Below are 57,671 nucleotides of genomic sequence, written 5' to 3'. Positions count from 1 at the left end.
CAACCAGCTCACCGCGATCCAGCAGCGCCACGTTTCCGGTCTGCTCTCGACGGTCCTCAACGGTGAGGATCCGGCGAACATCGCTCGGCGCGCGGTGCCGAACACCGCCAGACCGGCCGCGCCGGCACCGTGTGCGAACCAGTTCGGGGCGAACGTCAAGGTCAACCAGAACTGCCTCAACGTCTCCGACGCCGACCTGCAGGGCCGCGCGCAGGCGCAGAACGAGACCTGGGCCGCGGCTGACCCGAACAACCCCGACCACGTGATCGCCACCTACAACGACTACCGGCGCGGCGATGGCACCTGCGGCGTCTCCTACTCCCTTGACGGCGCCCGCAGCTGGGCCGACGCCACCACCCCGAACGGCTTCAGCCGCGGCGCCGACTTCGGCGGCGCACCGCGGGAATACTGGCAAAGCGGCGGCGACACCTCGGTCGCCTGGGACTCCCGCGGCAACGCCTACCTGTCGTGTCAGGTCTTCAACCGCGGCGCCGCCACCTCACCGAACCCCGACCAGTCGAGCGCCTTCCTGGTGTTCCGCTCCACCGGCACCAACGGCGCCTCCTGGAACTTCCCCGGCCGTCCCGTCGCCACCCACGACGACACCGCCGGCGCCGGAGACTTCCTGCTCGACAAGCAACTGCTGACCGTCGACAACAACGTCCGCAGCCCCTTCCGCGACCACGTCTACGTCTCCTGGACGACCTTCGCCGCCGATGGCACCGGCTACATCTACGAGGCCTACTCCGCCGACTACGGTGAAACCTTCTCCGCGCCGGTGCTGGTCAGCGCCGACAGCGCCCTATGCCCGAACAACCTCGGCTTCCCGACCCCACACGGCCGGTGCAACCAGAACCAGGACTCCCAGCCGTTCGTCGGCCCCGACGGCGCCCTCTACGTCGTGTTCAACAACTTCAACAACGGCCTCGCGTCCCCGGCCGACAACCACAACCAGGTCCTGCTCGCCCGCTCCGCCGACGGCGGACAGACCTTCGCCCCGCCGGTACTGGTCGGCGCCTACAACGAACTCCCGGACTGCGCCACCTACCAGAACGGCCAAGACCCCGGCCGCGCCTGCATCCCGGAAAAGGGACCGTCGGCCAACTCGATCTTCCGCGCCAGCAACTACCCGATCGGTGGCGTGGACCCGCGGCACCCCAACCGGATCCTCGTCACCTACGGCTCCTACCTCAACCGCAACTCGAACGAAACCACCGGCTGCGCACCGGCCGGGTTCAACCCGGCCACCGGCATCAACCTCTACACCGGCGTCAAGAACGGCACCTGCAACAACGACATCGTACTGTCCACATCGGTCAACTCCGGTTCGTCCTTTGCCGGGGGCAGCACCGACGTGCGGCAGCTGCCGGTCGTGACCACCGCGGCCGGACAGTCCCGCACCGACCAGTTCTGGCAGGGCGCGGCGTTCGGTCCGGACGGCAGGTTCGTGGTCAGCTACTATGACCGCCAATACGGGTCCGACGAAACTACCGGCTTCTCCGACATCACCGCGTCCGCCATGGCCGGCGGAGGCTTCACACACACGCGCGCGACGTCGGGTAGCATGCCGCCGCCGACCCAGTTCAGCGGCACCTTCTACGGCGACTACGCCGGAATCGCCGTCACCAGCCGCGCCGCCTACCCGGTCTGGTCCGACACCCGGCCCGCCGACCTGTTCCTCTGCCCCGGCACCGGCACACCCGGCAACCCGCCACGGACCTGCCAGGCCGGTGCGCCCAACGCGTCGATCGCCAACGACGAGGACACCTACACCACCCGCATCGGCTAGGTCCGCACCACGCGAGCGAGCCCGACGTCCCCAGGGGGCGCCGGGCTCGCTCGCGTGGAGGCAGTGGTAACGATCCGGTGTCCGGGAATCGGTCTCCCCGCAGTCGGGTGAACCTTGGCGTTCAGATCATCAGGTCGGCAACTTCATCTGGTTCACCCACGGCATCGCCATCGGTACGGCGACTACTCCTCGGTATCGGTCGAGACCACCTGCACCGTCGTGATCGCCCAGCAGTATTTCGCCACCGGAGGCAACTGGAACACCCGGATCGGCCGTCTCAGCTTCTGCTGAACCCTGCCGCCGACCACGACCAGACGCCTCGGACCCGAGGCGTCCCGTCCGGCACGGCACGCCCGGGCCCGGCCGCACCGACCGGCGCACCAAAGACGGAGGCCACCATGCGACCCGCCCCGCTCCTGACGACACTGGCGACTCTGCTCGCCCTGACCGGCTGCGGAACCCCGGCAGAACAACCCGCGACCACGTCGTCCGGCCAGGGCACCGGGACGACCGTCGCGACCACGCACACCACCACAACCACGCCCACCCCGGCGGACCGCTGCGGACCACGCACTCTCACCGCAACCCCGTCCACGCCACCGGCCGCGCAATGCCTGACCGTCGGCGCCGTCCTGCGGATCCAGATGCCGGACTCACCCGCCCAACCCTGGAGCTGGCCCAGCAGCTCCGACGACTCGGTCCTGCGCTGCGCCGCACGCCAGCTGCCCCAGGGCGCGGCCGAAGCTGTCTGCTCCGGACGGCGCGCCGGCACCGCGACCGTCACGACCACGACCGGCCCGTTCGCCGGCGACCCCCACGGACCACCCCAGACACCATGGCAGGTCACGATCACCGTCCGCTGAGCCCAGATCCTCGAGCTGAGACGAGGCGCCTGTGCGCACCTAAACTGAGGTGGTCGCTGGCCAACTCGAGGCTGACCAGCAACAACCGCTCCTCGCTACTCGTCGACGGGACCGCCTGAAACAGCTGGATCAGCTCGTTGCTCTCGGGCAGCCGGCTCGATCACCCGCGTACCCGCTGCGCACATGCAGCCCTCCGATCACTGACTGCGCGCAGTCTCAAGTCTCGTGTCGAGTGACCTGCAGGTTCGGAGCGGCGTGTCGCTACTTAGAGCTTGTTTCATGTGGCGAGTTTGCGAAGCTTCTTGTGTCAGGTGAGGGCTGCGCCGAGGATGAGGCAGGCGAAGAAGTGCTCAGCTTTGCGTTCGTAGCGCAGGGTGAGGCGGCGATATCCGGGTGAGCCAGGCCATGGTGCGTTCGATGGCCGATCGGTGCTTGCCGAGTTTCTTGCTGGTTTCGATGCCTTTGCGGGCGATGCGGACCTTGATGCCGCGGTCGCGGACCCAGCGCCGCAGGCCTGGTTGGTCGTAGGCCTTGTCGGCGTGCAGTTTGGCGGGCTTGCGCTGGCGTGGGCCGCGCCGGGACTTGATCGCCGGGATCGCCATGACCAGGGGTTTGAGTGCGTGGATGTCGTGGGTGTTGGCCGCCGAGACGGCCACCGACAGCGGCAGCCCCGCTCGGTCGGACAAGGCGTGGATCTTCGAGCCGAGCGATCGACGGGGCTCCAACCGGTCAGAGATCCCCTTTTTGGCCCGCACGCAGGCACCGTCCACGATCGCGCGGCTCCAGTCGATGAGGCCCTGACTGCCGAGTTCATCCAGCACCGCATGATGCAACCGGCGCCAGAGCCCCTCTTTGGTCCTCTGGCTGAAGCGGCGGAGCGCGGTCTGAAACGGCACCCCGAACGACGGAGGCAGATCCCGCCACGCGCAGCCACTGGTCAGCGCATACACGATCGCCGTGAACACCGCACGAGCCGGCACCGGAGCCGTCCCGCCTTCTTGCGGACGCGGCCGGAATCCCGGAATCAACGGCTCAACCAGCTTCAACAAACTCGTCCGGCACCAAGCGCAGCGACAACCGATCAACCACGAGCAAGATCATGGCTCAGGAAGCATCAATCACCACGTAAGACACGCTCTAAGTCGATCGCAGCTCCCAAGCTGATCAGCACGACGATCGGCGACGGGCATCTGTCGGAAGCCGGCCGCGCCGATGTCCAGTTCGAGTCGCAGCACTTACCGCAGGCGGGGGTCTGTCAAACGAGCGGTGTAACTCGGGTTGAACGGGGACTACTTGTGTCCGGCGGCCAGGCGGCCGTCGAAGGTGATCTCGAACGCGTTCAGCACGGGTTTCCACCGCATCGTCCAGCGTTTGCGGCCGGCGCCGGTCGGGTCCAGGCTCATGATCGCCATGTAGACGCACTTGAGCGCGGCCTGCTCATTCGGGAAGTGACCGCGGGCCTTCACAGCGCGGCGGATGCGGGCGTTGGCGCTCTCGATCGCGTTGGTCGAGCAGATCACTCGCCGGATCTCCGGGTCGAAGGCCAGGAACGGCACGAACTCCGCCCAGGCGTTGTCCCACAACCGCACGATCGCCGGATACCGGCCACCCCAAGTCTCGGAAAACTCAGCGAACCGCTCCCGCGCGGCGGCCTCCGTGGCTGGCGGTGTAGACCGGCTTGAGGGCCTTGGCGATGGCGTCCCAGAGCTGACGGCCGGCATAGCGGAAACTGTTGCGCAGCAAGTGCACGATGCAGGTCTGGGTGATCATCTGCGGCCAGACGGCGGTGATCGCGTCCGGCAGGCCAGTCAGCCCGTCGCAGACGACCATGAGCACGTCGGTGACACCGCGGTTCTTCAGTTCGGTGAGCACGTGCAGCCAGTACTTGGCGCCCTCGCCGCCGTCCCCGGCCCACAAACCGAGGATGTCGCGGCGGCCCTCGCAGGTCACCGCCAGCGCGACATAGATCGGCCGGTTGGCGACCTGCCCGTCACGGATCTTGACGTGGATCGCGTCGATGAAAATCACCGGATACACCGCTTGGCTTCTACTGGTCGTTGCGAATCCTGACGGGACGGGATTCGTATGCCGAGATACGCGCCGAACAAGATGCCGGCGGCGGTCAAGCGCCGTTACTTCCAGCTGATCCGGACGGGAATGTCGGGTGCGGCGGCCGCCGAGCGGGTCGGTGTGTCGCTCAGCTGCGGATCGTTGTGGTCATCGACGCTGGCCGGGTGACCTTCGTGGAGAAGCCGATCAGCTCGCGGTTCTTGAGCCAGGACGACCGGATCGAGATCGCCGACGGACTGCAGCGAGGTGAGGCGGTCAAGGTGACCGCCGCTCGGATCAGCAAGAGTTACCAGACCGTGTATCGGGAGATCAAGAGAAACCGCAAACCCGACGGCCGCTATCAGCCGTGGTAAGCGCACAATCAGGCCCACCTGCGCCGCCGACGCCCCAAACCCCGCAAGTGCGTCGTGCACTCCGGACTGCACGAAGCGGTGGCAGGCAAGTTGACCAAGCACTGGTCACCCGCGCAGATCAGCCGGTGGCTGCGCCGCCAGTACCCACGTCGGCCAGGCTGGCACCTCTGCACCGAAACGATCTACGAGGCGATCTACCGCGGCTTGATCGCCCCGGTCGGCCAGGCCGCGTTGCGCACCGGGCGCACCTACCGGCACCGTCGCGGCCGAGGCCGGACCCGCGATGGTGCCCTGAAGCTCGTGGTTGGTGGCCACAGCCCCGTCAGATCGCCGGGATCCTGCACGTCGTCGAGGACTATCAGCCACCGGCGCGCAGTCTGCTCCAGCCAGGTCAGAAACAGCTCGGCCATACGTGACGCATCCGTAGCGACCGGGCTGATCACGCGGGCTGCGGCGTCGGCGTAGCCGGTCAGCACCGATTCCCGGGAGGTCGCGGTGAGCCAGACCAGGAGGTCGATCGCGCCGGCGGCCCACTGCGACTCCGCGTGATACGCGGCGAGCTGGGTCTTGCCGACGCCGCCCAACCCGGACAAAACGCGGATCGGCGATTCCGCAGCCTCTGATACGGCATCGTGCTCCGTGCGCACCCCGCGCTCGCGCAGGGATCGCGGTTGGAAGCAATTCGCCGCCAGTGGCACGACGCCGACCCGGATCGGCCACGCGAAAGGTTCGGGTCGCGGCAGGTGGAGGTACTGGACGTTGCCGTCGCCGATCTGGACGCCGGTCCCGCTCTCGACGATCGCGGCGTACCGGGCCCTGTCGTCTGCGCGGGGCAGCTGGTACTCCGCTCCGGCCGAGTCGTCGGGCGGCATGCTGGCTACCGGTCGCTTGAGCCGATGTACTGGATGTTGCCGTCACCGACCTGGACTCCCTGCGAGTCACGGACTTTCACCGTGTACTTCGAGGTCTCGGTCCCAGGCGTCTCCACCAACGACAACAGGTCGCGCGCCGCCGCCAGCAGAGCTGCGTCGTCGACAACATTGACGGCACGCAGGACCGCTACCAGGTCTTCCCGCCGGTTGTCTGGATCGGCTGCATGTGCCTCGACCATCGAGACAGCGGCCGGGTCTTTGCCGTCTCGGATCAGGCGGGCCCGGACAGCAGTAACCAAGCCTCGATAGGCATCCTTCACCGCCGACGTGGCGGTGTCTTTCATTCCGGCGGCCGCGCCCGCCGCCAACGCCGTCACAACCAGATCCACAGCCTCTATCGACACCGCGAATACCCCCAAAGTGGGCAAAACCCGTCCTAGACCGCTACTCAATCAGTGTCTACTAAACAGGCGCTCTAGCACCACGCAATCAGAGCACTACTTTGGGTAGTCATCTTGATGGTCTCGACCGCCTCTTATCGCCCAATCAGAAGCTTGCTGCACGGGCCCGGACACCACACCGAACGTCACCGCCAGAGTGGAGCCCGGCCCCATCGTCGGACGCGAGTGCAGCCAAGGTCTCACGCCCGTGCCGGTGCACCTTGAGGCCAGACTCGCGCCACCAACACCCGTGAGGTCGTCGCGCCGACTCGAAGCTGTTGCCGCAACGTCTCCGCCGAGATGGGACGGCCGTGCCGTCGCCAATGTTCGGCGTCTGCACGACGCGCCCGCTCCACGAGCTCTACCTCAGGGGAGATCGAGCTCCTGGGAGTCGCGTGATCTGCACCGAAGACGCCCTCTCGCACCAGTTCGCCGCAGCCATCATGCGACGTTGCGATCGGGACATGCTGATGGGCTGCAGGTTCGTCGAAGCAGGCGGCGCGGACCAGGTTCGGCAGGCTGTACGGATACTGCGGGAAGGGGGTCTGAAATCAGTTGGCCTTACCGATGGCGACATGGCCGATGCCGGGAAGAACGGTGTCCTGACACTTCCGGGCGGCGACGCACCCGAGCGTGTGATCTTCAACGATCCCGCCGTCATCAAGTTTTTCGCGGATGTCCACGACCTGGCGTTGCCGGAGCTCATGGTGACCGTGACCGACCATCACGAGATAGCTGATGCCGTCGGAAAACGCTTGGGCCTCGACAAAGCAGTCGTCCACGCCCTCGCTTCCGACGCCTACGTCGCCGACCGGCCTGTCGATGAGTTCCGGCCTTGCATGACCTTCCTGAAGACGGAACTGCGCTGAACCGGGGAGGCAATCCGGCGACGACGTCGGCCGCGAGTACCCGGCCCTGCGCCCGCAGAGCCGCGAACCGAAGGTGGCCGCAGAAGTAGTCCACTGCGGACTCGGACACCGCATCCCCAAGTTCGATGTCCGACCAGTCGACGACCACCACGTACGACCGCGACCGCAACCAGCAAATCCTCGCCTGGGCCAACTCGAACAGATATGAGGTCCCCGACCGGGGACGTCTCTCTCCGAAGTGATCTCGGCCTACGAGCAGGCTCAAGTGGCGGAGGCGGAAGAACCGGCGCCGAGGAAGCGCGCACCGCGACGGAAGAAGTCCCCCGCCTGAGCCTGACCACGATGGCCAGCAGATCACTGGGGAGAGATCACCGCTGCAGTCCTGCCGGTGGCGAGGAGATGTCACCCTCGCCACCGGCAGAGGCCCTTCACCTTCGGACGCCGCCCGCCGGATCTCGACGTCGGGGTAAACAAGCTTGTTGAGCACGCCGGTCACCGACTTGCGCCCCTCCACGCTCATCACCATCTTCCAGAACTCCGGGTCCGTGCCGAACCGGACCCGCAGCCCGACGACCGGCTTCGGCACCCACCCGTGCGCCGGCCACACCCGCCCGAGCTGCTGCGCGAACGCCAGCACTGTCTGAGGCGAGGGATCGAAGCCAGCGGTCGGCAACAGACCGAACCGGACACGGAGCGGAGGTGGTGGGAACGAAGGTGTCGGTGGAGGACGAAGACCGCGATCAGGATCGCGACCGCGGCGGTGGTCACCCACCAGAACGCGCCACTCGCGAGGAGGTCGCCCATACGGAGCGCCTCCGGCGCACTGTGTTCCAGCACGGCCTGGCGGCCATGCGTGCCGGGGAACATGTCGGCATTCGCATCAAGCTCCAAATCATCCACTGACCAGGGAATTCGACGACGCCCCAGCGCCGAGCCAACATGCCGCCAACGTCAACCCCGACGCTCGTACACCACGATGGCAGGGCAAGCCTGGATCAGAGGGATCTGATCTCCTGCCGGTACAGCAGTTCGTACTGGTGCGCACCTTTGATGAGGACCGACGCCTCAACGGGCCGCTGGTCATCGGTGTAGATCGTGCGCAACTGCCGGATCACCGGAGTGCCCTCAGGCAGCTCCAGCGCCTCAGCTTCCTCGACCGTCGGCGCCCGCGCCGAAATCCGGTCGACAAATCCCCGTTGCGGAAACCCCAGATCCACCAGCACCTGCGGCGCACCACGCCGAATCCTCGCGCGCCCAGCCAATCCGGTACCCGCCGCGATGCTCAACGGATAGTACGAAACTGACAGCTCCACCGGCCGTTCATCGTGGACAAGAACCCTCCGCCGCACGATCGCCCTCGCCCCGGATTCCAACCCCAACGCCTCGACGACATCGGCCGGCGGATCCACCTCCTCGACCGCGACCAGCTGGTACCGGAACTTGCCCGGTTCGGGTGCGATGTAGGCGGAGGCGTCGATGACGAACGGCTGCCGATCTCTGACGTAGACACCTTTGCCGACGCGGCTGTCGAGGAACCCCTCGGCCTTCAGCGTCGACAGCGCACGCTGGATCGTGGCATTCGCCGCCGCATACCGGGCAACAAGCTCCGCGGTCGACGGCAGCTGCGCGCCAGGCGGAAGGTCGCCGCGCATGATCCGGTCGCGCAGGTCCGCGGCGATCTGCTGATGGCGCGGCCGGACATCACGGGCCCGGGACAAGTCCGACTCCTCGAAGCACGGTGATCACGGGGTCAGCTCGTAGCGTAGGCGCCGCCCCTCGGCGACCATCGTCATGACGCTCGCCTCGACCGCGACGTCGTCCTGGTCGTAGAGCACCCGCGACAGCTGCAACACACACGCCAGGTCGTCCAGCTGCAACTCGACACGCTCCTCGGCAGTCGCCAAGCGGGCGACGACGTCCTCACGGACCCGCCGCGGCTGATGCCCAAGCTCGGCCAGCAACGCTACGGCACCACCCCGGATCTTCCGGGCTTCCGCGAGCCGGGTGCCGCGGGCGATCGCGACGGGGTAATAGGACTCGACCAGCTCAACCGGACGATCGTCGAAGAGCATGACGCGTCGCCGGACGATCACCGGATCACTCGCGTCGAGGCCAAGCATGTCGGCGATCGGTGCCGGCGCCGGCACCTCGCCGACTTCCCCGAGCCGCTGGGTGCCGGTGCCGCCGTGCTGGGCAGCTTCGGCTCCCCACGCGTCACCTTTTCGGCCGCTCACGTAGGGCATCGAGACGCTCGTCCAGGCGCCGCCGCCAGCCATATGCCGCACTCCTTCAGTGCCGGTGCATCGTCCGTTCGACCCTAGCCCGACCTGCAGGCCGCACGGTCGCGCAACACCGAGAGTCTTGTCACCTTTCGCATATCGCAGTAAGGTTTCGTAGCAGATCGATTACTCAAAGCAATCGTGGAGGGACTCATGGACGTCACCATCGACCGGGCACCACACGCCGACCCGCTCGCACCAGCCAGCGCCCAGTTCGCCCTGACCGGAACGACCTTCACCGACCGCCGCGACGACGTGGCCTCCCCGGCCGGCACGCGCCCGTTCGGCTTGCGACGCGCCCTCCCCGCGGGCCCCGGGGTCGTCCTCCCCGCGTGGCGCTACGACCGGCAGGTTCAGAAGGCGGTCGACGTGACCGGCCGGCCGCTGATCGACTTGCCCCGGATGGGGCCGCCCACCGCGAACACCACCTCGAGCGTCGACGGCGAAGACGGCCCCAGCGCCGAGGACTGGATCAACGACTGATGACCGTGCTGATCCTCGCCGCCGAGCACGACTTCAGCGCCGATCGCATGGTCGCGGCTCTCGAACGCCGAGAGGTGCCGGTGGCGCGGATCGACACCGCCTGGTTCCCCCAGCAGGCGACCATCGACGCCCGCCTCCGGGACGGTCGCTGGGTCGGCACCCTGACCACTGGCGAGCGGATCATCTCCCTCGAGGAGGTGCGGTCGGTCTGGTATCGCAGCCCGTCGGCCTTCGTCTTCCCCGCGGCGTTGTCGGCGACGGAGCGGCACTGGGCGATGAGCGAGTCGAAGCTCGGCGTTGGCGGCGTCCTGGCGTCGTTGCCCGCGCTGTGGATCAACCACCCGGCCCGCAACGCCGACGCCGCCTACAAACCGCTCCAACTGGCAACGGCGGCGCGATGCGGCCTGACCGTCACCGACACCCTGATCACCAACACCCCGGCATCGGTCCAGCAGTTCGCCGCCACCGGCGCAACGGTCACCAAAGCGCTCGGCGCGGCCGCGATCATCGAGGACGGCGGCCGCAAGACCACGTTCACCCACCTCCTCGACGCAGGCGACCTCGCCGACCTCCGCGGAGTCGAGGTCAGTGCCCACCAGTTCCAGCGCTGGGTCCCGAAGGCCTACGAGGCCCGCGTCATCGTGGTCGGTGACCAGGTGTTCACCGCGGCGATCCACGCGGGCAGCGCAGCCGCCTACCTGGACTGGCGCAACGACTACGCCGCCTTGCAATATGAGCAGATGCAGGCACCGAGCGAAGTGGTGGCCGGCGTGCTGGAGTACTGCATCGAGTTCGGCTTGCTCTACGGGGCGTTCGACTTCGTCATCCGCCCCGACGGCGAATGGGTGTTCCTCGAATGCAACGCAACCGGCCAGTACGGCTGGATCGAAGACGCCATCAACACCCCCATCACCGACACGATCGCCGACCTGCTTGCCAAGGGAACCGCATGACCGCCGTCGACTGGCAGCCACTGGCCCGACAGCTGGCCGACCAACTCGCCGAGGAAGACGTCCTGCACTCCCCGGCGTGGCGCGCCGCACTCGAGCAAACCCCGCGGCACCTGTTCGTCCCTGCGTTCCACACCCAGCAACCCGACGGCACCTGGATCACCACCGCCGAAGGCGACGACGGCTGGCTGGAAGCGGTCTACCAAAACACTCCCCTGGTCACCGCACTCGCCACCACGACCGACGGCCACCAAGTCACCGTCTCCTCCTCCACCAAACCCGGCCTGATGATCCGAATGCTCGAAAGACTCGAGATCCGCGACGAGCACCGAGTCCTCGAGATCGGCACCGGAACCGGCTACAACGCCGGGTTGCTCTGCCACCGCCTGGGCGCCACGCAGGTGTTCTCCGTCGACATCGGCACCGACTTGGTCACCACGGCCCGAGAGCGCCTCGCGACCCTCAGCCACACCCCGACCCTCGCCGCCACCGACGGCACCGACGGCTTGCCCCAGCACGGACCCTACGACCGGATCATCGCCACCTGCTCCGTCCCGGCGATCCCTTGGGCATGGGCGGAACAGCTCCGCCCCGGAGGCCTGCTGCTCGTCGACCTCAAACCCGCCATCCACGCGGGCAACCTCGTCTTGCTGAAGCGCTACGCGGACCGGCTCGAAGGCCGCTTCCTCCCGACCTGGGCCGGCTTCATGACGATCCGCAGCACCGACACGGCACCCCCGACGCTGCAGCCTGCCGGCGATCCGCCACACGGCACGCGATCGAAAACCGGACTCGACCCCCTGCCCTGGAACTCCCTTGTCCCCTGGCTCCTCGCTCAAGCAGAACTCCCGGCCGGCACCACGTTCGGCTACCGGGGCATGAGCGATACCGGCCCGGAATGGGCAACCTTCACCGCCCCTGACAGCTCATGGTGCTGCATCCGCATGCGCGCCGACGTCGAAGGACAGCGGGAAGTCCGCCAAGCAGGCCCGGCGCAGATCTGGAGTCGGGTCGAAGCCGCCACCGCGTCGTGGACCCGACTTGGCAAGCCGAGCTGGGACCGGCTCGGCCTCACCGTGCACCAAAACGGCTCGCATCGCGTTTGGCTCGACCACTCGGACAGCGACGTCCACTGGGACATGCGCAGCTGACAGCCGACGCCTTCATCGGAATGCCGACGGATTGTCGACGACTCTCGCCAAAGTAAGCGACGACCAACGAGATGGTCGAGCAGGCCGGGCTGTCGACAGTTCGGCATCCGACAGACGGAGTGCCGATCGTGCAGGGTACCTGCAACGGCGACCTATCCCAACGATGGGACTACGACGACGACCACATCTTCCAGATCCGCAACGCGGTCACGCTCAAGTGCTGGACGCCGCGGGGCGCAACACCAACCAGGTCCCGGTCATTCAGTGGCCCTGCTCCAGCCTCAGCAACCAGCGCTTCCAAACGAGCGGGGACCTGCCGGACCTCGTGAGCCTCGCTCGCGCGTCGCGGGCACGAACACCCACTGCCTCGACGTGCCCGGCGGCCTGGCGACCGAGGGCGCTGCGATGCAACTTTGGATACGCAACAGCACCCCCGCGCAGCCTTTCGGCGTGTTCCCCGTCTGACGAGCAAACCGCACGGCCGCGACGGCCCGCGCGGTCGTCGCAGCCGTGCGGTTGACCCGCGAAGCAGACTCAACTTCCGGCCTCAGCGGAAGCTGCAGGATCACCGGTCTCACCGATGTTCGCTCAACACGGCTTCGAGCTGGGCGGGGAGCGTGGGGAGCACCTCGGCGTAGAGCGTTTCCTGTTCGCAGCCGTGGCCGCTCGTGGCGATCGCGGAAGCCAGCTCGCGAAGGCTCGGCGGGCAGCCGGTGCGCAACGAAGCTGCCAGCTCGCGTCCCCGGGCGAGCTGGCCGGCGGACTGTTCGCGTTTCACCCCGTTCTGCCAGAGGGCGACGTCCATGCCGACCGCGCGGATCGGCCGGCGCACCCGCTCGGCGATGTCCGCGATGATCTTGATGCCGTCCGCGTCGAGGTCGCCCCAGGCGGCCAGCGGCAGGTCCAGGTTCTGGAGGAACTTGACCAGCCCGGTGCGGACGTAGCCCTGACCCCAGACACACAGCCACTTTTCCGCGACTTCCGGAATCTCGCAGACCCGTTGGAACGCCTCGAGGTTTTCGACGAGCAGCACACCGACGGCGTCGCACCGCGTGTAGCCCAGCGAGCGGATCCCGTGTGACGGAACGCTGAGCCACGGCCTGCAGGCCGCGGCGTCGGCGTCGGCGACGATGTCGTCGGACACCCAGGTCAGCGGGCCGCGCAGGCGGATCTCGGTGTCGGCCTCGTCGACCGCCTGCTCGAATGGCCGCCCGACCAGATTCTGGAATGCGATCTGGCGGGGCAGGGTCCAGCCCTTCGTGTTCTGCCAGGCCTGTCCGGCCAGTTCCTTGGCGGCCACCCGCTGCCCGGTAGCTGTGCTGCGATACCAGACGACTGCAGCGCGGACAGCGGCGTCGTAAACCGGCCAGCTCGTAGTGCGGCACCTCGAGCCGGAAGGGACGCGAAGGCCGGGTGACGGCGGGGAGGCCAGCAGCGCCTCATGTTCGCGGGCCAGCTCGGGAACACCTGCCGTGAGCGGGAGCAGATCCGCGTGAGCCGCCTTGGCTTCCTGCTCCTTGCGGGCGCGATCCGTCCGCAGCTCGGCTCGCCGGTCCGCGAGGTCGCCGCCTTTCAGGACGGCCAGGGTCTCGCGCAAGCCGAGTCCGGCGGTGACGCGGGTGCTCAACTCCCGTTCGAGCCGCGCCAGGGAGACGCGCTTCCGGCCAGAGGCGGTGGCGCTCCAGCGCATCAGCCAGCGGAGTGTCCCCAATTGCCCCGGGGTGAGGATGGCGAGGTCGAGTACCACGGTGACCGCGCCGCCGTCGGCTTCGAGGCGCTCCCGGACGGAATGCAGCCAGGCCCAGTCGCCGCCGAACAGGGCACCGGGGACCGAGCCCTCGGTCGTCACGGCAGTTTCTCCAGGTCGTGCTCCAGCAGGTGGTGTTCCACGCGGCCGTCCCAGACGCTGCGCACGGCGAGCACGCCGGGCAGAGCGTCGTCGACGATCAGGTGGTAGATCGACAAGCCGTCGAGCTCTGCGTACAGGCCGAGCTCGGATTCGCTGGTCGCGACGAGATCGAGGTCGAGCCGGCGGATCAGGTCGAACAGCGCACCGCGGTTCTCGGTGTCGACGCCGGCGAAGACCTCGTCGAGCAGGATGAGCCGGGGACAGCCCGGCTCATGGGCGCCACCTTCGTCGACCCGGAGGCGGCTGGCTTCGCAGTGCGTTGCGGCGGCCGCGAACAGCGGCATGTGCAGTGCGACGGCCTTCTCCCCGCCGGACAGGCTGCCGTGCGCTCGCCGGTCGAGCACGGCCCAGTCCCCGGACCGCTGCCGGTAGTGCAGGGCGAACCGGTACCAGCGGCGGTAGTCGAGCAGTTCGGCGAGCTGCTGCCGCCACGGCACCAGGGTCGCCCGGCTGCGTGCGGTGACGATCCGCCGTTTGAAGAAATCGGACAGCCGGTCGCGCTCACCGGCGTACAAGGTGCCTTCGGGCTTGCGAAGCAGCTCCATCATGTCCCTGGGCATTTCGCACTGCGGATCGGGCGTGCGGACCAGCTTGAACCGGATTCCCGACGATGTGGGATGTCCCTTCATCAGCTCGTTGGCTCGGTCGACGAGGGCCTTGGCGCTGTCGATCCGGCGGCCGACCTCCAACCGCACTTCGTCCGAGAGGAACTTCTCGAACAGGTCGGACTCCTCGCTTTCCAGCAACTGCTCGGAGCCGGCGATCTCCCGGTCGAGATGCCTGACGGCGGCGGGGAGTGGTCGTTCGCGGCCGTTGTGGGTACCGGTGACGGTGACGACCCGGAAGGCCACCCGTTCTCGCAACATGACCAGGCTGCCCAGCGGTTCCTCGGCTTCCTGGCGGCGTTGCCCCAATTTCGTCTGGGCCGAATCGAGCTGCTCGGGCCGGTACCGGCGCTGCGGTGCCTGGCCCGCGACGCGACCGGCCCAGTCACGGACGAGTTCGATCTGGTCCGGTCGCAGGTCGACGTCGCCGAAGGTCGGCAGCGACTCGCTTTCGAAAGCCGGCAGCGTGGCGAGCAGGCCAAGCCGGTGGACGTCGGCAAAGGACGCGGCCGCCACCGCAACCGCTCCCGTGGCCTTGGCCAGCTCGGATTCCGCCGTGACGACCGCGCCGCGCCGCTGCTCGAGTCGGGTGGTCAGCTTGAGCTCGTCCTCCTGGTGCTTGCGGTGGAGGACCTTCTGCTCGGCCAACCCGGTCTGGCAACGCTCGAGGTCCACCAGCATCTCTTGATGGGGCTTTCCCATCCGTGCCATGAGGTCCTCGTACTTCTCGGTCGCCAGGCGGGCGGACTCTTCGCTCTCCTCCGCCTGCCCGGCCATCGTCTCGGCTTGCATGACCATCTGGTCCGCTTCGCCCCGGAGCGCACGAGCGTGGGCGGCTTGCCGGGTGGCGTGCGAGGTCGCGTTCAGCCAGTCCTCACCGCACGACCGCATGGTCGCGGCTGCCTCCTTGAAGGAGGGCAACGAGGCCGCCCGGTCGGCGAGACCAGCCAGCTCGAGCGCAGTCTGACGGGCCTGAGCAGCGTCGTCACTCCGCTGCCGCGCCTCGCGCTCGGCTGTCCGGCGTCCCTCGAGCCGGCTGCTTTCGTCGGCGACGACTCGCGTGGCGACCGCGACCGCCAGGCCGGCTTGATCGAGTGCTGTACCGGACGGGATGGCGGCGAGTTCCGCTTCCAGCTCGGTTTCCGCTTCACCGCAGCGAGTGAGCTCTGTGGTGATCAGGCTGCTCAATTCGGTGAACCGCGTTTCGCATGCGCGTGCCGCGGAGGCAGCCCCTTCGACCTCGGAGTCCGCGGTCGGAGCCGCTGGGCCGGACCAGGCGGACATGGCCGCGCCGGCAGCGGCCGTCAACACCGCCAGCGCTGCCTCGCCGAGCGCCGGCGCAGCCACACCAGTTCGCCTTTCGACTTCTGCCCAAGGGAAGTCGCCCAGCAATGGGGATTCCGTCGTAGTGCGGAGAAACCGGAGCGAATCGGCTGCGTAAGCGTCAGCCGCTTCGACCAGCCGGTTCGCGGCGCCGCTGAGCTGCTGGACCGCTGTGGTCAGGGCAAGGTCGGCAGCTTGGACCGCATCGTCGGCAGGAACACTCCGGTGCTCCGAATCGACCGTCTGGATCGACTCCCGGATCTTCTCCAGGGCCGCTTCCTGTGCTCGGTGGCGCGATCGCAACGCGGCCAGCTCTGTCTCCAGTTCGGCCATGCGCCGCCGCCGGTGGGCTTCGCGGCCCGCCGCGCCGATCAGGTCGGCCTGAGCCTTGTGCCAAGCCCCGCGCAGACCGCCGGCCGCCCAGCTGCCGTCCCAGGCGACGACCAGGTCGCCCGGTACGTGTGCCGTCGCGGCGGTGTCCGTCAGCCGGATCTGGCGAAGCAGCGTCTCGACGACGGCCGGCGACACCGGAGCGTCGGGGCCGTCGAGCGAAGGGTCCGGGCGGAGCGCGGTCGACACGGGTTCGGCCGCGTCCCGGCCGACGGTCACGAACTGGGTGTCGAGCAACGGCGCGTCGTCGGGTCCGTAGGTCAGTGTGCCGTCGGGGGAAACCCAGGCGTCCGCCAGGCCGGCGCCGACGAGCGCCGCTTCCAGCGCTGCCCGGTCGACGGCGGACCGGTCGTCTTCAGTGAAGTCGACAAGTAGATAAAATGGCGCACCGGGACGTTCGGCGCGATCGGCGAGCCGGGTGAACGGCACAGGCGGCGCGGTCGAACCGCCCGCGGCCAGCCGGTCGTGTTCGGCTTGTATGGCGGCCATGGCGTCAGCCGAGGCGCTCAACGTGTTCTGCGCCGCGCTTTCCCGGCGGCCCAGTTCGAGGGACCGGCTGCGTGCCGCGCCGGTGGCCCAGTCCAGCACCTGGCGGCGGTCGAGGCTGCGCGCGTTCCGAGCGCGCAGGGCCTCGGGAATTGGCTCGGCGGCAGGCAGCTCCGTGAGCTGGCCGAGCCAGTCTCCGACCAGGTCGGCGAAGGCGAAGCGGGTCGTCCGGGTCTCGTCGGCCAGCGGCCGGAGTCCGGAAAGCGACTCGCCGAGCCCGCGAACCTGGCTCGCGAACTCACCGGCGCGCCGTCCGAGCTGGCCCGCATCCGGGCGCACGTCGTTCAGAGCGTCCCGACGGCGTGAAAGCTGTCCGCGGCGTTCGCCGGCCGCCATGCGTGCCCAGTCCTGGGCGGCGACGAGAGGAGCAGTCTCCGGCCATGCGGTCGGTGGTTTGGCGCCGGCTGCGAGCTGCAGACAGGTGGCCAGCCAGATATCGAGCTGCCTCGTGAATTCCTCGAGAGCCTCACGCCGTTTCGACCGCGCGTCGGTCAGGCCGGCTTCGGCCTTCGTCAGGAGTTCCTTGGCTGCAACGGTTTTCTGTCGCGCTTTCTCGTGTGCGTCGGCCGCCTCGCCGGCGCGGTCGACGAGTGCGATCAAGCGGTCGAGGCTTTCGCTCTCGTTCGCGACAGCCTCCCGGAATCGGGCGAGCGCGGCGTCCACCAAGCTCGTCGCCGGTTCACCAGTGGTGAGCTCGGCAACGAGCGCTTCCAGCTGATCGACCAGAGTGCGGTGGGGCAGAGCGGCCGCGATGCGATCTGCTTCGGCTGCGCTCTGGACCCGGCGTTCGTGGGCTTCCAGTGCCGTCTGTTCCGCCGTCGAGGCGGCCTCCTTCTTCAGGGTCATCGCCGTCCGGGCGTCGTTCGCGTGCCCACGGGCGAGCTTCGCGACGTCGGCCAGGGCCGTGGCCTTCTCCTGGAGCGGGACGAGCTGGCTGCCCTCCCGGTAGAGGTCACTGCCCTCGATGGTCCTGATCCGCTCGGTCAGCTGCCGGACGGCCTTGCCCGCGGCGGTCTTCGCCTCCCGGGTGGCCTCCAGCGCCTTTCCGGCCACCCTGTGGAGTTCGGTCGCCTGCTGGACATCGGCTTTGCGTGCCTCGGCCGCAGTGGCTGCGCCGAGCACGTCTTGCGCGCGGAGGCCGACGAGGACGTTTAAGTACGTCGCGTAAGCCTGCGCGACAGTCGCTAGCGAGTCCCGGGCGGTCTTGAGCGCGCCGACGACGTCGCGGTGCCGCTCGAGCTTTTCGAAGCCGTCTGCCAGTTCGTCGGTCACCGAAGCGCTGACCGGGGGCAGCGCTTCACGCAGGACCTCGTCTAGCTTGCTCTCGTTGAGCTTGTCCGACAGCTTCGGCCGCCGCAGGTGCAGCAGGATCGTGCGGAGTGCGTCGAACTGGCGGTCTTCCAGACCGAAGAGGATGCGGTTGACCTCCTTCCGGTGCGTCTCCGCGTTCGGGTGCACCGCGCCGGGAAGCCCGGCGTCGGCCAGTGCGACGAGCCTCTGGTCGAGCTGCGCCTGCGCAACCGGTTCCCCACCCGGTACCCCGACTTCGAAGTCGACTCCGATGCGCGCGGCGGTCGTGAAGAACCAGCTGGCGGTGACGCGCTTGCTGGATCGCGTCGCCTGCATGCCGGCGCCCACGGTGCAGTATTCCGCGTCGCCGTCGCCGGTCAGCCTGCCGAACTCGACCCACACGTACCCGCGGGCGTTGGTCCTGGCCTCGTCGGCTTCGTGGCCGAGCAGCCAGAGGTACATTCCGCGTTCGCGGCCGCCGAAGGTCGACAGGCGCTCCGCGGCCAGCTTGGCATCGAGGACGAACGGCAGCAGGACCTCCAACGCCATCGACTTGCCGGAGCCGTTGTTCCCGCGCAGCAGCAGCCGTCCGCGGTAGAACGTGAACTCCTGCTGGTCGTAGCGGAAGAGGCCGACGATCCCGGCGCGCAGCGGCTGCCACCTCCGTCGTGACGGCCTCGGCAGACCGTGGAGTAGGTCCGGTGGCAGCAGGGCGTTCATGAGTCCTCCGAGCGGATGCCGACATTGCGGAAGCGGCCGGCGGCGGGCCGGAGCTCCAGTCCCAGCCCGTCGGCTCGGGCCAGGTCGAGCTCGCACAACAGGGACGCCACGTCGGCGGCCAGCCGGTCGGCGCCGTCGTCGGTCCGGTACTTGCGCGCCCAGGCTGGGTAGTCGCCGAGCAACTGCTCGATCTCGTGCCGGAGCCGGTGGGTGGAGAGCCAGCTCGACGTCGGCCCGCTGCCCAGCGCCAGCCGACTGATCACGAGCAGTGCGGCCTGGTGCACGTGGGCTGTCACCTGGGGGAACTTGAAGTCCGTCGCGTCGCCGGCAGGGTCGAGCGCGCACCAGCCGTGCGCCCGGCGTTCGAGCAGGAGCCCGGCTTCCGCGAGCCGCTGCCGGAACCACCGCCCGGAATCGCGGAGGCAGTCCTGCTCGGCCGTGCCGAGATCGTCCAGGTACAGCACGGGGTCGTCGAGCAGCTGCCGCATCAGGGCGTGCCGGATCGTCTCCTCGGCCGTTTCCGGCAGTGCCGGTTCTCCGGGCAGTAGGACGGCCAGCCGGTCGGTGTCGATCGCGTAGAGCGCGTTCGAGTCCTGCTGCCGCTCGTAGTTGCCCTGAGCGTCGAGAACTTCGACGACCCCGAGCACCCGCAGCCGGGCGACCACGTCCACCAGCGCGCTGCGTTCTTTCGGGTCCTCCGGCCGGTAGGAGGTCAGTTCGTCGTCCTCGGTGAGGGTCATGATCCGGCGGGACACGTCCTGCAACGAGACCTGACGGCGGGGGAAGTGGCCGAGGGCGGCCGCGGTCACGCAGAACAGTTCGTACCGCCGCTGGTCGAACGGCCGTGGTTCGGCGCGTTCGGACAGCAGGGGTCGGGGGAGAGCCGCATCCGCCGGTGCCTTCCGGAGCCGGGCGAGACCACGTCGGGTGTCCACGAACAGGTCCCACCCGGCGGCGGTCCGGAACCACCGGCGCAGGTGGTCCTGGTGGGCGTCGACCACTTCGAACGCCGGGTGCTCACGACCCAGCAGCGGGCTGCGCAGCAACGCCCGGATCGCCCGGGCTCGCTCGGCCTTGTCGTGTTCGGCGCTGACGCCGGCGCTCATCGGGGATCTCCTCCACGGACCGGGGTGATAGCGATTTCGTAGTCAGGCAGGGTCAGCAGGCCCGCCGTGGAACGCAGCTGGGCGGCTTCGCCGTCAGCGGGTTCGACCAGCTCGATGCGAAGCCGGCCGTCGACGCTGCGTGCGCTGTGCCGTCGTGTTCCCGGCACGCGCGGCGCGCGCTGTGCGCGGGACACCAGGACAACGAGGGCGAGCAGCGTGGCGAGATCGAGCGTGACGTCGATCCGGGACAGCCGGATCCGGCCGAGCCGCACGAGAGCCGACTCGGTGGCATCCGCGGCTTCTCGCCGCCTCCTGGCCGCTTCGGCGAGGAACAGCTTGCTGCTGCTGTGGTCGGCGAGCTTCGATGCGCGCCGGACGGCGTCATCGGAGGGAGTAGTGGCACTCAGCCTGACGAGGTACCGCGGTGCCGGGGCCGCCCACCAGTCCCGGGTGTAGGGCACCGAGTCATCGACCGTCTCGTCCTGAAGGTGGCGAGCGCTGTTCATCCCGAACCGGTGGTGCCAGACCGCGTGGGCGTCTTCGTCGTCCGGCAGCTGCCGGAACGTCTTCGCCAGGCCGAGCAGGTCGACGGTGCGGCTGGAGCGGGCCAGCTGGGCCTCGCGCAGCCGTTCGACCGCCTGGCCGATGCCCAGCACCGCGCGCCGGACCACGCGGTGCAGCTCGTCCCCGCCGCCCCCTTCGCCCGGGGCCGGGACGAACCACCGGTGGACGCCCCGCAGGTGTTGCCGGGCGAGCTCGGCCCATGGCACGAAGTCTTCGTCCGGGGTGAGTACCCGCTCACCGGACTCCTTCGCGGCGGCAGCGAAGGCACGGGCGATGCGCTCTTCGCCGATCCCGGTCAGCTCGCCGAGCAGGGGCACGACGGCGTCGGTCACCACTTGGAGGTGGTCGGTGAACTCGGTGAGGTAGTGGATGGTGTCGGCTTTGAAGACGCGGTAGTCGTCCAGCTGGATGCTGGTCGCGTTGACGATCCGGTTCACCTTTTGCAGGAACGTGGCCGCATTGCCGGTCAGTGCCTTGAAGGTCCGGTGCAGCTCTTCGACGAGGCTGTAGATCGAAGCGCCGTCGGGCGGCTCCGCCGCGAGCTTCGGGACGAGATCCACCAGCAGCGCCTGGACGCGGAGCAACGCGACCTTTTGCAGCCCGAGGGCGCGCAGCAGGCTCTCTTCCATCCCGACGACGGCCTCGTGCGCGGCTTCGCCGGCTCGGCTGATGGCGTAGACGTAGGCCTGCAGTTCATAGGACTGCAGGTCGGTCGCCCAGCTCTCGTCGCGATCGCGATCTAGGTTGCCCCACTGGTGCAGCTGCGTCAGTCGGCGGTCGAGCGTCGCGCGCGGGAGCACCACCGGTGGGGCGAAGGAGCGTAGCTCGGCGTCGACATCGTCGGGGCTGAGCGCGGACCGGTATTGGGCGGCCGCGTCCATGAAGACGTCGACGATGGCCCGGTACTCCGGTGCCTCGTCGACCGTGACGTACTTGAACAGCTTCTGCTGGTCACCCCCTCCCCGGCGCATCGTCACCGTCCTTCCGGTCGCGCAGTACTACGCATTCGTCTGCTGGTTGCAATATGAGGTCGCGCCGGATGCCGCGGCGGTTGCCTCACCCCGGAAAGGGTCATGTTCTTGTCACGTTTTTGGCAGGTCGAAGGGAGGCCGTACTGACATCACCTGACAGTGTTCGGCGTGGCGAGGTATCCCCAGCCGTCGAAATACCACGAACCAATCGGCCTGACCGCGAACTCGACCAACAGGTGATCAACCCGTCCCCGCAGTCGAAACGCAAAAAGGCCCCACGACGACGGCGAGGAGTCGGCGGGCACCAAGTCCGCCAAGCTACTCGCGGCTATCGACTCGCGCAGAATTCAGATAAAGGGGATACACGTCGTCGAACGACTCGTCGTCGATCACATCATCACCGTCACCGGTCTCGGCTCATACTGATGTGCCTTAACGGATCCTCGGCCGTCGCGATCGTCAACAGACCATCGGACAGCAACAGCCAGATCGATGCCGCCACCGTATCACGCAGAGGCGGAGTGCGAGCTCAGGCGTACGTCGCGCCCCGGGAGAAGCGCGTCATCGACGCGCCGGCCCGAGACGTCCATCGGCGCCTATGCGACCCCTCCGCACCACGACACCGGAATCGTGTACACGAACTCCTTCCCGCCCCTGTTGGACGGAATGCTCTTCTCCCGCTTGAGAGTCCCACTCGAGACCAAACGCTTGAGACGATTGTTGACGTTCTGCAGCGTGACTCCCAGCCGCTCCGAGAGCTCGGCGGCGCGAAACCGCCGCAACGCAACGGCCTGACGATACGTCTCGTCAAGATATTCCGGCGCTGCCAGGAGCTGCAGCCGCTCACCGTCCACAGTGGCCGCCATCAGCTCGCGCCGCTCCAAACAGATCTGCGTGGTCTCGAGGGTTTCCTCGTTCAGCCCTTGCAGCAGCACAATCGACACCGCGACATCACCCGCCGCGACGGAGGCATAGAACTTCCCGAGGAATTCGTCGGCGAAACTGATGGTCATGGCGCCGACACCGGCGAAGTCGACGAGGACCTCACCACCTTGCGCACCAGCTGCCGCTTCGCGCTCCAAGGACTCCCTCGCCAGCTTGGCCACCGCGCGGGTTGCGAGGTAGGGACCGTGCTCGTTCACGCGGTACAGATGTGGCGGAACCATGACACAAGCCTCCCGGTTTCAATGAAACCATTGAAGCACACGCTGCGCGAACTAGTAAGGACGAACTCGCAACCACGCCCAAGTCCCCGCGACGTCGCCGTCTGCGGGAACGCACGTCGGACGCCGTGCGCCGCCGTGTCCGACGACACTGGCGAGACCTTCGCCACTGCGAAGCAGGAGGCGAGCGAATCCAGCATCCGGAGCAGCCCGCCACAAGTCGTTCAGGCCATGACCTCGTATCTCCTCCGTGCCGGTAACTCCGGGGCGGAGAGCCTTCTTCAAGGCGGCCACGTCGTCCACAAGATGTCGGTTGGCCGGGTTGCGACGCAGGTGAGCACGGATTCCCACACCGGTGTCACACACCGCAAACTCAATACCTCGCCGACCGCTGGTCGCTCCGGAGTAAACCTGCGCCGCGACGAAGGCGCCGAGCTCACTGACACCGTGACTCACCGCGTTGTCGATGAGTTCACCGACCCCCAGGAAGTATCGGAGGCCGAAGCGGCCGTAGTGCCGGGCGAACATCCGGCCCATCCGTTCGACGAGCCGGGGAGCGTGGTCCGGCGTCAGGTGCACAACCTCGAGCAGGCTGTCGGCCAGGTCGGCGCGAGGCCCTCCGCCGAGATCACCCACGACTTCAGCGTCCGGCGGCAGGTTGCTGATGACGTCCAGCCGTTCGAGGTACGACGCGACATTGTGGTCGTGGGGCGCGATCAGCTTCACCCGGTCGCCCCGCGCCGCAGCAGAGCGGGCGAGCGCCACGATCGCCGCGAGGTCGAGCGGCGAGGCGAACGTGAGCCGACGTGCGTCCAGGACCGTCGAGCCCGCTTCCGGCTCGATCGACCACAGCCGACGCAGCAGCGGCGAGCGGCCGGCAAGCTCGATGCGCACCCGGCCAGTCTTCCAGACCGACACGCCGTACGAGGGGGTGCGTGCGTCCAGTTCGGTTTCACGTGGTTCAATGAAATCGCTGTTGATCGACGCTGGCAGCCGACCGGAGGGCAGCTGTGGAAAGGGGGACTCGGGCACGGCCGATGAGAAGTACGCCGAGCGACGCATCGACGGGTTCCCGATGCCGGACCGGCTGCTCGCGCAGTGCGTGGCGCACCCTCTCCCCTGCCGCCCGGCAACCGAGTCGACCCGTCCGATCTCCGGCACCGGGAGCGCCCGAGCCGACATCCCGCTTCGATAGGAGAAGCACCCATGGCAACCCTCGCCACCCAGTTCAAGGGGGCACTGACCCGCATCGAGCCGCAAGCCGACGCGCAGAACGCCGCCGAGGCCCATGCGCAGGTGACCGACGCGTTGAAGGACGACGGCCGGCTGACGAGACTAGGAGTCTCCCCGGTACTCATCGGTTCCTACGGCCGAGATGTCTCGATCAAACGCGTCAAGGACGTCGACGTGTTCGTCCGGCTGAAGAAGGCCACGTCCGCGTTGCGGCCGGGCGAAATCCTTGACCACGTGACGAACGTCCTCGAAGAGGCCTTCCCGGACCGGGTCGAGCGGCAGCACCGTTCCGTCAAGGTCGATTTCCCGGACTTCGACCTGTCGGTGGACGTTGTCATCGCCCGTCCGTGCGTGGACCACCCCGGCGAGCACTGGCAGATCCCGCAGAAGATCGAAGAAGACGGCCGCGCCAGCTGGGTGGAGACCAACCCGGTCGAGATGGGCGAGCTCACTACCGCGGCGAACAAGGAGTTCCTGCTCTCGCCGGACAACACCAAGTCCGGCGTCTACGTGCACGTGGTCAAGCTGATCCGGCAGATCCGGCGCACGTGGGTCGACGAGCAGCCGGGCGGTTACTACTTCGAGGTCCTCGCATACCACGCCTTTCAGGACCTCCAGCCGGACGAGAACACCGTCGCGGACTACCTGTGCGTCATCCTGCGAGAGATCGCCGACCGGCTGCCCGACTACGTCGACGAAGGCCCCGCCGACCCGACGCTCGACGACCGCACCATCACCACCAAGGCGACCGAGGACCAGATCGACGCCGCGGCCGAGCGGATCGCGGAGGCGGCCGACCTGGCGGAGGCGGCACGGGACGAGGAGGACATCTGCGCAAGCGCCGCGAAGTGGCGAGAGCTGCTGGGCGAGACACAGGAAACCACCGAGCCCGAGGACGTCTTTCCGCTCCCCGACTCCTGCAATGCCGACGGGTCGACCAAATCTGCCCGCGGCGTGGTCAAGGGTGCCTCGGCGGTGCCCGCCGGCCGAGGCCGATACGCATGACCTGGACCTGGTCCCCCGGAGATCCCGCGCGCTGGCGTGAGCAGTTCCCGCCGCTCGGTTTCGCCGACGACGGCGAGCGGCTCTGGGGCACCGTGCGGTGGTGCAAATCAGTCGGCGAAGGGCCACAGCCCGCGGAATTCACAGCCCGCGTCGTGATCACCCCCGGCCGGACGTTTCCGTTCGCGCCGCCTCAAGTAATCATCCTCGACCCGGGCTGTCCCCTCGAGATCACGTTCCACATCAACGCCGACGGCTCGCTGTGCCTCTGGGAGGACGAGTGGCCCGTCGACGAAGCCCCCTGGTGGGACGCGCGAACACTCGTGGACCGGATCTCCGGCTGGCTGCGGCTGACGGCGGCCGGCTGGCCGGGCGACAACTCGTGCGACCTGGAACGCTACCTGGACCAGGAAGAGGACGACGACCGGATGGTGCTCTACGACGCGACGCGGCTCGTCTCCGGTCAAGCTGTGCAAACCGGTGGTGACCGAAACACCGTCGTCATCACCGACCAGGCACGGCAAACCCGCGGCATCGTCAAAGGCCGGCGCCGCAACCGCAAAGAACGCCGCCTCGCCTGGGTGGCCGTGATCGGCAATGTCGAACGGCCGCTGCGCAACTGGGACGATGTCGCGACGGCCCTCGGCGACCAGGCCACGGAGGTCCACCGCCTGATCGGATTGGGCGTGGTGACCGTCCTCCTGCTCCAGTACAGCCACGGCGGTGCGGACGCCGCCCTGGCCTTGCGTGCCCGTCTTGACGTCACCGGAATCCGGATCACGGCGTGCGAAAGCGCGGACACGAGCACGTGGACGCGCACGATGCGCGCCGAGCCGGTGAGCTCAACCCTCGCCGGCATCCCCGTGGCGATCGTGGGCTGCGGCGCGATCGGCTCGTTCACCGCCGACCTGCTGTTCCGATCGGGGTTCCGGAAGCTCACCCTGCTCGACGCCGAGCGCCTGCGACCGGGCAACGTCGTCCGCCACCTCGCCGGCGCCCAGCACGTCGGGCTGCCCAAAGCGGACGCGGTGCGGGACTGTCTTGCCAGGGTCGACCCCGATATCACAGCTGTGCAGAGCGTGTACGTGCACCTGACCGATCTGGACACGGCGCTCGACCTGGTCCTTCGGCACCGTGTGGTGGTGGACGCGACCGGTAGCGGACGGGCAAGCAGCCTGCTGGCGAAAGCGGCTGACCTGATCAACTCCGAGGTGGACCACCCGGTCGTGTCCGTGTGCGCGCAACGCGACGGCGATGTCTTGCGCGTCGACCGCATGCCTTTGCGTCCCGGCGAGAACCACCTACCACCGCTCCCCCTGGTCGACCGGTCGACTGAGTTGCGGGAACGCGGCTGTGGCAGCCCGGTGTCACCCACACCGCCGGGCGCCGTGGTGGCCGCCGCCGAACTCGCGCTTCTGGCCGTGATCGACGAAGCCACCGGCGAACGCGCGCTCCCCGCCACTCTGGCCGACGTTCGCCGGCCGCAGGACCAGCCTCCGTTCGACCGAGCCGGCCGGGTCGTTCCCAAGATCCCGCACCGGCTCACGTCATGACGTCGTTGGCACAGGTGATCGAGGTTGCCCCGGAGGTGCTTGCGGCGATCGCTGCTGCGGCAGACGCCGCGCACCCCTGCGAAACCGGCGGGCTGTTGCTCGGCTGGTGGGACGACGGGCGAGTCGTCGTACGCCACACCATCGAGGTGCAGGACCCCGAAGCCACGCACACCTCCTGGGTGCGTGTCGAGAGCACCGCGCAGGCCGCGCTCGAACGGGCCCTCGACCGGCTCCCGCACCCCTGGCTCGGCTACGTCGGGGACTGGCACAGCCACCCCGCGGCCTGCGGGGCCAGCAGCCAGGACATCACGTCGATCCAACACGCGTCCGACCAGTACGAGCAGCCACTGGTGCTCCTCGTCCACCGAGCCGACGACCTCGTCGAAGCAATCGTCACCGAGTCTGCGAAGCACGCGCTCGTGCACGGACTGCTCTCCGAGACCCTTGAGAAGGAATCGTCATGACCGCACCCGGCCTGCCTCCGACGCTCGGCCCAGCAATCTCGCTCGACCCCGCTCCGCGACAGACGCCTCCTCACCATCGCCGTCGAACTCACCCCGAGCGCCGGTTCTCGCCGAACGGAACCAGAACATCTGTACAGCGGCCTGCCCGCTGCCGGTCTCCGAATCTGTCCCAGCCATGTACACGAGGTTGTAGATGCCCCAGATAAACGACCTGGACCCGATCTTCATCAGCTACCGCCACTCGGACGGAGACTCTCTGGCCGACCGCGCCGCATGGGTGTTTCGCGCCCACGGCGTCCCCGTGTGGCATGACCAGACCCACCTACCACCGGGCCGCTTTCAGCGGCGGCTGCAAGAAGCCCTCGATTCAGGACTGTCCGGGGCCGTCCTCCTCGTCACGGACGACATGGTGCATTCAAGCTACGTCCGGGAGCTGGAACTACCGGCCCTTCTTCGTCTGGAAGGCGACCCGGCCTTCACCTTCGCCATCGGCAACACCATCACCGGCCCGGACGGCCGGCTGGACTACGGCGCCCCTGACCGTTTACTACCTCAGGAAATCGCGACGCTGAGCGACTTCGACCAGTTCGCCGTGCTCGACCACGCCGGGCTCGCCCGGCTGGCCGGCGAGATGGCGATCCGCCGTGTCCGCCGCGCGGCCGTCGATGACCGACTGCATCTCGACATCCAAACCCGGACCCCCGCCCTGGGCACCCGCAAGGTGCCGCTCGCGCCCCGGACTCGGCCGCCCCTGCGCGGTACCAGCGTGCCGCCCGCCGAAGCTTGGGAAGACTTCGCACCGTTCCTCGGCGATCTGCCCCGCATCGTGCAGTCGGCCGACGTTCAGCACCTGCACATCACCGGCGGCGCACACCTGAGCATGGCCTTCGCGCTCGGGGCCGCGCTACCGACCACGACCGGGCTCGCCGTCACGGTCACCGACCAGGACGGAAACGAGTGGACTGGAGCCGAAAGCCAGACCGTGCCTCTTGTACAGAGCGCAATTCCCCTCGACGGTCCAGCCGGTGGCCCCGTCGCCGTGTACCTCGATCTCGTGCCTGCACCACCCAACAAGGGCTTTCGCCGCTACGCCGAAAGCCACCCCTACGCCCACGCAGTCGAGATCGCCGTGGCGAAACGCGAACCCATCCCCGCCGACGCCGGGCCCGCACTGATTACGGAACTACGCCGGCGCATCGGCGAGGTCGCAGGAAGCCGGCCCGTGCACTTGTTCATGCGCGTCCCTTTCCCCGTCGCCGTGATGCTGGGCCGCGCCTGCAACACGCTGAGAGTCACCCTCTACGAATGGGAGCGTGAAGTCGAACCGCCAACGTACCTCGAGATGGCCACCGTGTCGGCAGGCCGCAGCGGTGGGCCCGTTGTGTCATGGACGACCGACCGGACCGCGGGCAAGCCAGAGTAGACAGTCCCAAACGCCGCGTCACGACGCGCCGACCGCCGCCGCGACCGAAGGCGCCGCCCCGCCGGATCCGGCTCACCGTCCCGTTCGGCATCGCGGTCCTCGCGATGGCGGCCTGCCACGCCAGCGGCACGCCCCCGGACACAGCTGGGACATGCAGCTCATCGTCGTAGACGGCCTACTCCACCTGGGACGTCCAGATGTAGGCCAGCCCGGTCAGTGCTGCGACTAGCAGGAACGGGCCGCGACCGCGAGCCCGGAACTCAAGGCCTTGGCGCCGCGGCTGCTGGCCGAGTCGCAGGAGTAACCCTGCCTGATCTCCTGACACTCACAAGGACGAATTACAACGCGGGGCGTAAGCACACCAGTCCGGTCCAGACCGGAACAGCCGAGTGACCACCGACGATCTCCTTCCTAGCGTGGAACGGGTGGCGGCTCACCGAGGACTTCCCCGCGACCAGTATCACTGCTCGACGTGTGGAGGTGCCCACCGCTACGGATCCCAGCGTGGACAGCGTTGCGGGCAAACTTCGAGCCGCCCCACGTACCAACGCCGCACCGTTCCGCGAGCCCAGGCCCTCAGGCCGGACTGGACCACTCCACCGACGTCGCGGTACACGTCACCGCGGCCTCGGACGACCTTTCCGCCCACACATACGCCGACGCCGCCACGCGAAGCCAAGCCGACACCCGACCGGAAAGCCGAACGCCGTCAACGCGCCAAGGAATCGCTGACCCGAGATCCCTCGAACATCGCCGGCGACGTCGTCACCTATGTCTTCGACGAGAACGGCTTCTACACCCGGCTGGCCAATCGAGCGATCGACAAGGTCCCGTGGTTCCACCCGGTCCGCTACCGATCACACGGTCTCTGCGTGTGCTTGAACAACGTCGCGAAGGGCCTAGACCCGGCCACGTACGCCAAATGGGCTCAGTTGCCGCTCCGCGCCGGGCTGATCCGTGTCGGCTGCCCGACCTTCCTCGCCGAGGTCCTCAGCGCGGCGTCCGCGTTCGGCGTCAAACAGATCCTCGGCACCCTCCCGCATGCCCAGTTGTACAAGACCATGCGAGTCATGATTCCGCTGGTTTGCCCCGACTTGGGCATCTGCCCGGCACGGACGGACGTCGTGAAGACCTACGCCTCACCCGCACTCGGTCAAGAACTGAAAGCGTTCGCCGCCGACCTCCGGAGAGCAGGCGCGACCGGATAAGTCGATCGCAGCTCCCAAGCTCATCAGCACGACGATCCGCGACGGGCACCTTCCGGTGGCCGCCGCGCCGATATCAGTTTGAGTCGCAGCGCTTACCGCAGGGCGGCAAGCGCTGCGAGCTCGACGGCCCGGCGCGAAGCGATCAGGAAGGTGCCCCAGTTCTGCGTCAGGTCGACAAAGCCTCTTAGATCTCACGACTTCCGCTAGGCCGGTAGGCCGAAAGCCTCAGCTGCCGCGGATCGGGTCGCGAGTCAGCCGCTCCCGCACCTGCGTCGGCAATACTCCGTTGTCCCAGAGCACACTGGCGAACTCTTCACGCGGCAACTCTCCCGCGATCCCCTTCGCCATGCCGCGTAGTTCCTTCCATGCTCGCACCGCGTCATGCGCAACGTCCAACTTCCGCTTCGGCAATACCAGATGGACGTGAGCGGCCGCGATCGGCACGGCATCCGGGTCGACCACGCCACGCGGCGTCACGATGATCGAGACGCTGCCGCTGGGCGGGGCTTCCACACCTTGGTCTGCGGCCAACGACGCAAGCTGGGTGTTGGTCTGCCGCACGTAATCCATGCTCAGCATCCCCTCAGGCTCCTGCTCGCTCTTGGCCTCGACGGTCATCCAGAGCGTGCGCCACATCCAAGCCGCGTCGGCCCGACCCTTTTCCGCTGGCTTGAACGACTCCGCCCCCAGGAGTTCGCCGAGCGCCACTAGGCCTCGCTCGTACCTAGACGCCTCTCGCTGGCTCAGGTTCGCCAACATGTTCGAGAAGAAGCTCTCAAACTTCACAGGTGACGCCAACTTGCCGTTGAGCAATGAAACGACGGCTGTCACACCCGCTTCGTCGGCGGGATCCGAGTCGTAGGTCGCGCTCGGGAGCCGGTGGACCTCCTTGAGCCACGTGGTCCCGACGGCGGCCGCATACGCCTTCCGGAGAAAGTCGGCACTGCGCAGGGCCGCCGGCGACGTGTCGCCCGTCGACGCCAGATCGGACCAGGCGCTGGCGAGGTAGGCCCATAGCGCGCGGTACGGCCGAAGTGTGGAAGCTGTCAGGTTCTCGAACACTTCACCGGCTGTCCGCGCCGCCGACTCCCAGTTCTGCTGCCAGGCGTACGTCCAAGCTCTCACTTCACGCACAGTGCTCGCGGCGAGCTGAGCCGCGTGAGGCACCGCGACGCGGGTGGCCTCGCGACGAAGTTTTGCCAGTTCCGGTTCAGCGTCTTCCTGCCAGATCCGGTCCTGTTCGAGGGCACTCTCCGCGAGCAGGATCAGGTCGTCAGCCGGGACCTGGCTCTGATCAAGCCCGAAGGTGATCTCCGCCTGCAGCTCGGCCGGCAGCGATTCCCTGATCTCCCTGCGCGAGAGGAACCGCAAGATGTCCGCACCCGTCACCACGACGACGGCCCAGTCCTTCGGCCCCCGAGTACATCGGCCGGCTCCCTGGACGATTCTGGTGCGGACGCGCTCGTCGAGTACCTCCGAAGCACGCAACTTGGTGTCCAGGAACCGGTCCTGCAGGTGCGACGCCGCCGGGAGGCCCGACATCACCATCATGCGGCAGGCGTCAGCGGCGAGGTCCATGCCGTCGTAGCGGCTGGGCGCCAGAAGTATCCCGGCTTCGGCGTCGACGAACGGCTGGATGCCGGTGTCGGAGTCCTTCGCGGTGAATCGTTCTGCAGCAGGCACGCCCAGCCGGTTGGCGATCTGCGTGGCCGAGTCCTCATCCGGCGTCAGCACGAGCCGCTTCCGGGACAGGGCCAGCAAGCTGTCGACCAGGCCTGCGACCGGCTCCTGACTGTTCTCCTCGTCATCATCAATGAGGCTGCCGTCCACCGGAACGTCCGCCAGCTCGGGAAACACGAAGAACCGACGCCCGCTGCCGGTTCTGTCCCACGCCGTCGGCGCGGGGACGCGTTTGATGTCCGTACGACCAAAAGCGCGTTCCAGCTCACCGGCACCACCGAGAGTAGCCGAAAGATACAGCCGCTGACCTGGATCGGTGAACGGCTCGTGCTGGAACGTCGGTGGAATCATCGGCCGGATGTAGAACTCACGACGAGAAACGTAGAACAGGCACGAGCCGAGGTTGGCGCGAACCATCCGGAACCGGTAGGCGGAGTCGCCGGTAAGCGCGCTGAGCACGCGATCGATGTCCTCGGTGTGGCGCGCGACCGCGCCGACGGGAAGGAGTCGCACCTCACGGGTATCTACAGCGGGTGAGACCGGACCGACCATTCGTGCGACGAGCGCCGGCTCGACTGATTCCCCCAGCGCGTCGAAGAGCTGCTCGTACTGATCGGTATCCCGGCCGACGCTCAGCGCCCACGCCTCGGCGACAAAGCCTTCCGCAGCGTGCGCGTCATCGAAAACCAGTGTCTGGGCGTCGGCCAGGTGCGAGTTGAGATTGAAGATGGCGCTGTAGGTCGTCACGGCGATGGCATCGGCCCGGGTGTACCGCGCGAGCTTGGCCTGAGCCCAGTCCCTGTGCGACCCGATCAGTATGACGGCCGGGATGCCCTGATCGGTCGCCTTCTGCAGTACTTGGCGGGCGAGTTGCCTGGTCGGGCAAGCATAGACGACCCGCTGCCCCAGCGTACGACGCCGCCATTCGGAGATCAGGAGGCCGACGAGGGTCTTACCGGACCCGGTGGGGAGCTCAAGCGCTACGTCCGGGGTGTCGCGGTGATTGTCGGCGTAGGTCCGCAGCTGGTCGGCTTGGTGAGACCACAGAGCGCCCACTCCGCCCGGGGTGCGCGGGAGTTCGCCGAACAGAGCTTCCGGGTCAGTCGCACCAGCCACCGGCTCAGCCCGGCGCCGGAAGCGCGGCCGCAGGCGGCTGGGGTCCTCGTTCGTCGTCACAGCCGTAGTCTCTCGCACCGCACAACCGCAACCGAATGGGACGGATGCTGCTGAGCTTGCCTCGCCAGGGGGTGTGAGGCCCCGTCAGACCCTGGGCAGGGAAGATGGCTCAGCATTCATCAGTTCGAATACGAGCGTGCGGCCGCATGCCCGCTCGGCCGACGTAGTACTCCCACTTCGCTCCTCGGCCGTTCGTGGCTCTCCATGTCCCGTCGCGAGACCGTCGCCGGATCGGGCGGCTCGACGGTCTCGTCGCTCGGTTCCATCTCGGGAGACGGTCCGTGAATCTCGCTGCCGGGGTCGAGGTCTCGGAGCCAGTCTCGCGATACCGCTGCTTCAACGCGACCGGTCAACAGCTCGACCGCCAGCAGCATCACGAGCGACGGACACGCCGCCATTGTCACCTGCAGCACGCCCAGATCCGGCGATGAGCAGATGTTCGCCACCCACTACAGGCAGATACCGAACACGAGCGCCAGCTGCGCTACCCACCGGCTCGACGGGCGCCCGCTGCGGCGGGTCTTCCACAGCTCGACGGTCGCGATCGTCACCAAGCCGTCCACCAGCAGCGGCCAGATCGAGGCGGTCACGCCATCCGAGCCGAAACGGAATGCGAACTCACGTCCGTGATGGTAGGAGGCATACGCCGCGCCGAGTGCGACCAGACCGGTGCAGATGCACTGGATGGATGGAGCAAGGTCCTGAGCAAGCCACTCCGTGCGTCGCCCCACGGCCGCACCGCCGCATCAAACCTGCTCTAACAGCCGTCTCGCCCCGGCGAACGGGGCTGCTGTAGACGGCCTGGACCAGGCGACACCGCCTGACAGTTGCGAGCCCGAGGGGAGCCCGAGAGCGCACGGACGCGACGGTAGACCGCGTCACGGGCCGGCACCGCTGCCACGCTGCGACCGAGGAAACGACCTTGCCCGGCATCACTCGACACGATCCGAAACCTCAAGATCACCACTCTTAACCAGCGGGTTCGGGGTTCGAGTCCCTGATGGCGCACACCCCACCACCCCAGGTTCGATCTCATCGGCCTGGGGTTTTGTGGTATTCGGGATTCTTCCGTTTCCGCTCCGTCCATTGTGGTCGGTCGGGAGCCGGAGAGCGCGCGCCTGGTGCGACGGCTTTCCGGGATGATCCCAGCCACCTTCAGGGGAAGCCGCCAGCGAGCCCCTCACCACCTTGCCGATCGGCTCCGGCTCGGGCGCGACACCGGTGACCCCTCACGAAACGGGCCCGGCGGGGTGGCGGAGGCCGTCCATCAGGAGGTTCAGCAGGCGGCCGGCCTGGGCTTCGTGCTGGGGTCCTGGGGCCACCGTGAAGATGCCGATCAGGGAGGCCGCTACGTCTTCGGCGGCGACGTCGGAGCGGAGGTCGCCCGATGCGTGGCCGGCGTCGAGGATCGTCGTGATGGCTCGCAGCAGTTCGGCCCGGGTCTGGGCGTGGGCGATCTCGCCGGACTCGATCATCGCGAGCAGGGTTTCGAGCATGCCGTTCTTGGCCGCGATCCAGTGCCCGAACAGGTCCATCCAGCGCCGCATCGCCGCGGCCGGTGGCAGCTGGTCGAGCAGGTCGTGGGCGCCGGTCGTCAGGCGCGCGACCTGGTCGCGGTAGATCGCGTCGACCATGGACTCGCGGGTCGGGAAGTGCCGGTAGAGCGTGGCGATGCCGACCCCGGCTTCGCGGGCGATCGCCCGCATCGACGGCTCGGTGCCGGCCGACACGAACAGGCGGGTCGCCACCGCGAGCAGCTGGTCGCGGTTGCGGGTGGCGTCCGCGCGGGGCGCACGCGTCTCTGCCTCAGCCAAAACGGAACACGCTCCGGTTGTGTTAAGGTCATCGGGTAAACGGAGCATAGTCCGTTTCCCTTGATCCCAGGAGCAACGCGCACATGCTGCAACACCAGAGCAGAGCGGTCCGGCTCGACGCGTTCGGCGGCCCCGAGGTACTCGACGTCCGGGAGGTGTCCGCGCCGCAAGCCGGGCCGGGGCAGCTCCGCGTGCGGGTCACCGCGGCGGGCCTGAACCCGATGGACTGGATCATGACCGCCGACGCGGACACCGCCGCGCGGTTCGGCTTGAGCCTCCCCGCCGGATTCGGGACCGACTACGCGGGCGTGGTCGACCAGGTCGGCGACGGGGTGACCGGCTTCGCACCCGGCGACCGGGTGTTCGGGAGCGCCCTGTCCCGCGCGGTCGCCGACTTCGTGGTGATCGACGCGGCCGGCGCAGTCGCGGCGAACGAGGCCCACCCCACCCCCGGCGGCGTCGACGACCGCACCGCCGCCACCCTCGCGATCGCCGGCCGCACGGCGTCCGCCGCCCTCGCCGTGGTCGCCCCGGGCCCGGACGACACCGTGCTGATCGGCGGCGCGGCGGGCGGGGTGGGGGTGTTCGCCGTGCAGCTGGCCCGGATCGCCGGAGCGCGCGTGCTCGGGACGGGCTCGGCGAGCTCGGCCGGCTTCCTGCGCGACCTCGGAGCCGAGCCGGTCCCCTACGGCGACGGCCTGGCCGGCCGGGTCCGCGCCCTCGGTGTCACCGCCGCCATCGACCTGCACGGAACCGAGACAGTGCACGCCGCGCGGGAACTCGGCGTCCCGGACGACCGCATCTGCACCATCGCCACCAAGGTCGACGGCGTGCCGGCGGCCAACGGCGCGAATGCCCCTTCCGGCGCCCTGGAAGAGCTCGCCGGCTTGGTCGCGGCCGGGCGGCTCCGGGTACCGATCGCGGCGAGCTTCCCGATCGAGCGGATCCGCCGCGCGGTCGAACTCCAAGCCGGCCGGCACGTGCACGGCAAGGTCGTCATCGACCTCTCGGCGACGGCAGACGGCGACGTTTGAGATCGACGCCGGCCCGAAAGCACGGCGGAAATTCGCCTGGGGTCGGGCGACTTGGCGCGTCCGGGTGAATCCTTCGTGCCACCTCGGCTGCCACCCGGGGTTCTTCGGTTCGCGTGTCGAAAGTCGGCCGAAACTCTTTGTCCGGTCCGGAAGGGGCGTGTTCTGCTGCTCGCGTTGAGTGAACGTCATCGTCCAGGTCACCGGTGACCTTGGTTCCCGGGGTCTTTTGGGCGTGCCCGGAAGGAGACCACGGATGGCAAGCAGTTCTTCGCAACCGCGGGGCACGCGGTGGTGGCGAGCACCCGCGACCCGCGCGCTGGCGGCCGCGGCCACCGTCGCCGCGGCGGCCGCTGTTCTGGTGATCGCTCCCGGAGCCGATGCCGCGGCCGGCACCCTCGGCGCCGCGGCCGCGCAGTCCGGGCGGTACTTCGGGACCGCCATCGCCGCGAGCAGGCTCGGCGACTCGGCCTACACCACGATCGCCGCGCGCGAATTCACCATGGTGACGCCCGAGAACGAGATGAAGCCCGATGCGACCGAGCCCAACCAGAACCAGTTCAACTTCTCTTCCGGCGACCAGGTCTACAACTGGGCCGTCAGTCACGGCGCGAAGGTCCGCGGCCACACGCTGGCCTGGCACTCCCAGCAGCCGGGCTGGATGCAGAGCATGAGCGGCAGTGCGCTGCGCAGCGCGATGATCAACCACATCCAGAAGGTCTTGGCGCACTACCAAGGCAAACTCGCCTACTGGGACGTCGTCAACGAGGCCTTCAACGAAGACGGCAGCCGCCGGTCGTCGAACCTGCAGGGCACCGGCAACGACTGGATCGAGGTCGCCTTCAAGACCGCGCGCGCGGCCGACTCGTCGACCAAGCTCTGCTACAACGACTACAACATCGACAACTGGAACTACGCCAAGACCCAGGGCGTCTACAACATGGTGCGGGACTTCAAGTCCCGTGGCGTGCCGATCGACTGCGTCGGCCTGCAGGGCCACTTCACCGGCGGCAGCTCGGTCCCGAGCAGCCTGCAGACGACGATCTCCAGCTTCGCCGCGCTCGGCGTCGACGTGGCGCTCACCGAGGTCGACGTCACCAACGCGTCCACGTCGCAGTACGCCGCGCTGACGCAGGCGTGCATGAACGTCGCGCGCTGCGTCGGCATCACCGTGTGGGGCGTGCGGGACAGCGACTCCTGGCGCTCCAGTGAGAGCCCGCTTCTGTTCGACGGCAACGGAAACAAGAAGGCGGCGTACAACTCGGTGCTGAACGTCCTCAACTCCGGCGGCGGCACGACCACCACACCGACGACCACACCGACGAACCCCACCACGACACCGACGACACCCGGCGGTGGCAGCTGCACGGCGACGCTTTCGGCCGGGCAGCAGTGGAACGACCGGTACAACCTCAACGTCTCGGTCAGCGGCGCCAGTTCGTGGACGGTCACCATGACCGTGCCGAGCCCGGCCCGGATCAGTGCCACCTGGAACATCAACGCGACGTGGCCCAGCAGCCAGGTCCTCATCGCGACGCCCAACGGGAACGGCAACAACTGGGGCGTCACCATCATGCACAACGGGAACTGGAACTGGCCCACGGTCAGCTGCAGCACTTCGTGAGCCCTTGTCCCCCGGGCGAACTAACGGATCTGCTCGCTCCGGGGTGACGTCTTCGCGGCCCGCTGCTCGCCACCTTCTTCGCGAGCGGCGGGCCGCACGGGCCCGCGCGAGTGGATGGGCGCCGGTGACCAGCGGATCCGGCGCCGGAACGGCCGAGGATCCCGGGCGCTTTCCCGCCGAGGCGCCCGGAAGGGGCCCGGTCTCGCTAGGCTTCCCGGCATGCCGACGCTGGGACGTCTCCGGAACCGCTGGGCGCGCGTGACTCCGGCGGCCCGGGACCGGGCGCTTTGTCCGGCCGGGGCGGAGGAAGAGCGGATCCGCCGGGCCCCTCGGGAGGTCGAGGTACTGGAGCTCGACCCGCGGGACCGCGTCCAGGCCTGCCGCACCGGGCTGGCCGGCGCCGCGGGGTGACGGGGTTGTCCCTTTCCACGAGACTGCCGCCGAGCACGAATGCCGGGCCCGCACGGGACGTGCCGCCCGTACGCCCGCGACGGTGGCCGCCGGCGCTCGTCGTGGCCGCGCTGCTCGCGCAGATGGCGGTCGCGATGCTCGCCACGGCCGTGGCGCAGTCCCCGACGATCGACGAGCCGGTCTACGTCGGGACGTCGGTGGTCTACCTGCAGCAGCACAGCCTGCGCTACAACCCCGAGCACCCGCCCCTGGGCAAGCTGCTCATCGGGGCCGGCCTGGCCTTCGCCGACGTCCACCTCGACCCCGCGTTCACCGGCGACCAGACGCAGCTCGGCCGGCACGTGCTGTACGAGTCGGGCAACGACCCGGGACGGCTGCTGCTCCTGGCAAGGCTGCCGGTGATCGTTCTGACCTTGCTCTTCGGCCTGGTCGTCTTCCTCTTCGCGCGCGACCTGACCGGCTCGGCCGGCGGGGTGACGGCGCTCGCGCTGTACGCGTTCTCCCCCGACCTCATCGCGCACGGCTCACTGGCCACGCTCGACGTGCCGGTCGCCGGGTTCGTGCTGACGTCGGCCTGGCTGCTCTGGCGGGCCCGGGACCGTCCGGCCCGGTACCTCCCCCTCGCGGGCCTCGCCCTGGGAGCGGCCGTCGCCACGAAGATGAGCGCGCTGGCCGCGGTACCGGTGCTCCTGGGCTTGGTCGTGGTGTCCGTGGGGCACCACCGAGGTCCACAAAGGACACTCCGGCGGCTCGGCTTCGGCGTGGCGGCGGCGGTCGCGGTGGCCGTGATCGCGATCGCCGTGGTGTGGGCCGCCTACCTCGTCGTGGACCCGCGCCTGCGCTGGGCGGCACCGCCCGCGCTCCACGGCCCGCGCGCGCTCGTCGACTGGCTGCCGCTGCCGCGGCCGTACCTCGACGGGATGCGCGTCCAGTTCGGCTTCGAAGACCAGGTCTGGAGCACTTTCCTGCTCGGCCGGTACCACGCCGGCCCGGTCTGGTACTACCTCCCGGCCGCGCTGCTGGTGAAACTGCCGCTGGGCGCCCTGGCCCTCGGGATCGCCGGCGCCGTCGCGCTGGTGGCGGTGCGCCGGCTGCGCCCGGCGGCGGCCTACGTCCTCCTGCCCGCGGCCGTGCTGCTCGCCGCGGCCATGACCAGCGCGCGCGACCTCGGCGTCCGGTACGCGCTTTTCGTGCCGATGTTCCTGGCGGTCGCGGCGGCGGGTCTCGTCGTCGTCCGCCCGCGGTGGGTGCACGTCGCGGTGGCGGTCTTGGCCGGTTACGCGGCGGTCAGCTCGCTGCGGACGTTCCCATACTACCTGCCCTACTCCAACGAGGCGTTCGGCGGGCCGGCGCGGACCCACCTGCGCCTGCACGATTCGAACGTCGACTGGGGCCAGGACCTCGGCCGGCTGGCGCAGCGCTACCGCGGGCAGCGGATCTGGCTCGTCTACAAGGGAAGCGGCGTGCCGTCCGCGTACGGCCTCGACGCCGCCGACCCGCGCACGGTGCCCCCGGACGACGTGCGCGGCCTCCTCGCCGTGTCGGACTCGGCGATCGCCAAGGCGGACGACCGCCTGACGGCGCTGCTCTCCGGCAGCACACCGGTCGACGACGTCGGCCACTCCATCACGGTCTACCGCCGGCCGTAGCGGCGCGGACGTTGCTCAGGGAAGCGTTTGCGCGCCGATGACCGACAGCATCTGCAGCTTCTCGTGGCTCTCGCTGCCGGGGATGGCGGTGTAGACCATCAGCGAATGGGCCTGCCCCGGGTCCACCAGGCGCTGGCAGGTCAGCTCCAGCGCGCCGACTTCGGGGTGCACGAAGTGCTTGACGTCGTGGGGGCGGATCCCGATCTCGTGGTCGTCCCAGACGCGCCGGAACTCCTCGCTCGACTCCAGCAGCAGGCCGGCCAGGTGCGCGGCCCGGGATTCGGGGCCGCGGAGGGTGACCATTTCGCGCAGGCCGGCCACGTACATCCGGGTGAGGAACGCGTGCTCGTGCGGCGCGTAGAGCCGCCGGGCGGCGGGGTCGGTGAACCACCGGTAGCCCGAACTGCGGGCCGGCCCGGTGTACCGCGTGGTGTCGCCCAGGAGCGCGACGCCCATCGGGGACTGCCGCAGGGTCTCGCCGAGCTCGGTGATGATCTCCGCGGGAGTGTCGGACAGGCGGTCGAGCACCCGGAGCAGGCCGGGGCTGATGTGCTCGCTCGCCGCACCCCGCGGCGGCGGGTTGTGCCCGGCGAGGCGGAACAGGTGGTCGCGTTCGTCGATCGACAGGTGCAGCCCCTGGGCGATCGAGGCGAGCATCCGCTCGGACGGGTGCGGCCCGCGCTCCCGCTCGAGCCGCGAGTAGTAGTCCGGGGACATGTGGCACAGCGCCGCGACCTCCTCGCGCCGCAGCCCGTCGGTCCGGCGGCGGGGCCCGCGCGGCAGGCCGACGTCTTCGGGTTGCAGCGCCGCGCGCCGATTGCGGAGGAACTCCGCGAGCCCGATGCGGTCGATCACCCTGCCCCCTTTCCGGGTCCTGCCTCGTTTCTACCGGCGGCCGGCACCGGGAGCCACGACTCGCCGATCCCCCTCTCCGGACCCGTAAGGGTGATCTTGGCGAGCCTGTGATCGGGAAGTCCTGGATAGCGCCGCGCCGTCGGCCGAGGATCGGGGACACGACCACTCGGAGGAGCCGGATCCATGCCACGCAAGCAGATCGACATCGACGTCCCGGACCTGACCGGGCAGCGCGCCGTCGTCACCGGCGCCAGCGACGGGATGGGGCTGGGGATCGCCACCCGGCTGGCCGCGGCCGGCGCGGAGGTGATCCTGCCCGTCCGCAACCCGCGCAAGGGCGAAGCCGCCCTCGGCAGCATCAGGCAGGCCGCTCCCGGCGCCGACGTCTCGCTGCGCAGCCTCGACCTCTCGTCGCTGGAGTCCGTCACCGCCCTGGGCGCGACGCTGCGCGACGAGGGCCGCCCGATCCACCTGCTGATCAACAACGCCGGGGTGATGACGCCGCCGGACCGGCAGACCACGGCCGAAGGCTTCGAGCTGCAGTTCGGCACCAACCACCTCGGCCACTTCGCGCTGGTCGCCGGGCTCCTCCCGCTGCTGCGCGCCGGCCGCGCCCGGGTCACTTCGCAGATCAGCATCGCCGCCCGCGGCGGCGAGATCAACTGGGCCGACCTGAACTGGGAACGCGGCTACGACGGCATGCGCGCCTACCGCCAGTCCAAGATCGCGTTCGGCCTCTTCGGGCTCGAACTCCAGCGGCGCAGCGAGGCCGCGGGCTGGGGCATCACCAGCACCCTTTCGCACCCCGGCGTCGCGCCCACCAGCCTCCTGGCCGCCCGCCCCGAGCTGGGCCGGGGCAAGGACACTCCGCAGGTCCGGCTGATCCGGGCGCTCTCGGCCCGCGGGATCCTGGTGGGCACCGTCGAGACCGCGAAGCTGCCCGCCCTGCTGGCCGCGACCGACCCCGAGCCCGCCCCCTTCTACGGCCCCAGCGGCCCCGGCGGCTTGGGCGGCCCGCCCGCCGCGCAGAGCCTGTACCGGCCGTTGCGTGACGCGGACGAGGCCCAGCGCGTCTGGCAGACCTCCGAGCGGCTCACCGGAGCCGCGTTCGCCCTGAACCCGTGAGTCCGAGGAACGCGGAGTACCGCCTCGACGGCGGACATCATGCCGCCCTCTCGTCGAACGGCATCGCGTAGGAAGGCGGGCGGACCCGCACCGCGAGCCGCAGGGTCAGGCGGATCCGGGTGGACCGCGGCAGGTCCACCCGCAGCCACGGGCCGTCGACGTCGATCGAGCCGTGCGTCACGACCGGTTCGCGGTGGCCGTAGTCGTAGAGGCCGCCCAGCCACGACGGGTCGTCGCACCGGGTGTAGCCCGCCGTGCGGATGTGGTGCTCGGCGAACGCTCCCGCTTGGACGAGCACCGACCGCGGCCGCTCCGGGTCCAGGTTGACCAGCTCGACCAGTGTCGCCTCGGGATCGATCGCGGACACCAGCGCCGCCACCGACGGGGGCAGGCCGGGCCGGCGCGCGTCCGCGTCGTAGTAGCGGACGCGGGCCTGCTGCAGCCCGCCGTTGTAGACGACCTGCGGACCGCCCCAGGTGAGCTGGACCAGCGCCTCGGTCACCACGGGGTTGGACTGCTGCCACAGGTGGATGTCGGCCTCGGGCACGGGACGGCCGCGGTGGCGTTCCATCCGGGCCAGCCGGTGCCGGACCTGCGCCTGGGCGGCGGCCAGGATCCGCTCCGGGTAGTCCGGGTTGTCCCCGGCGAGGTAGGCGAACCACGGCTGTTCGTGCCCGGCCTCCTCCTTGCTGCGGAACGGAACCACGGTCCGCCAGTCGTGGCCGTCCGCCGCGCGCAGCCGGTCGAGGCGCTCCCGGTCCGCCGGCGCGCCCGAGTGGTGCCACAGCGCGACCGGGACGCCCATGAGCATCGGGTTGTAGTCGAACCAGCCCCGGTCGTCGTAGCGGAAGGGGACGTGCAGCGCCGGGGTGTCCACGTCTTCGCGCAGCTGGGCCGTCCACTTGGAAGCGAGGCTCGAGTCCGCTTCGGTGAACGCCATGACCTTGCCGTGCGCGATCACTTCGTCCAGCGCCGGGCGGACGAGATCGGTGAAGGTGTCGTCGCCGGTGGCGAGCGCGGCGGAGAGGGCCGCGACGACGGCCGCGTGCCCGACGCTGTACCAGCCGTGCGGCCAGGACCAGCCGTAGTGGCCGCCGTACCAGCGGCCGTCCAGCAGCCCGCCGACGGTCCCGTCGGGGGCGACGTTGTCCGGGAGGATGCCGTTGTTGGCCGCCGCGCGGTCCCGCCACGCGCCGACGTACTCGGCGAGCCAGTCGCGGTAGCGCTCGTCGCCGGACAGCAGCACCGCGTTGAACACGAGCCCGGCCGCGGCCAGGTTGACCGCGGTGTCCCCGACGCCGATCCGCCGTCGCATCTCCTCGCCCAGACGGGGATCGCGGTCCCGCGGCGGTTCCCCGGCGTCCGGGGGCACCAGCCATTCCAGCGGGAAGCCGTACATCGCGGCCTCGGCGGGCAGCCACGGGTAGGAGTCGCCGTCGAAGAGCCCTTCGCGCGCCGGATCGCTGCCGTTGTGGGGACGGCGGATGATGCGGTGCGCGGGGTCGTAGTTGCCGTGGGCCGGGTCGACGTAGAGCTCCGCGAACCGCAGCGCCCGCCCGCGCCACCGCTCGGGCGCCGCCATGCACAGGAAGTACAGCAGCAGCAGGCTTTCGCCTTGGTGGAACCAGTCGTAGCCGCGTTCGTACTCGCCCGCCAGCATGCCCAGCCCGGTCAGCTGCCGGGTGACGCCTTCCCAGTGCCGCTCCGACTCGGCGAGCAGGTCGTCGGCGCCGCCGAGCAGGTAGAGCTGGGGCCAGTTGAAGAACGTCTCGTAGAAGTCGTCGACGCCGTCGCGGGAGGTCAGCCGGTCTTCGTAGGCCAGACGGCCGTCCGGGCCGGTGAAGTCGCGGGAGAACCGCCGCCACGCGCGGTCCAACAGCGCGAAGAGTTCTCGTTGGGCGATCGCCCAGCCCGGCGGTTCGAGCAGGGGGACCGAGGCCGTGATGTGGGGGTGCACGCTACTCCTTGGTCGCGCCGGCCAGCATCCCGGCGACCAGGAAGCGCTGGGAGAACAGGAAAACGACGAGCACCGGGGTGATCGCCAGCAGCGTCGCCAGCGCGAGCTCCGGCCGCTCCACCGCCGCGGTGCCGACCGTCGGGTTGAACTGCGGCACCGAGTTCAGCAACGTGCCCAGCCCCACCTGCACCGGGAACTGGTCGCTCTGCGGCAGCAGGACGTAGGGCAGGAAGTAGTTCGTCCAGTTGGCCACGAAGCTGAAGAACCCGACGAGCGCGACGATCGGCGCGGCCAGCGGCAGGGCGACGTGGCGGAACACGCCGAACTGCGTGCAGCCGTCGAGCTTCGCCGCGTCGATCAGGTCGCGGGGCACCGCGGTCGTGAAGTAGATGTAGGTCAGGTACACGCCGAACGGGTAGAACGCGTACGGCAGGACGACCGACCACATCGAACCGATCAGCCGCACCGCGTTGAGCTCGAGGAACAGCGGCACGACGAGGGTCGCGTTCGGCATCAGCATCACGACCAGCGTCGCGACCAGCAACGTCTTCCGGCCGCGGAACTCGGTCATCGCGAGCGCGTAGCCGGCCGGGATCGCCACGCACAACGTGATCGCCAAGGCCACGAACGAATACAGGGCGGAATTGCCCAGCCAGAGGAAGATCGCGTTGTCCTGGAAGGACGTCAGCGCGGTCCAGTTGTCCGCCAGCGCCCGCCACGACCCGAACGACAGCGGGTTGCCGTGCACGAGCTGGTCGTCGGTCTTCGTCGCCGCCAGCACGAGCCACAGCACCGGCAGCACGAAGAAGACGAGGAACAGCACCAGAACCAGCGCCGAAACCGGGTTCGGCAGCTTCCGGCTGCGGCGCACCGAACGCACGCGGGCCACGGCCTCGGGTGCCCGGACGGCGGTGTCAGCCGGCATCGAAGAACCCCGATCGTGCGACGAACACGCCCGCGACCACCAGCCCGACCAGCAGCAGCTCCACCGAGATGGCCGCGGCGGTGTTCACGTTGTCGTTCTGGAAGGCGAAGTCGTAGGAGAGCTGGTTGAGCGAGTAGTCCCGCCCGGCGACACCGACGCTCGCCTGGGACAGCAGCTGCGGTTCGACGAACAGCTGCGTCCCGCCGGCGAACGCCAGGATCACCATGTAGACGATCCACTTGCGCAGCAACGGGATCTGGATGCGCCAGGCCGTCTGCCACGGGCCGGCGCCGTCGATCCGGGCTGCCTCCAGCAGATCGGGTGAGATGTTGTTCAGCGCACCGTACATCACCACGATCCAGCCGCCCGCCCCGGTCCAGAACGCGATCAGCGTGAACAGGACCGGGAGGTGGCCCGGCGCGACGACCTGGCCGAAGGTGTCGAACCCGGCCACGCGCAGCAGCCCGCTCACGGGGCTCACCGCCGGGTCCAACAGGAACAGCCACACCATGACGCTCGCGGCCCCGGCCAGCGCGCCGGGGATGTAGTAGAGGAAGCGCAGCGTCTTGCCGACGGCGTCCGCGGTCAGCCGGTGCAGCAGCAGCGCCAGCCCGACCACGAACACCACCAGCGACACGAGCCAGCACAGCAGGTAGAGCGCCACGTGCCCGACGGCGGCGAAGTACCGGAAGTCGGTGGCGGCCCGGACGAAGTTGCTCAGGCCGGCGAAGTGGTCGCCCGCGTCGGTGAAGGCGAAGTACACGGCGTACACCGTGGGGATGACGCCGAACGCGATCAGCAGGACGACGTAGGCCGCGACGAACAGGTGCCCGGACCCCCGCCGCGCGGTGGTCACCGGCTGACCTCGTACCCGTTGGACTGCGCGTAGTTCGTGATCGCGGTCTGCCATTCGGGCAGCATCGAGACGATCGACTTGCCCGCGGTCAGCCCCGGCGTGAGGGTCGCGGCCCAGATCGCCTCCTGGCTGAACTGCCCGTACCCCCACCCGCGCCACACCTGCGGGGCGGCCGCCTGGAGCGGCGCCGCGACGTCGTTGGCGTAGTACTTGCCGGAGGACTGCTTGGCCAGCCACGTCTTCGCCGCCGCCGCGTACGCGGGGTACCCCGGCGCCACCTGGCCCTGGTAGTCGTCCGCGGTGGTGACCCAGGTGAGGAAGTCGGTGGCGTCCTTGAGGTTGGCGCTGTGCGCGGACAGCAGCCAGGTGCCGCCGCCGACGTTGCCCACCGACGGTTCCGGGTCGCCGGCCCACTGCGGCATCGGCGCGACGGCGATCCGGCCGGCCGGCGTCTTCAGCGACTCCTGGAACACCGAGCCGCCGAACCAGGACGGCCCGGGCAGCATGAGGATCTTGTCCGCGGCGTTCTTGGCGAAGTCGGAGCTGAACACGCTGCCGGTCGACATCGTCTTGTTCTTGACGAGGGTGTCGAGCAGGGCCGCCATCCGCGTGCAGTTCGGGCTCGTGGTGTTCACCCTGACCGCCTTGGGGCCGGTGATCTCGTTGGCACCGCACTTGCTCGCCCAGAGGTAGATCTCCGGGGCGAAGCTGTCGCCGGCCGCGCCGACGAGGTACCCCGGGTGCTCGGCCGCGACGCGCTCGCCGAGCGCTTGGTACTCCTCCCAGGTCTTGGGGACCTGGTAACCCCAGGACCGCATCAAGGACGCGTCGTACCAGAGGACGGTCTGCGCCAGGTCGTTGCGCAGGCAGTACAGCGTGCCGTCGACCGTGCAGGGGTCGTTCGCGCCGGCGGTCCAGCCCTTCAGCGTGGCGTCCGGGATCTGACCCTTGTCGAGCGGCGCCGTGAACCCCGCCTGCACCGCCCACGCCGTCTCGTTGTTCTGCGAGCTGAACACGACGTCCGGCCAGCCGCTGCGGGTCCGGTTGAACAGGCCCACCTTGGTCTGCAGGTAGTTCGAGCCGTTGGCGTCGCCGTCGTAGGTGACGATGTCCAGCTGCACCGCGGGGTGCTGCTTCTGGTACAGCTGCGCCGCGGGCAGCCGCGTCGAGTCGACCCAGACGGTGATCTTCCCGCCGGTCTGCGGCGCCGGCTGGAACCCGCCTTGAGCGCCGCCACTGCCGCCGTTCCCGCAGGCCGTGACCGCCGCGAGAACGGCCACCACACCGAGGACCAGCCGGAGGGCTCCGGCGGCGCGCGCATGACCTGTCATGAGGTACCCCACTTCGTCGTGGCTGCCGATATGTGTCAGACACATATCGGCGTCGGCGGCCCTATCACAGTCCTTCCACGCGCGTCAGTCAAGGGTCGGCGGCAAATGAGTCGTACACATTTGAGGTCGAGGACCGCGGATGTATCGTCTCCACACGGACGGTTACCCCAGCACGAAGGAGGCCAGTGGGTGGTCGACATGCCCGCACCGAGCGAGCCCGAGCCGGTCCCGTACCGGCCGGGCTACGAACTCGTCGCCGAACAGGTCCTCCAGCTGATCGCCGACCTCGAACTGCGGCCCGGGGACCGGATGCCGACGGAGAACGAGCTGGCCACACGGCTGGGCACGTCGCGCACCGTGGTGCGCGAGGCGATCAAGATCCTGTCCGCGCTCGGCCGCGTCCGCGCGCAGAAGGGCCGCGGGCTGTACGTGGCCGACGACGAGGGCATGCTCGGCTCGGCCCGCTGGTCGGGGTACTTCCTGCCGACCGACCTCGACCACGTCTACATGCTGTTCGAGTTCCGCCGCGTCCAGGAGATGACCGCCAGCCGGCTGGCCGCGACCCGCGCCACCCCGGTCGAACTGCGGGCGATCGAGACGGCCGCGGAAACCTGCCGCGAAGGCCACCTGACGAAGCAGGCGGCGCTGTTCGACCGCGGCGACGAAGACTTCCACCTCGGCATCGCGACCGCGTCCCACAACCAGTTCCTCTTCGCCGCGGTCCGCGAAGCCCGCCGGCTGCAGCGCCAGTCCAGCACGATCGGCCTGCACGGCACGGTCGGCGGCCACGCGGCGGAGGCGATCGAGGAGCACGCGGCGATCTACGCGGCCATCCGCGACGGCGACCCGGAAGCGGCCGCCGAAGCCGCGGCGGTCCACCTCGACAACACGCTCGAGGACTACCGCCGCGAAATCCAGCGTCGGGTGTTCGGCTAGCCCGATGTGGCCGCGTCGAAGACCGGCTTGGGCACCGAAACCTGGTTCAGCCCCCAGCGGGACATGATCCCGACGTACGTGCCGTCTTCGAACAGCTCCTCGAAGACCTTCTGCAGCACCGGCCCCAGTTTCGAGGACTTGGGGACGTACAGCGCGAGGTTGTCCTTGGTCGCCCCCCGCGCTTCGGTCTGGGTGACGTACCGGTTCCCGCCCTGCCGGTGCGTGACGTCGATCGCGGCGGCTTCGGTCATCCCCGCGGCGTCCGCGCGGCCCGAGCGGGTCGCCAGGAGCGTGGCGTCGGTGTCATCGAGCCCGACGGTCTGCGTGGCCGGGCGCTTGTTCTGCGTGCAGAACCGCGAAAGCTTGTTCAGCTGCTCTTCGACGACGCTGGCGGTCACCACGGCGACGCGCTTGCCGCAGAGGTCTTCGGCCTTGGCGATCCCGGCGGTCGAATCGGTGGGGAACACGTAGGCCGTGCGGGTGGTCATCCAGGTGATCGTGTCGAACTGCTTCTCGCGCTCGGCCGTCGCCTTGACCGGGCCGTTGAACGCGTCGTACCGGTTGCTCAGCATGCCCTGCAGCGCGGCCGGCAACCCGGCGACGACGACGGTCTGGGTCTTCACGCCGAGCACCTGCCCGATCGCGGCCTGGAAGTCGGCGTCGATCCCGGTGACCGACCCGTCCGGCGCGACGGTGCGGTACGGCGGGTGCGCATCACCGGCGAACCGCAGCACCCCGGCGTCCTTGACGGCCTGCGGCAGCGCGTCACGCAGGGACTGCACCACCGCGAGGTTGGTCGCGGTGGCCAGGACCGCGGAATCGGTGCCCACGGTGCACCCGGCGACGGCCGTCCCGATGACCGCCCCGGCGAGGATCATGCTTCGGCTTCTTCGACGAAGAGAGGATCGCATAGCGCTTCTTCCTTGACCGAGGTCACTGCGTGAAGAATTGGTTGCCAGAACGGCGGCGATCGTTACACAAACTGTCACCTGTTTCAACCCGCGTGTCCGCCCCTTCGTCAGGTTGATCATTTCCAGGTTGCTTTCAGCTGGCGCTTGTTCACGATGGAACGCGACTACTCGCGTACCGGTCGCACGGATAAATGCAGGCGACGGGCTCGCGGACGACCGCGGCGGATCCGGGCGTTCCCGACCGCCGGGTGCCGAACCGCACCAGGCCCGGCGGCCGCTCACGGGAGAACTCTTCGAACCGGGGCAGCCGGACCGGCACTTCCCCGATCCGGTCCGCCCGGCTACAGTGCTGACCTAGTGGGAGCGCTCCCAGCACTTTCGGTTTCGGCGATGTCGTTCGAAGGAGAAGGTGCATGCGAAGCAGAACAGTGGCAGCCGGAGCGCTGGCCGCACTGGCCGCGACCGGGGTCGTCGCCACGACCACCTGGGCGGGTGCACAGGCCGCCGAGTCGGCGTACTACACCGACCCGGGCACCAACGCGGCCAAGTGGGTGGCGGCGAACCCGAGCGACTCGCGCGCCGCGGTGATCCGCGACCGCATCGCCGCGGTACCGCAGGCGAGGTGGTTCACCACCACGAACACGTCGACGGTGCGCGGTGAAGTGGACGCCTACACCGCAGCCGCGGCCGCCGCGGGGAAGATCCCGATCCTGGTCGTCTACGACATCCCCAACCGCGACTGCGGGGGTGCCAGCGGCGGCGGCGCACCCTCGCACGACGCCTACCGCGCCTGGGTCGACCAGGTGGCGGCCGGCCTGGCCGGCCGGCCCGCGGCGATCGTGCTCGAACCCGACGTGCTCGCGCTCATGACGAACTGCCAGAGCGCCGACCAGCAGAGCCAGACCACCGCGTCGCTCGCGTACGCGGGCAAACGGCTCAAAGCCGGCTCGTCCCAGGCGAAGGTGTACTTCGACATCGGCCACTCCGCCTGGCTTTCGCCCGGCGACGCCGCCGCCCGGCTGCGGGCCGCGGACGTTTCGAACAGCGCCGACGGCATCTCCACCAACGTGTCCAACTACCGCGCGACCGGCGACGAAGTCGCCTACGACAAAGCGGTCCTCGACCAGGTCGGCGACTCGCGGCTGAAGGCCGTCGTCGACACGAGCCGCAACGGCAACGGGCCGCAGGGCAGCGAGTGGTGCGACCCCGCCGGGCGCGCGATCGGCACCCCGAGCACCGACCGCACCGGCGACGGGCGGATCGCCGCCTTCCTCTGGGTCAAGCCGCCGGGTGAGGCGGACGGCTGCCTCGCCGCGGCCGGCCAGTTCGTCCCGCAGCGGGCCTACGACCTCGCCGTCGCGGCCGGTCCGGTGCCGACCGGCACGACTCCCACCAGCACTCCGCCGACCAGCACGACCCCGCAGCCGTCCGGCGGCTGCAAGGTCACGCAGCGGGTGGTCAGCACCTGGTCGACCGGCTACACCGGCGAGATCGTCATCGAAAACGACGGAGCGCCGGTCGACCACTGGACGCTCACCTTCTCCGCGCCGGGCGTGACCGTCAGCCAAGGCTGGAACGGAACCTGGACCGACACCGGCGACGTCGTCGAGGTCGCCAGCGCGGCGTGGAACGGCGCGCTCGGCACCGGCGCGACCACGACGATCGGCTACAACGCGAACTACTCCGGCAGCGCACCGCCCTTCCGGTCGGCGACCCTCAACGGCACCGCCTGCGCCTGACGCGGACTTCGAGCGGACAAGGAGGAATTCCTCATGGACAACGGAAAAACCAGCCGCCGGCGCCGGTTCCTGATCGCCGCGCTCACCGCCGCGGCGACCGTCACGGTGCCACTGACGCTGGGGGCCGGCGCGGCCCGGGCCGACGTCACCGGCGCCCTGCGCGGTGCCGGCTCGGGCCGGTGCCTGGACGTGGCGAACGCCGGCCAGACCGACGGTGCCGCCCTGCAGATCTACGACTGCTCGGGCGGCGCGAACCAGCAGTGGACGGCGACGGACGCCGGCGAGCTGAGGGTGTACGGCGGCAAGTGCCTGGACGTCCCCGGCAGCGCGACCACCGCCGGGACGCGGCTGCAGATCTGGACCTGTCACGGCGGGGCCAACCAGCAGTGGCGGGTGAACTCCGACGGGACCGTCGTCGGCGTGCAGTCCGGGCTCTGCCTGGACGTCGTCGGCGCCGGCACGGCCAACGGCACCGCGGTGGAGATCTGGACGTGCCACGGCGGCAGCAACCAGAAGTGGACCGGCCTGCCGGGCTCCACCCCGACCACGACCCCGACCTCGAGCGGCTGTTCGCTCCCGTCGACGTACCGCTGGTCGTCGACGGGTGTGCTGGCGACGCCGCGCAACGGGTGGGTGTCGCTCAAGGACTTCACCGACGTGGTCTACAACGGCAAGCACCTCGTCTACGCGTCGAACGTCTCGGGGTCCTCGTACGGCTCGATGGCGTTCAGCCCGTTCACGAACTGGTCCGACATGGCCTCGGCCGGCCAGACCGGGATGAGCCAGGCCGCGGTGGCGCCGACGCTGTTCTACTTCGCTCCCAAGAACATCTGGGTGCTGGCGTACCAGTGGGGTGCGTGGCCCTTCATCTACCGCACGTCCAGCGACCCTGCGAACCCGAACGGCTGGTCGTCTCCGCAGCCGCTGTTCACCGGCAGCATCGCGGGTTCCGGCACCGGCCCGATCGACCAGACCCTGATCGCCGACGGCTCGACGATGTACCTGTTCTTCGCCGGCGACAACGGCAAGATCTACCGCGCGAGCATGCCGATCGGGACCTTCCCGGGCAGCTTCGGCTCGTCGTACACGACGGTCATGAGCGACTCGACGAACAACCTGTTCGAGGCGGTCCAGGTCTACAAGGTCCAGGGACAGAGCCAGTACCTCATGATCGTCGAGGCGATCGGCGCGAACGGACGCTACTTCCGCTCGTTCACGGCGAGCAGCCTCGGTGGTTCGTGGACACCGCAGGCGGCCAGTGAAAGCACCCCGTTCGCGGGCAAGGCCAACAGCGGCGCGGGCTGGACCAACGACATCAGTCACGGCGACCTGGTCCGCGCCAACCCGGACCAGACCATGACCGTCGACCCCTGCAACCTTCAGTTGCTCTACCAGGGGAAGTCCCCCGGCGCGAGCGGCCCGTACGACCAGCTGCCGTGGCGGCCGGGAGTCCTGACCCTGCAGCGCTAGCCGCCACAACGGGAACCGGGCCGCGCGCGGGCGCACCGCGCGCGGCTTCGCCCTTCGCTACCATTCGACGGGTTTCACCCACGAGCGAAGGAGCCGAAGCCGGTGGTCCGTCTGCACGTCGGCTGCGCGATGTGGACGCACAAGGCCTGGCTGGGGCGGTTCCTCCCGCCGTCGCCGGCCAAGGAGCGGCTGCGGGCCTACGCGAGCTGGTGCAACGCCGTCGAAGGCAACACCACCTTCTACGCGACCCCCGCCCGTGCCACCGTCGAGACCTGGGCGGCGCAGACCGATCCCGGCTTCCGGTTCGTGGTCAAGGTGCCCAAGGTCGTCACGCACGAAAAGCGGTTCGCCGGGGTCGAGGGCGAGATGCGGGCGTTCCTGGACGCGATCGAGCCCCTCGGGGACCGGGCCGTCCTGTGGACCCAGCTGCCCGGCTCGTTCGGCCCTTCCGACGTCGACGCCCTCGGCCGGTTCCTGCGCCGGCTGCCCGCCGGCCGGCGGCGCGCCGTGGAGGTGCGTCATCCCGGGTTCTTCACCGATGCCGGCTCGACGTCCCTCCTCGAGGGCGCGCTCGGCGACGCCGGTGCCGAGTGGGTGCCGTTCGACACGACGGTCTTCTTCGGGAAGCCGCCAACCAGCGAGGCTGAGCAGGACGCCTGGGGCAAGAAGCCGCGGCTGCCGCGGCGGACGCGGGCGTTGACCGACCGGCCGGTCGTGCGCTACCTGGGCCGGGACTCGGTCGAGGAGACCGTCGGCGGGTGGCGGCCGTGGGTGGAGGTGGTCGCCGGGTGGCTGCGTGAGGGCCGGTCGCCGACGGTGTTCCTGCACACCCCCGACAACGCCGGCGCGCCGGCGCTCGCCCGGCGCTTCCACGACGACGTGCGAGCGCTCGTCCCCGGCCTCGAGCCGCTGCCCGAGCCGGCGCCGGCCGGGCCCGCCACCCTCTTCTGAGAGGGAGACGGGAACCACTTTCGCACCCCGCTCGTTCGTAGTTACGGTACCGTAGGTTACGGACCCGTAGGTTTGCGGAAGGACGCCGACATGACCCTTTCCGAGAGCACCCGGATGATGTACGAGCTCGAGGGGACGGTCGAAGAGAACCTCAACCGGCACCTCGCCGTGGCCCAGGAGTGGATGCCGCACGAGTACGTCCCGTGGAGCCAGGGCCGGGACTTCGCCGACCTCGGGGGCGAGGCGTGGGACCCGGAGCAGTCGCGGGTGACGCCCATCGCGCGGACCGCGCTCGAGGTCAACCTGCTGACCGAGGACAACCTGCCGAGCTACCACCGCGAGATCGAGCGCGCCTTCGGCCGCGACGGCGCGTGGGGGACGTGGGTGCACCGCTGGACCGCGGAGGAGGGCCGCCACGGCATCTGCATCCGCGACTACCTGCTCGTCACGCGCGCGGTCGACCCGGTCGAGCTGGAGCGGATGCGGATGGAGACCATGCAGGCCGGGTACGACAGCGGGGACAAGCCGCTGCTGCGCGTCTGCGCGTACGTCTCGTTCCAGGAGCTCGCGACCCGGCTTTCGCACCGCAACACCGGCAAGTACACCCAGGACCCGCTCGCGGAAAAGCTGCTGGCCAGGGTGTCCACCGACGAGAACCTGCACATGGTCTTCTACCGGAACCTGATGAAGGCCGCGCTGGAGATCTCGCCGGACGCGGCGATGCGCGCGATCACCGACGAGGTCCTCGACTTCGCCATGCCGGGCGCCGTCATCCCGAGCTTCGCGCGCAAGGCGGCGCTGATCGCCAAGGCCGGGATCTACGACCTGCGCATCCACCACGACGACGTCGTCCTGCCGCTGCTGCGGTACTGGAAGGTGTTCGAGCTGACCGGCCTCGGCGAGGTCGGCGAACAGGCCCGTGACGAGCTGGACCTGTTCCTCAAGACGCTCGATTCGCAGGCGTCGCGGTTCGAGGAACGCCGGGACGCCGCCGCGGCGCGCGCCGCCGCGCGGGCCGGTTGATGCGCCGCGCCCCGGCACGGGGCAGACTGGCGGCATGGCCGAAATCGAGGGAATCGACGTCACCGCACCGCCGAGCGGCACCGGCTGCGCGGAATGCCTCGCCGCCGGCGGCTGGTGGGTGCACCTGCGGCGCTGCGCCCAGTGCGGCCACATCGGGTGCTGCGACACCTCGCCCGCCCAGCACGCGACGGCGCACTACAAGGCGACCGGGCACCCGCTGATCCGCAGCTTCGAGCCGGGCGAGGACTGGTTCTACAGCTTCGAAACGGGCGAGGCCTACGACGGCCCGGCGCTGGCGCCGCCGGAGCACCGGCCGGTCACGCAGCCGGTGCCGGGTCCCGAAGGCCGGGTCCCGGCCGACTGGCAGACCCACGTGCACCAGTAGGCCGGCGAGCGGACGTCTCCCGGCGTCACCAGGCGGGAGCCGCTAGCCCAGGGGGAAGTTGCGGCCCACCCACGTCTCGGCCTCCGCGGCGGTCGAGTACGTGGGCAGGTACGGCCCCGACGCGACGACCACCCCGATGCCGAAGAGCAGCTCCGCGTGCGCCTCGGAGAGCACGCCGCGGGCGCCGACCTTGATCCCGAGCTCCTCGGCGCGCTCGACCAGCTGCCGGATGGTGCGCACGGCCCGCTCCGGCGGGTCGTCGACCTCCAGCGCGTCGATGACCGCCCCGGTGAGCATCACCGCCGGCGCCGGCACCTCGAGCGCGGGCAGCAGCTCCAGCTCCGACATCCCGGTGATGGTGACGACGAACACCACGCCGGCCCGGGCCAGCTCGCCGAGGGAGCCGAGCAGGTCGCCGCGGTCGTCCAGCAGCGACGGCCCGTCCGTGCAGAGCACGAGGTGCCGGTGCCGGAGGCCGTTGCGGTCGAGCTCCTGGCCGACGATGCGCACGAGGTCGCCGTCGATCGCCATCCGCCTCGGCAGGGTCAGGCACACCGTGGACGCGTCGTCGCCGAACCGGGCCCGCCAGTCGCCGGCGGCGCGCAACGTCTCGGCCAGCAGGTGCCGGCCGAGCGCGACCGTCATGCCGGTGGTCTCGGCGAGCGGGTAGAACTCCTCGGGCCGCAGCTCGCCGAGCTCGGGGTGGCGCCACCGGAGCACGGCGTTGAGCGACGTGATGATCCGCGCGTCCGGGAGCACGACGTGCGGGCGGTAGACGACCGCCAGTTCCCCGGACTCCAGCGCGCCGGCGATGCCGCACGCGAGGCGGTAGCGCTCGGCGTCCGCGTGCCCGGCGACCGGGTCGAACAGCACCCACCGCGTCCGGCCGAGCTCCTTCGCCCGGCGCAACGCGACCTGCGCCGAGCGGATCGCCTCGCCCGGGAGCGCCTTGTTCGTGCCGACGAGGAAGACGCCGATGCTCGTGCTGAGCCCGACGCCGACGCCGTCCACATAGGACGGACGGCTCAGCGCGGCGATCACCGCCTCCGCCAGCTCCCCCGCCGACGTCGCGTCGTGTTCTCCCGGCAGCGCGACGGCGAAGACGTCGCCGGGCAGCAGCGCCAGCACCGCGTTGCGGTCACCGAAGATCTCCTCGAGCGTGCGCGCCGCCCCGGCGAGCAGCTCGTCGGCCGCGTCGAACCCGAGGCCGTCGCGCACCACGGCGAACCCGTCGAGGCCCACCAGCAGCAACGCGACCTGCGCGCCGTCTTCGGCGGTCAGCAAGGGCGCCAGCCCGGCTTCGAACAGTGCGCGTCCGGGCAGCCCGGTCACCGGGTCGGGGGAAGCGGAGCTGTCGGGCACCCGCCGGCCACCTCCTCGTCCAGTGCGCTCCCGCCGGAGCCGCGGCCCGCCACAATGTACGGGGTCGGCCCGCGCGCGTGCCACTCACGCTCCGGCGGCCGCTCGGCGTGGAACCGGGATGGGGGCGAGGCTAGTGTGTCGGTGCGCCCCGGCCGCGGCGGACGCGCGACGGAGAGGAGCGAGGGTGCAGCTGGATGCCGGTGCCTACCAGCGAATGCTCGGCGAGGAGCTCCGCCGGCTGCGCCACGAGCGCGGCCTGACCCGTCGCGATCTCAACCACCGGCTGCACAGCGACCTCTCCCTGCAGACGCTCGCGACCTACGAGCTCGGCACCCGGCAGTGCTCGGTCGTGCGGCTGGTGGAGCTGTGCCTCGCACTGGACGAGTCGCCCGAGGCGCTGCTGGCCCGCGTCGGGCAGCGGTACTTCGGCACGTTCGGCACCACGGAGGCCGAAGGCGTCCGGGTCGACCTGCGCCGCGTCGTGCGGGCCCCGCACCAGGACCTGGCCCCGTTCCGCCGCTGGGCCGAGGGCAGGCTCGCCGAGTGCGGCGACCCGACCGGCGCCCCGCACGAGGTGCACCTGGACCCCGCGGCCCTGGCGCGGCTCGCGGAGCTCTGCGGGACGACGGCCGCGAACCTGCTCACCCGGATCCGCGCCCTGCCCGCCTGACCCTGCCGCGTACCGGATTGTCGCAGCCTCCCGGCTCGACGCGAACCGGTCACGTCGTACCGGCTTGCCTTCGGCGGGGCACCAGCCGAGCCGGACCGGCCGCCTCCACCGCCCGCTCGACGAGGTGGTGGTCCGGCGAGAGGTGGCAGACCGGGTCGGTGCGGGCGGCGTCGCCGGTGAGCTGGAACGCCTGGCAGCGGCAGCCGCCGAAGTCGATCTCGCGCCGGGCGCAGCCGTGGCAGGGCTCCGGCAGCCAATCCGTGCCGCGGAACGCCGTCATCACCGGTGCTTCCGCCCAGATCCGCGCCAGGGAATCCGATCGGACACTCGCGCGCGGCAACGGCAGGGACTGCGCGGCCGGGCACGGCAGGACGTCGCCGTTCGGGGTGACCGTCAGCTGCCGCGACGCCCAGCCGCCCATGCAGGGCTTCGGGTAACGGCTGTAGTAGTCGGGCAGCACGTAGATCACTTCCACGCGCAGCCGTTCGCGCGCGGCCCGGACGACGGCCTCGGCCGCGTCGAGCTGGGCGCGGGTCGGGAGGAGCGCGGCCCGGTTGCGCCAGGCCCAGCCGTAGTACTGGGTGTTGGCCAGCTCCACCCGGTCGGCGCCGGCTTCTTCGGCCAGCGCGAGCAGCTCGGCGACGCGGCCGATGTTCTGCCGGTGCAGCACCACGTTCAGGGTCAGCGGCCAGCCCAGCTCCTTGACCACGCCCATCGCCTCGACCTTCCGCCGGAAGGACGGCAGTCCGGCGATCCGGTCGGACAACACGGGTTCGTCGGCCTGGACGCTGACCTGCACGTGGTCCAGCCCGGCCGCCCGCAGCCGCTCGGCGCGGGCGCGGGTGAGCCCGAGCGCGCTGGTCACGAGGTTGGTGTACAGCCCGAGCGCATGAGCCTCCGCGACGATTTCGGCGAGATCGCGCCGCAGCAGCGGTTCCCCGCCGGACAGGTGGCACTGCAGCACGCCGAGGTCGCGCGCCTCGCCCAGGACGCGCCGCCATTCGCCGGTGGTGAGCTCGTCGGAGTAGTCCGCCAGGTTGAGCGGGTTCGAGCAGTACGCGCAGGCCAGCGGGCAGCGGTAGGTGAGCTCGGCGAGCAGGCCGAACGGGCTAGCCATCGGCGAGCTCCACGCAGCGCCGGGCGACGAGCCGGGTCAGGAACCGCCGCACCTCGTCGTCGGGGACGCGCTGGTACCGCGCGCCGAGCTCGGCGACGACCTCGGCCACGGTGCGGTGCCCGTCGCACAGCCCGAGGATGTCCCCGCCGGTGCCGTTCAGCAGCACGACCGTCTCGGGGAGCAGCAGGATCGGCCGTCGCCGCGCCCGGTCGTAGCCGAGCCGGACGTGGCGCGCCAGCCGGGGACGGTCCTTTGTGGACACCTCGGTCACCGCGGGTACGCCCGGTCGACGGCGTCCATCAGGCTCCACAGGACGTCGCACTTGAACGACAGCGCGTCGACGGCGCGGGCCCGGGACTCGGCGGTCGGGCAGTGCCCGGTGACCACCTCGAGGGCGTGTTCGCAGTCGCGCGGGGCCTGCTCGAGCCGGGCGCGGAAGTAGGCGAGGCCGTCCGCGTCGATCCACGGGTACCACCGCTCGAACGCGGCCAGCCGCCGCGCCATCAGGTCGGGCGCGAACAGCTCGGTCAGCGACGACGCGACCGCCTCGACCCACGGGCGCGTCCGGGCGAACGTCACGTAGGAGTCGACGGCGAACCGCACGCCGGGCACGAGGTGCCGGTGGTCGCGGACCTCTTCGCGGGTCAGCCCGGCAGCTTCGCCGAGGCGGAGCCAGGCCTCGATCCCGCCCTCCCCCGCGTGCCGGCCGTCGTGGTCGGTGATCCGGCGGATCCAGCGCCGGCGGACCTCGACGTCGGGGCAGTTCGCGAGGATCGCGGCGTCCTTGCGGGGGAGGTTTTCCTGGTAGTAGAAGCGGTTCGCCACCCAGCCGCGCAGCTGCTCCGGGCTCAGCAGGCCGGCGTTCATCCGCACGTGGAACGGGTGCTGGTCGTGGTACCGGCGCGAGTGGGCCCGCAACGTCTCGACGAAAGTCGTCTCGGCGATCGCCGTCATCCCTTGACCTCCCGTTCTGCCGCGGCTTGTCGTGAGTCCGAGAAATCCGCCCACAACGGGTCACGCCGCTGCTCATACGGCCGGTCGATGATCCCCAACGGCACCTGCAACCGCCCGTTACCGAAAAACC

The 57,671-nt window shown here is 69.6% G+C and carries 50 protein-coding genes and 2 pseudogenes (1 of these 52 running past the window's edge); 26 read left to right on the top strand and 26 right to left on the bottom strand.

All coding sequences use genetic code 11. The features are described 5' to 3' along the window. Positions 1-1,789 carry the 3' portion of a sialidase family protein gene (locus tag ACWEN0_RS46370; RefSeq protein WP_451987934.1) on the top strand. The gene continues 113 nt to the left of window position 1, outside the view, so only the last 1,789 of its 1,902 coding nucleotides appear in the window; the start codon falls outside the window, past its left edge; the stop codon is at positions 1,787-1,789. A 398-nt stretch (positions 1,790-2,187) separates the two neighbouring features. Beyond that, complete coding sequence (locus ACWEN0_RS46365; protein ID WP_451987932.1) at positions 2,188-2,652, top strand: hypothetical protein; 465 nt, start codon at positions 2,188-2,190, stop codon at positions 2,650-2,652. A 307-nt stretch (positions 2,653-2,959) separates the two neighbouring features. Here the strand turns inward: ACWEN0_RS46365 and ACWEN0_RS46360 are convergent. Further along, positions 2,960-3,737 (bottom strand): IS5 family transposase gene (locus tag ACWEN0_RS46360; RefSeq protein ID WP_451987930.1). Its coding sequence is split into 2 segments (ribosomal slippage): positions 2,960-3,043 and positions 3,045-3,737, totalling 777 coding nucleotides; the frame shifts between segments, so codons are not numbered across the junction. 204 nt (positions 3,738-3,941) lie between these two features. Beyond that, positions 3,942-4,749: pseudogene (locus tag ACWEN0_RS46355) on the bottom strand (IS256 family transposase); the annotation flags it as partial. A gap of 137 nt (positions 4,750-4,886) precedes the next feature. Between ACWEN0_RS46355 and ACWEN0_RS46350 the strand changes: the two are divergent. Continuing rightward, positions 4,887-5,075 (top strand): helix-turn-helix domain-containing protein, encoded by a 189-nt coding sequence (locus tag ACWEN0_RS46350; protein WP_451987928.1) that lies wholly within the window; start codon positions 4,887-4,889, stop codon positions 5,073-5,075. A 248-nt stretch (positions 5,076-5,323) separates the two neighbouring features. On the opposite strand, the gene ACWEN0_RS46345 is transcribed toward ACWEN0_RS46350, so the two are convergent. Together ACWEN0_RS46345 and ACWEN0_RS46340 are read right to left on the bottom strand one after the other, a co-directional pair. Continuing rightward, complete coding sequence (locus tag ACWEN0_RS46345) at positions 5,324-5,947, bottom strand: hypothetical protein (protein ID WP_451987926.1); 624 nt, start codon at positions 5,945-5,947, stop codon at positions 5,324-5,326. A 5-nt stretch (positions 5,948-5,952) separates the two neighbouring features. Then, a complete protein-coding gene (locus ACWEN0_RS46340; RefSeq protein WP_451987924.1) occupies positions 5,953-6,336 on the bottom strand; it encodes an RIP homotypic interaction motif-containing protein in 384 nt (127 codons plus the stop codon). A gap of 446 nt (positions 6,337-6,782) precedes the next feature. Here ACWEN0_RS46340 and ACWEN0_RS46335 point away from each other — a divergent pair, with 446 nt between their 5' ends. From ACWEN0_RS46335 to ACWEN0_RS46325, 3 genes are all read left to right on the top strand, one after another. Beyond that, a complete protein-coding gene (locus tag ACWEN0_RS46335; RefSeq protein ID WP_451987922.1) occupies positions 6,783-7,256 on the top strand; it encodes a hypothetical protein in 474 nt (157 codons plus the stop codon). Positions 7,257-7,381: 125 nt separating this feature from the next. Then, the gene (locus ACWEN0_RS46330; protein WP_451987920.1) at positions 7,382-7,498 is read left to right on the top strand and encodes an Lsr2 family DNA-binding protein; all 117 of its coding nucleotides are present in this window, start codon (positions 7,382-7,384) and stop codon (positions 7,496-7,498) included. Positions 7,499-7,958: 460 nt separating this feature from the next. Further along, positions 7,959-8,159 (top strand): hypothetical protein, encoded by a 201-nt coding sequence (locus ACWEN0_RS46325; protein WP_451987918.1) that lies wholly within the window; start codon positions 7,959-7,961, stop codon positions 8,157-8,159. Positions 8,160-8,251: 92 nt separating this feature from the next. Here the strand turns inward: ACWEN0_RS46325 and ACWEN0_RS46320 are convergent, their stop codons facing one another. Together ACWEN0_RS46320 and ACWEN0_RS46315 are read right to left on the bottom strand one after the other, a co-directional pair. Further along, complete coding sequence (locus ACWEN0_RS46320; RefSeq protein WP_451987916.1) at positions 8,252-8,974, bottom strand: GntR family transcriptional regulator; 723 nt, start codon at positions 8,972-8,974, stop codon at positions 8,252-8,254. A gap of 24 nt (positions 8,975-8,998) precedes the next feature. Then, on the bottom strand, positions 8,999-9,532 hold the full coding sequence (locus ACWEN0_RS46315; protein ID WP_451987914.1) for a GntR family transcriptional regulator: 534 nt from the start codon (positions 9,530-9,532) through the stop codon (positions 8,999-9,001). A 156-nt stretch (positions 9,533-9,688) separates the two neighbouring features. Here ACWEN0_RS46315 and tgmA point away from each other — a divergent pair, with 156 nt between their 5' ends. From tgmA to ACWEN0_RS46300, 3 genes are read left to right on the top strand one after another with little or no spacing between them, the layout of a single operon-like run. Next, positions 9,689-10,018, top strand: a complete 330-nt coding sequence (gene tgmA / locus ACWEN0_RS46310; protein ID WP_451987912.1) for a putative ATP-grasp-modified RiPP — start codon at positions 9,689-9,691, stop codon at positions 10,016-10,018. Then, a complete protein-coding gene (tgmB, locus tag ACWEN0_RS46305) occupies positions 10,018-10,971 on the top strand; it encodes an ATP-grasp ribosomal peptide maturase (protein ID WP_451987910.1) in 954 nt (317 codons plus the stop codon). The genes tgmA and tgmB overlap by 1 nt, the downstream gene beginning before the upstream one ends. Next, positions 10,968-12,119, top strand: a complete 1,152-nt coding sequence (locus tag ACWEN0_RS46300) for a methyltransferase domain-containing protein (RefSeq protein ID WP_451987908.1) — start codon at positions 10,968-10,970, stop codon at positions 12,117-12,119. The genes tgmB and ACWEN0_RS46300 overlap by 4 nt, the downstream gene beginning before the upstream one ends. A 772-nt stretch (positions 12,120-12,891) precedes the next feature. On the opposite strand, the pseudogene ACWEN0_RS46295 reads toward ACWEN0_RS46300, so the two are convergent. From ACWEN0_RS46295 to ACWEN0_RS46270, 6 genes and pseudogenes are all read right to left on the bottom strand, one after another. After that, a pseudogene (locus ACWEN0_RS46295) lies at positions 12,892-13,809 on the bottom strand (Wadjet anti-phage system protein JetD domain-containing protein); the annotation flags it as partial. A gap of 155 nt (positions 13,810-13,964) precedes the next feature. Further along, entirely contained in the window at positions 13,965-18,902 is a 4,938-nt protein-coding gene (locus ACWEN0_RS46290; protein ID WP_451987906.1) for an SbcC/MukB-like Walker B domain-containing protein, read from the bottom strand. Next, positions 18,899-20,008: a DUF2398 family protein gene (locus ACWEN0_RS46285; protein ID WP_451987904.1), complete on the bottom strand. Its 1,110-nt coding sequence runs from the start codon at positions 20,006-20,008 to the stop codon at positions 18,899-18,901. Before ACWEN0_RS46285 ends, ACWEN0_RS46290 begins: the two co-directional genes overlap by 4 nt. Continuing rightward, entirely contained in the window at positions 20,005-21,543 is a 1,539-nt protein-coding gene (locus tag ACWEN0_RS46280; protein ID WP_451987902.1) for a TIGR02677 family protein, read from the bottom strand. Before ACWEN0_RS46280 ends, ACWEN0_RS46285 begins: the two co-directional genes overlap by 4 nt. A gap of 596 nt (positions 21,544-22,139) precedes the next feature. Next, positions 22,140-22,685: an STAS-like domain-containing protein gene (locus tag ACWEN0_RS46275; RefSeq protein WP_451987900.1), complete on the bottom strand. Its 546-nt coding sequence runs from the start codon at positions 22,683-22,685 to the stop codon at positions 22,140-22,142. A 75-nt stretch (positions 22,686-22,760) separates the two neighbouring features. Next, a complete protein-coding gene (locus ACWEN0_RS46270) occupies positions 22,761-23,768 on the bottom strand; it encodes a hypothetical protein (protein WP_451987898.1) in 1,008 nt (335 codons plus the stop codon). A gap of 144 nt (positions 23,769-23,912) precedes the next feature. Between ACWEN0_RS46270 and ACWEN0_RS46265 the strand changes: the two genes are divergently transcribed. From ACWEN0_RS46265 to ACWEN0_RS46245, 5 genes are all read left to right on the top strand, one after another. Then, entirely contained in the window at positions 23,913-24,944 is a 1,032-nt protein-coding gene (locus tag ACWEN0_RS46265) for an SMODS domain-containing nucleotidyltransferase (RefSeq protein WP_451987896.1), read from the top strand. 152 nt (positions 24,945-25,096) lie between these two features. Continuing rightward, a complete protein-coding gene (locus ACWEN0_RS46260) occupies positions 25,097-26,494 on the top strand; it encodes a ThiF family adenylyltransferase (protein WP_451987894.1) in 1,398 nt (465 codons plus the stop codon). Next, entirely contained in the window at positions 26,491-26,958 is a 468-nt protein-coding gene (locus tag ACWEN0_RS46255; protein WP_451987892.1) for a Mov34/MPN/PAD-1 family protein, read from the top strand. Before ACWEN0_RS46260 ends, ACWEN0_RS46255 begins: the two co-directional genes overlap by 4 nt. Positions 26,959-27,151: 193 nt before the next feature. Continuing rightward, positions 27,152-28,381, top strand: coding sequence for an SAVED domain-containing protein (locus ACWEN0_RS46250; protein WP_451987890.1), 1,230 nt, complete (start codon positions 27,152-27,154; stop codon positions 28,379-28,381). Positions 28,382-28,770: 389 nt separating this feature from the next. Next, positions 28,771-29,589 carry a hypothetical protein gene (locus tag ACWEN0_RS46245; protein ID WP_451987888.1) on the top strand — a complete coding sequence of 273 codons (819 nt, stop codon included), beginning with the start codon at positions 28,771-28,773 and terminating at the stop codon, positions 29,587-29,589. A gap of 225 nt (positions 29,590-29,814) precedes the next feature. Here ACWEN0_RS46245 and ACWEN0_RS46240 read toward each other — a convergent pair whose 3' ends face one another. From ACWEN0_RS46240 to ACWEN0_RS46225, 4 genes are all read right to left on the bottom strand, one after another. Continuing rightward, positions 29,815-32,445, bottom strand: coding sequence for a DEAD/DEAH box helicase (locus tag ACWEN0_RS46240; RefSeq protein ID WP_451987886.1), 2,631 nt, complete (start codon positions 32,443-32,445; stop codon positions 29,815-29,817). Between the two features lie 119 nt (positions 32,446-32,564). After that, positions 32,565-32,891, bottom strand: coding sequence for a hypothetical protein (locus ACWEN0_RS46235; RefSeq protein ID WP_451987884.1), 327 nt, complete (start codon positions 32,889-32,891; stop codon positions 32,565-32,567). 3 nt (positions 32,892-32,894) lie between these two features. Continuing rightward, entirely contained in the window at positions 32,895-33,176 is a 282-nt protein-coding gene (locus tag ACWEN0_RS46230; protein ID WP_225440262.1) for a DUF2637 domain-containing protein, read from the bottom strand. A 498-nt stretch (positions 33,177-33,674) separates the two neighbouring features. Beyond that, positions 33,675-34,259 (bottom strand): TetR/AcrR family transcriptional regulator, encoded by a 585-nt coding sequence (locus ACWEN0_RS46225; RefSeq protein ID WP_451987882.1) that lies wholly within the window; start codon positions 34,257-34,259, stop codon positions 33,675-33,677. An 83-nt stretch (positions 34,260-34,342) separates the two neighbouring features. On the opposite strand from ACWEN0_RS46225, the gene ACWEN0_RS46220 reads away from it, so the two are divergent. The 4 genes from ACWEN0_RS46220 to ACWEN0_RS46205 all read left to right on the top strand — a co-directional run bounded on the left by ACWEN0_RS46220 (position 34,343) and on the right by ACWEN0_RS46205 (position 38,974). Further along, on the top strand, positions 34,343-35,293 hold the full coding sequence (locus ACWEN0_RS46220; protein WP_451987880.1) for an NADP-dependent oxidoreductase: 951 nt from the start codon (positions 34,343-34,345) through the stop codon (positions 35,291-35,293). Between the two features lie 253 nt (positions 35,294-35,546). Continuing rightward, on the top strand, positions 35,547-36,914 hold the full coding sequence (locus ACWEN0_RS46215; RefSeq protein ID WP_451987878.1) for an endo-1,4-beta-xylanase: 1,368 nt from the start codon (positions 35,547-35,549) through the stop codon (positions 36,912-36,914). A gap of 219 nt (positions 36,915-37,133) precedes the next feature. Next, positions 37,134-37,325, top strand: a complete 192-nt coding sequence (locus tag ACWEN0_RS46210; RefSeq protein WP_451987877.1) for a hypothetical protein — start codon at positions 37,134-37,136, stop codon at positions 37,323-37,325. A 59-nt stretch (positions 37,326-37,384) separates the two neighbouring features. Continuing rightward, positions 37,385-38,974, top strand: coding sequence for a phospholipid carrier-dependent glycosyltransferase (locus tag ACWEN0_RS46205; protein WP_451987876.1), 1,590 nt, complete (start codon positions 37,385-37,387; stop codon positions 38,972-38,974). Between the two features lie 15 nt (positions 38,975-38,989). Here ACWEN0_RS46205 and ACWEN0_RS46200 read toward each other — a convergent pair whose 3' ends face one another. Beyond that, positions 38,990-39,829: a helix-turn-helix transcriptional regulator gene (locus tag ACWEN0_RS46200; RefSeq protein ID WP_451987874.1), complete on the bottom strand. Its 840-nt coding sequence runs from the start codon at positions 39,827-39,829 to the stop codon at positions 38,990-38,992. Positions 39,830-40,012: 183 nt separating this feature from the next. On the opposite strand from ACWEN0_RS46200, the gene ACWEN0_RS46195 reads away from it, so the two are divergent. Then, positions 40,013-40,954, top strand: a complete 942-nt coding sequence (locus tag ACWEN0_RS46195; RefSeq protein WP_451987872.1) for an SDR family oxidoreductase — start codon at positions 40,013-40,015, stop codon at positions 40,952-40,954. A 37-nt stretch (positions 40,955-40,991) separates the two neighbouring features. Here ACWEN0_RS46195 and ACWEN0_RS46190 read toward each other — a convergent pair whose 3' ends face one another. The 4 genes from ACWEN0_RS46190 to ACWEN0_RS46175 are packed head-to-tail and all read right to left on the bottom strand — an operon-like array spanning position 40,992 to position 46,023. Beyond that, positions 40,992-42,911 (bottom strand): hypothetical protein, encoded by a 1,920-nt coding sequence (locus ACWEN0_RS46190; protein ID WP_451987870.1) that lies wholly within the window; start codon positions 42,909-42,911, stop codon positions 40,992-40,994. Position 42,912: 1 nt separating this feature from the next. Next, a complete protein-coding gene (locus ACWEN0_RS46185) occupies positions 42,913-43,836 on the bottom strand; it encodes a carbohydrate ABC transporter permease (protein WP_451987868.1) in 924 nt (307 codons plus the stop codon). Beyond that, positions 43,826-44,692 carry a carbohydrate ABC transporter permease gene (locus ACWEN0_RS46180; protein ID WP_451987866.1) on the bottom strand — a complete coding sequence of 289 codons (867 nt, stop codon included), beginning with the start codon at positions 44,690-44,692 and terminating at the stop codon, positions 43,826-43,828. The genes ACWEN0_RS46185 and ACWEN0_RS46180 overlap by 11 nt, the downstream gene beginning before the upstream one ends. Then, positions 44,689-46,023, bottom strand: a complete 1,335-nt coding sequence (locus ACWEN0_RS46175) for an ABC transporter substrate-binding protein (protein WP_451987864.1) — start codon at positions 46,021-46,023, stop codon at positions 44,689-44,691. The genes ACWEN0_RS46180 and ACWEN0_RS46175 overlap by 4 nt, the downstream gene beginning before the upstream one ends. A gap of 198 nt (positions 46,024-46,221) precedes the next feature. Here ACWEN0_RS46175 and ACWEN0_RS46170 point away from each other — a divergent pair, with 198 nt between their 5' ends. Next, a complete protein-coding gene (locus ACWEN0_RS46170) occupies positions 46,222-46,959 on the top strand; it encodes a FadR/GntR family transcriptional regulator (RefSeq protein ID WP_451987862.1) in 738 nt (245 codons plus the stop codon). Here the strand turns inward: ACWEN0_RS46170 and ACWEN0_RS46165 are convergent. Continuing rightward, a complete protein-coding gene (locus ACWEN0_RS46165; protein ID WP_451987860.1) occupies positions 46,956-47,837 on the bottom strand; it encodes a transporter substrate-binding domain-containing protein in 882 nt (293 codons plus the stop codon). The two genes, ACWEN0_RS46170 and ACWEN0_RS46165, sit on opposite strands and share 4 nt — an antisense overlap. A 461-nt stretch (positions 47,838-48,298) precedes the next feature. On the opposite strand from ACWEN0_RS46165, the gene ACWEN0_RS46160 reads away from it, so the two are divergent. From ACWEN0_RS46160 to ACWEN0_RS46140, 5 genes are all read left to right on the top strand, one after another. Beyond that, on the top strand, positions 48,299-49,609 hold the full coding sequence (locus ACWEN0_RS46160) for a glycoside hydrolase family 6 protein (RefSeq protein ID WP_451987954.1): 1,311 nt from the start codon (positions 48,299-48,301) through the stop codon (positions 49,607-49,609). 33 nt (positions 49,610-49,642) lie between these two features. Further along, positions 49,643-51,079 carry a non-reducing end alpha-L-arabinofuranosidase family hydrolase gene (locus ACWEN0_RS46155; protein ID WP_451987858.1) on the top strand — a complete coding sequence of 479 codons (1,437 nt, stop codon included), beginning with the start codon at positions 49,643-49,645 and terminating at the stop codon, positions 51,077-51,079. Positions 51,080-51,208: 129 nt separating this feature from the next. Beyond that, positions 51,209-52,030, top strand: coding sequence for a DUF72 domain-containing protein (locus ACWEN0_RS46150; protein WP_451987952.1), 822 nt, complete (start codon positions 51,209-51,211; stop codon positions 52,028-52,030). A 90-nt stretch (positions 52,031-52,120) separates the two neighbouring features. Beyond that, on the top strand, positions 52,121-53,053 hold the full coding sequence (locus ACWEN0_RS46145) for an acyl-ACP desaturase (RefSeq protein WP_451987856.1): 933 nt from the start codon (positions 52,121-52,123) through the stop codon (positions 53,051-53,053). 34 nt (positions 53,054-53,087) lie between these two features. Beyond that, a complete protein-coding gene (locus ACWEN0_RS46140; protein ID WP_451987854.1) occupies positions 53,088-53,438 on the top strand; it encodes a UBP-type zinc finger domain-containing protein in 351 nt (116 codons plus the stop codon). A gap of 42 nt (positions 53,439-53,480) precedes the next feature. Here the strand turns inward: ACWEN0_RS46140 and ACWEN0_RS46135 are convergent, their stop codons facing one another. Further along, on the bottom strand, positions 53,481-54,800 hold the full coding sequence (locus ACWEN0_RS46135) for an EAL domain-containing protein (RefSeq protein WP_451987852.1): 1,320 nt from the start codon (positions 54,798-54,800) through the stop codon (positions 53,481-53,483). Positions 54,801-54,984: 184 nt separating this feature from the next. On the opposite strand from ACWEN0_RS46135, the gene ACWEN0_RS46130 reads away from it, so the two are divergent. Then, on the top strand, positions 54,985-55,470 hold the full coding sequence (locus ACWEN0_RS46130; protein WP_451987850.1) for a helix-turn-helix transcriptional regulator: 486 nt from the start codon (positions 54,985-54,987) through the stop codon (positions 55,468-55,470). Between the two features lie 49 nt (positions 55,471-55,519). Here ACWEN0_RS46130 and pqqE read toward each other — a convergent pair whose 3' ends face one another. From pqqE to pqqC, 3 genes are read right to left on the bottom strand one after another with little or no spacing between them, the layout of a single operon-like run. Further along, on the bottom strand, positions 55,520-56,587 hold the full coding sequence (pqqE, locus tag ACWEN0_RS46125; protein WP_451987849.1) for a pyrroloquinoline quinone biosynthesis protein PqqE: 1,068 nt from the start codon (positions 56,585-56,587) through the stop codon (positions 55,520-55,522). After that, complete coding sequence (pqqD, locus tag ACWEN0_RS46120) at positions 56,580-56,849, bottom strand: pyrroloquinoline quinone biosynthesis peptide chaperone PqqD (RefSeq protein WP_451987848.1); 270 nt, start codon at positions 56,847-56,849, stop codon at positions 56,580-56,582. The genes pqqE and pqqD overlap by 8 nt, the downstream gene beginning before the upstream one ends. A gap of 5 nt (positions 56,850-56,854) precedes the next feature. Continuing rightward, positions 56,855-57,541 (bottom strand): pyrroloquinoline-quinone synthase PqqC, encoded by a 687-nt coding sequence (gene pqqC / locus ACWEN0_RS46115; RefSeq protein WP_451987846.1) that lies wholly within the window; start codon positions 57,539-57,541, stop codon positions 56,855-56,857. Positions 57,542-57,671 lie beyond the last annotated feature (130 nt).

This window comes from Amycolatopsis sp. NPDC004378 (genome assembly GCF_053602455.1).
The sequence above is the reverse complement of the archived record's forward strand: the minus strand, read 5'-3'. Positions and strand labels throughout refer to the sequence as shown.

What these genes read in the sequence shown, in the direction of transcription:
- ACWEN0_RS46365 (WP_451987932.1), top strand. Translation starts at nt 2,188, where the DNA reads ATGCGACCCGCCCCGCTCCTGACGACACTGGCGACTCTGCTCGCCCTG.
- ACWEN0_RS46345 (WP_451987926.1), bottom strand. Translation starts at nt 5,947, where the DNA reads ATGCCGCCCGACGACTCGGCCGGAGCGGAGTACCAGCTGCCCCGCGCA.
- ACWEN0_RS46330 (WP_451987920.1), top strand. Translation starts at nt 7,382, where the DNA reads ATGTCCGACCAGTCGACGACCACCACGTACGACCGCGACCGCAACCAG.
- ACWEN0_RS46315 (WP_451987914.1), bottom strand. Translation starts at nt 9,532, where the DNA reads ATGGCTGGCGGCGGCGCCTGGACGAGCGTCTCGATGCCCTACGTGAGC.
- tgmA (WP_451987912.1), top strand. Translation starts at nt 9,689, where the DNA reads ATGGACGTCACCATCGACCGGGCACCACACGCCGACCCGCTCGCACCA.
- tgmB (WP_451987910.1), top strand. Translation starts at nt 10,018, where the DNA reads ATGACCGTGCTGATCCTCGCCGCCGAGCACGACTTCAGCGCCGATCGC.
- ACWEN0_RS46300 (WP_451987908.1), top strand. Translation starts at nt 10,968, where the DNA reads ATGACCGCCGTCGACTGGCAGCCACTGGCCCGACAGCTGGCCGACCAA.
- ACWEN0_RS46290 (WP_451987906.1), bottom strand. Translation starts at nt 18,902, where the DNA reads ATGAACGCCCTGCTGCCACCGGACCTACTCCACGGTCTGCCGAGGCCG.
- ACWEN0_RS46285 (WP_451987904.1), bottom strand. Translation starts at nt 20,008, where the DNA reads ATGAGCGCCGGCGTCAGCGCCGAACACGACAAGGCCGAGCGAGCCCGG.
- ACWEN0_RS46280 (WP_451987902.1), bottom strand. Translation starts at nt 21,543, where the DNA reads ATGCGCCGGGGAGGGGGTGACCAGCAGAAGCTGTTCAAGTACGTCACG.
- ACWEN0_RS46270 (WP_451987898.1), bottom strand. Translation starts at nt 23,768, where the DNA reads ATGCGTCGCTCGGCGTACTTCTCATCGGCCGTGCCCGAGTCCCCCTTT.
- ACWEN0_RS46265 (WP_451987896.1), top strand. Translation starts at nt 23,913, where the DNA reads ATGGCAACCCTCGCCACCCAGTTCAAGGGGGCACTGACCCGCATCGAG.
- ACWEN0_RS46255 (WP_451987892.1), top strand. Translation starts at nt 26,491, where the DNA reads ATGACGTCGTTGGCACAGGTGATCGAGGTTGCCCCGGAGGTGCTTGCG.
- ACWEN0_RS46250 (WP_451987890.1), top strand. Translation starts at nt 27,152, where the DNA reads ATGCCCCAGATAAACGACCTGGACCCGATCTTCATCAGCTACCGCCAC.
- ACWEN0_RS46220 (WP_451987880.1), top strand. Translation starts at nt 34,343, where the DNA reads ATGCTGCAACACCAGAGCAGAGCGGTCCGGCTCGACGCGTTCGGCGGC.
- ACWEN0_RS46215 (WP_451987878.1), top strand. Translation starts at nt 35,547, where the DNA reads ATGGCAAGCAGTTCTTCGCAACCGCGGGGCACGCGGTGGTGGCGAGCA.
- ACWEN0_RS46210 (WP_451987877.1), top strand. Translation starts at nt 37,134, where the DNA reads ATGCCGACGCTGGGACGTCTCCGGAACCGCTGGGCGCGCGTGACTCCG.
- ACWEN0_RS46195 (WP_451987872.1), top strand. Translation starts at nt 40,013, where the DNA reads ATGCCACGCAAGCAGATCGACATCGACGTCCCGGACCTGACCGGGCAG.
- ACWEN0_RS46185 (WP_451987868.1), bottom strand. Translation starts at nt 43,836, where the DNA reads ATGCCGGCTGACACCGCCGTCCGGGCACCCGAGGCCGTGGCCCGCGTG.
- ACWEN0_RS46175 (WP_451987864.1), bottom strand. Translation starts at nt 46,023, where the DNA reads ATGACAGGTCATGCGCGCGCCGCCGGAGCCCTCCGGCTGGTCCTCGGT.
- ACWEN0_RS46170 (WP_451987862.1), top strand. Translation starts at nt 46,222, where the DNA reads ATGCCCGCACCGAGCGAGCCCGAGCCGGTCCCGTACCGGCCGGGCTAC.
- ACWEN0_RS46165 (WP_451987860.1), bottom strand. Translation starts at nt 47,837, where the DNA reads ATGATCCTCGCCGGGGCGGTCATCGGGACGGCCGTCGCCGGGTGCACC.
- ACWEN0_RS46155 (WP_451987858.1), top strand. Translation starts at nt 49,643, where the DNA reads ATGGACAACGGAAAAACCAGCCGCCGGCGCCGGTTCCTGATCGCCGCG.
- ACWEN0_RS46150 (WP_451987952.1), top strand. Translation starts at nt 51,209, where the DNA reads ATGTGGACGCACAAGGCCTGGCTGGGGCGGTTCCTCCCGCCGTCGCCG.
- ACWEN0_RS46145 (WP_451987856.1), top strand. Translation starts at nt 52,121, where the DNA reads ATGACCCTTTCCGAGAGCACCCGGATGATGTACGAGCTCGAGGGGACG.
- ACWEN0_RS46140 (WP_451987854.1), top strand. Translation starts at nt 53,088, where the DNA reads ATGGCCGAAATCGAGGGAATCGACGTCACCGCACCGCCGAGCGGCACC.
- pqqE (WP_451987849.1), bottom strand. Translation starts at nt 56,587, where the DNA reads ATGGCTAGCCCGTTCGGCCTGCTCGCCGAGCTCACCTACCGCTGCCCG.
- pqqC (WP_451987846.1), bottom strand. Translation starts at nt 57,541, where the DNA reads ATGACGGCGATCGCCGAGACGACTTTCGTCGAGACGTTGCGGGCCCAC.